The 57,671-nt window shown below is 67.3% G+C and carries 51 protein-coding genes, 1 pseudogene and 1 riboswitch; of the genes and pseudogenes, 24 read left to right on the top strand and 28 right to left on the bottom strand.

What is annotated here, in order from left to right; all coding sequences use genetic code 11:
* Positions 1-1,617: 1,617 nt before the first annotated feature.
* From RH91_RS23610 to RH91_RS13130, 4 genes and pseudogenes are all read left to right on the top strand, one after another.
* Positions 1,618-2,523 (top strand): annotated as a pseudogene (locus RH91_RS23610) (autotransporter outer membrane beta-barrel domain-containing protein); the annotation flags it as partial.
* Between the two features lie 5 nt (positions 2,524-2,528).
* The gene (locus RH91_RS23615; RefSeq protein ID WP_010163271.1) at positions 2,529-3,131 is read left to right on the top strand and encodes an autotransporter domain-containing protein; all 603 of its coding nucleotides are present in this window, start codon (positions 2,529-2,531) and stop codon (positions 3,129-3,131) included.
* A gap of 69 nt (positions 3,132-3,200) precedes the next feature.
* Complete coding sequence (locus RH91_RS13125) at positions 3,201-5,348, top strand: sulfotransferase (RefSeq protein WP_029623845.1); 2,148 nt, start codon at positions 3,201-3,203, stop codon at positions 5,346-5,348.
* Positions 5,345-6,535 (top strand): hypothetical protein, encoded by a 1,191-nt coding sequence (locus RH91_RS13130; RefSeq protein ID WP_010163273.1) that lies wholly within the window; start codon positions 5,345-5,347, stop codon positions 6,533-6,535. The genes RH91_RS13125 and RH91_RS13130 overlap by 4 nt, the downstream gene beginning before the upstream one ends.
* Before the next feature lie 96 nt (positions 6,536-6,631).
* Here RH91_RS13130 and RH91_RS13135 read toward each other — a convergent pair whose 3' ends face one another.
* The 3 genes from RH91_RS13135 to RH91_RS13145 all read right to left on the bottom strand — a co-directional run bounded on the left by RH91_RS13135 (position 6,632) and on the right by RH91_RS13145 (position 9,115).
* On the bottom strand, positions 6,632-7,441 hold the full coding sequence (locus RH91_RS13135; RefSeq protein WP_010163274.1) for an FkbM family methyltransferase: 810 nt from the start codon (positions 7,439-7,441) through the stop codon (positions 6,632-6,634).
* A gap of 113 nt (positions 7,442-7,554) precedes the next feature.
* Entirely contained in the window at positions 7,555-8,157 is a 603-nt protein-coding gene (locus RH91_RS13140; RefSeq protein ID WP_010163277.1) for a Dps family protein, read from the bottom strand.
* Between the two features lie 76 nt (positions 8,158-8,233).
* Entirely contained in the window at positions 8,234-9,115 is an 882-nt protein-coding gene (locus RH91_RS13145) for a LysR family transcriptional regulator (protein WP_010163279.1), read from the bottom strand.
* A 91-nt stretch (positions 9,116-9,206) separates the two neighbouring features.
* Here RH91_RS13145 and RH91_RS13150 point away from each other — a divergent pair, with 91 nt between their 5' ends.
* The 5 genes from RH91_RS13150 to mmsB all read left to right on the top strand — a co-directional run bounded on the left by RH91_RS13150 (position 9,207) and on the right by mmsB (position 14,859).
* Positions 9,207-10,706: a CoA-acylating methylmalonate-semialdehyde dehydrogenase gene (locus tag RH91_RS13150; protein ID WP_010163280.1), complete on the top strand. Its 1,500-nt coding sequence runs from the start codon at positions 9,207-9,209 to the stop codon at positions 10,704-10,706.
* Between the two features lie 40 nt (positions 10,707-10,746).
* Positions 10,747-11,910, top strand: coding sequence for an acyl-CoA dehydrogenase family protein (locus RH91_RS13155; RefSeq protein WP_010163281.1), 1,164 nt, complete (start codon positions 10,747-10,749; stop codon positions 11,908-11,910).
* Between the two features lie 109 nt (positions 11,911-12,019).
* A complete protein-coding gene (locus RH91_RS13160; protein ID WP_010163282.1) occupies positions 12,020-13,063 on the top strand; it encodes an enoyl-CoA hydratase/isomerase family protein in 1,044 nt (347 codons plus the stop codon).
* 112 nt (positions 13,064-13,175) lie between these two features.
* Positions 13,176-13,949 (top strand): enoyl-CoA hydratase, encoded by a 774-nt coding sequence (locus RH91_RS13165; protein ID WP_010163283.1) that lies wholly within the window; start codon positions 13,176-13,178, stop codon positions 13,947-13,949.
* A 31-nt stretch (positions 13,950-13,980) separates the two neighbouring features.
* Entirely contained in the window at positions 13,981-14,859 is an 879-nt protein-coding gene (mmsB, locus tag RH91_RS13170) for a 3-hydroxyisobutyrate dehydrogenase (protein WP_010163286.1), read from the top strand.
* 13 nt (positions 14,860-14,872) lie between these two features.
* On the opposite strand, the gene RH91_RS13175 is transcribed toward mmsB, so the two are convergent.
* The 15 genes from RH91_RS13175 to RH91_RS13245 all read right to left on the bottom strand — a co-directional run bounded on the left by RH91_RS13175 (position 14,873) and on the right by RH91_RS13245 (position 30,245).
* Complete coding sequence (locus RH91_RS13175; protein ID WP_010163288.1) at positions 14,873-15,526, bottom strand: DUF6445 family protein; 654 nt, start codon at positions 15,524-15,526, stop codon at positions 14,873-14,875.
* On the bottom strand, positions 15,523-16,263 hold the full coding sequence (locus RH91_RS13180; RefSeq protein WP_010163290.1) for a SapC family protein: 741 nt from the start codon (positions 16,261-16,263) through the stop codon (positions 15,523-15,525). Before RH91_RS13180 ends, RH91_RS13175 begins: the two co-directional genes overlap by 4 nt.
* A gap of 39 nt (positions 16,264-16,302) precedes the next feature.
* Positions 16,303-17,868, bottom strand: coding sequence for an FAD-dependent oxidoreductase (locus RH91_RS13185; RefSeq protein WP_010163291.1), 1,566 nt, complete (start codon positions 17,866-17,868; stop codon positions 16,303-16,305).
* Between the two features lie 67 nt (positions 17,869-17,935).
* Positions 17,936-21,073: a TonB-dependent receptor gene (locus tag RH91_RS13190; RefSeq protein ID WP_010163293.1), complete on the bottom strand. Its 3,138-nt coding sequence runs from the start codon at positions 21,071-21,073 to the stop codon at positions 17,936-17,938.
* 167 nt (positions 21,074-21,240) lie between these two features.
* Positions 21,241-22,206 (bottom strand): FecR family protein, encoded by a 966-nt coding sequence (locus tag RH91_RS13195; protein ID WP_010163295.1) that lies wholly within the window; start codon positions 22,204-22,206, stop codon positions 21,241-21,243.
* Positions 22,203-22,727 (bottom strand): RNA polymerase sigma factor, encoded by a 525-nt coding sequence (locus tag RH91_RS13200; protein WP_232283499.1) that lies wholly within the window; start codon positions 22,725-22,727, stop codon positions 22,203-22,205. The genes RH91_RS13195 and RH91_RS13200 overlap by 4 nt, the downstream gene beginning before the upstream one ends.
* A gap of 235 nt (positions 22,728-22,962) precedes the next feature.
* Positions 22,963-24,030, bottom strand: a complete 1,068-nt coding sequence (locus RH91_RS13205; RefSeq protein ID WP_010163297.1) for a HoxN/HupN/NixA family nickel/cobalt transporter — start codon at positions 24,028-24,030, stop codon at positions 22,963-22,965.
* Positions 24,031-24,034: 4 nt separating this feature from the next.
* On the bottom strand, positions 24,035-24,445 hold the full coding sequence (locus tag RH91_RS13210) for a DUF1636 domain-containing protein (RefSeq protein WP_010163298.1): 411 nt from the start codon (positions 24,443-24,445) through the stop codon (positions 24,035-24,037).
* A 34-nt stretch (positions 24,446-24,479) separates the two neighbouring features.
* Entirely contained in the window at positions 24,480-25,121 is a 642-nt protein-coding gene (gene bluB / locus RH91_RS13215; protein WP_010163299.1) for a 5,6-dimethylbenzimidazole synthase, read from the bottom strand.
* Positions 25,118-25,879, bottom strand: coding sequence for a precorrin-6A synthase (deacetylating) (cobF, locus tag RH91_RS13220; protein ID WP_010163300.1), 762 nt, complete (start codon positions 25,877-25,879; stop codon positions 25,118-25,120). Before cobF ends, bluB begins: the two co-directional genes overlap by 4 nt.
* Complete coding sequence (gene cobA, locus RH91_RS13225) at positions 25,876-26,592, bottom strand: uroporphyrinogen-III C-methyltransferase (protein ID WP_010163301.1); 717 nt, start codon at positions 26,590-26,592, stop codon at positions 25,876-25,878. Before cobA ends, cobF begins: the two co-directional genes overlap by 4 nt.
* A complete protein-coding gene (locus RH91_RS13230; RefSeq protein WP_029623847.1) occupies positions 26,589-27,896 on the bottom strand; it encodes a cobyrinate a,c-diamide synthase in 1,308 nt (435 codons plus the stop codon). Before RH91_RS13230 ends, cobA begins: the two co-directional genes overlap by 4 nt.
* Entirely contained in the window at positions 27,893-28,678 is a 786-nt protein-coding gene (gene cobM, locus RH91_RS13235) for a precorrin-4 C(11)-methyltransferase (RefSeq protein ID WP_010163305.1), read from the bottom strand. Before cobM ends, RH91_RS13230 begins: the two co-directional genes overlap by 4 nt.
* A complete protein-coding gene (locus RH91_RS13240; RefSeq protein ID WP_010163307.1) occupies positions 28,675-29,040 on the bottom strand; it encodes a cobalamin biosynthesis protein in 366 nt (121 codons plus the stop codon). The genes cobM and RH91_RS13240 overlap by 4 nt, the downstream gene beginning before the upstream one ends.
* Positions 29,037-30,245 carry a bifunctional cobalt-precorrin-7 (C(5))-methyltransferase/cobalt-precorrin-6B (C(15))-methyltransferase gene (locus RH91_RS13245; RefSeq protein WP_010163308.1) on the bottom strand — a complete coding sequence of 403 codons (1,209 nt, stop codon included), beginning with the start codon at positions 30,243-30,245 and terminating at the stop codon, positions 29,037-29,039. Before RH91_RS13245 ends, RH91_RS13240 begins: the two co-directional genes overlap by 4 nt.
* Here RH91_RS13245 and RH91_RS13250 point away from each other — a divergent pair.
* A complete protein-coding gene (locus RH91_RS13250) occupies positions 30,244-30,993 on the top strand; it encodes a cobalt-precorrin-6A reductase (RefSeq protein ID WP_010163309.1) in 750 nt (249 codons plus the stop codon). The genes RH91_RS13245 and RH91_RS13250 overlap by 2 nt on opposite strands.
* On the opposite strand, the gene cobJ is transcribed toward RH91_RS13250, so the two are convergent.
* The 8 genes from cobJ to RH91_RS13290 form a co-directional block, all read right to left on the bottom strand.
* Entirely contained in the window at positions 30,969-31,718 is a 750-nt protein-coding gene (gene cobJ, locus RH91_RS13255; RefSeq protein WP_010163310.1) for a precorrin-3B C(17)-methyltransferase, read from the bottom strand. The genes RH91_RS13250 and cobJ overlap by 25 nt on opposite strands.
* On the bottom strand, positions 31,715-32,452 hold the full coding sequence (gene cobI / locus RH91_RS13260; RefSeq protein ID WP_010163311.1) for a precorrin-2 C(20)-methyltransferase: 738 nt from the start codon (positions 32,450-32,452) through the stop codon (positions 31,715-31,717). Before cobI ends, cobJ begins: the two co-directional genes overlap by 4 nt.
* Positions 32,449-33,078, bottom strand: a complete 630-nt coding sequence (locus tag RH91_RS13265) for a precorrin-8X methylmutase (RefSeq protein WP_010163312.1) — start codon at positions 33,076-33,078, stop codon at positions 32,449-32,451. Before RH91_RS13265 ends, cobI begins: the two co-directional genes overlap by 4 nt.
* On the bottom strand, positions 33,078-34,178 hold the full coding sequence (locus RH91_RS13270; RefSeq protein ID WP_037478779.1) for a cobalamin biosynthesis protein CobG: 1,101 nt from the start codon (positions 34,176-34,178) through the stop codon (positions 33,078-33,080). Before RH91_RS13270 ends, RH91_RS13265 begins: the two co-directional genes overlap by 1 nt.
* On the bottom strand, positions 34,175-37,435 hold the full coding sequence (cobN, locus tag RH91_RS13275) for a cobaltochelatase subunit CobN (protein WP_010163315.1): 3,261 nt from the start codon (positions 37,433-37,435) through the stop codon (positions 34,175-34,177). The genes RH91_RS13270 and cobN overlap by 4 nt, the downstream gene beginning before the upstream one ends.
* Positions 37,436-37,441: 6 nt before the next feature.
* Positions 37,442-38,479, bottom strand: a complete 1,038-nt coding sequence (gene cobW, locus RH91_RS13280) for a cobalamin biosynthesis protein CobW (RefSeq protein WP_010163317.1) — start codon at positions 38,477-38,479, stop codon at positions 37,442-37,444.
* Between the two features lie 170 nt (positions 38,480-38,649).
* Positions 38,650-38,883, bottom strand: a riboswitch (cobalamin riboswitch).
* Positions 38,884-38,999: 116 nt separating this feature from the next.
* On the bottom strand, positions 39,000-39,635 hold the full coding sequence (locus RH91_RS13285) for a DsbA family oxidoreductase (protein WP_010163319.1): 636 nt from the start codon (positions 39,633-39,635) through the stop codon (positions 39,000-39,002).
* Positions 39,636-39,795: 160 nt separating this feature from the next.
* Positions 39,796-40,047: a hypothetical protein gene (locus RH91_RS13290; RefSeq protein ID WP_051116693.1), complete on the bottom strand. Its 252-nt coding sequence runs from the start codon at positions 40,045-40,047 to the stop codon at positions 39,796-39,798.
* Positions 40,048-40,265: 218 nt separating this feature from the next.
* On the opposite strand from RH91_RS13290, the gene RH91_RS13295 reads away from it, so the two are divergent.
* The 13 genes from RH91_RS13295 to RH91_RS13355 all read left to right on the top strand — a co-directional run bounded on the left by RH91_RS13295 (position 40,266) and on the right by RH91_RS13355 (position 54,654).
* Positions 40,266-40,751: a DUF3833 family protein gene (locus tag RH91_RS13295; RefSeq protein WP_232283500.1), complete on the top strand. Its 486-nt coding sequence runs from the start codon at positions 40,266-40,268 to the stop codon at positions 40,749-40,751.
* 144 nt (positions 40,752-40,895) lie between these two features.
* Complete coding sequence (locus RH91_RS13300; RefSeq protein ID WP_010163323.1) at positions 40,896-41,762, top strand: ATP-grasp fold amidoligase family protein; 867 nt, start codon at positions 40,896-40,898, stop codon at positions 41,760-41,762.
* Between the two features lie 100 nt (positions 41,763-41,862).
* Positions 41,863-42,561, top strand: a complete 699-nt coding sequence (locus RH91_RS13305; protein WP_010163324.1) for an MIP/aquaporin family protein — start codon at positions 41,863-41,865, stop codon at positions 42,559-42,561.
* A 43-nt stretch (positions 42,562-42,604) separates the two neighbouring features.
* The gene (katG, locus tag RH91_RS13310; RefSeq protein WP_010163325.1) at positions 42,605-44,893 is read left to right on the top strand and encodes a catalase/peroxidase HPI; all 2,289 of its coding nucleotides are present in this window, start codon (positions 42,605-42,607) and stop codon (positions 44,891-44,893) included.
* 338 nt (positions 44,894-45,231) lie between these two features.
* A complete protein-coding gene (locus tag RH91_RS13315; RefSeq protein WP_010216433.1) occupies positions 45,232-45,741 on the top strand; it encodes an RNA polymerase sigma factor in 510 nt (169 codons plus the stop codon).
* Positions 45,742-45,811: 70 nt separating this feature from the next.
* Positions 45,812-46,738, top strand: a complete 927-nt coding sequence (locus tag RH91_RS13320) for a FecR family protein (RefSeq protein WP_010163327.1) — start codon at positions 45,812-45,814, stop codon at positions 46,736-46,738.
* Positions 46,704-49,019 carry a TonB-dependent receptor gene (locus RH91_RS13325; RefSeq protein ID WP_232283501.1) on the top strand — a complete coding sequence of 772 codons (2,316 nt, stop codon included), beginning with the start codon at positions 46,704-46,706 and terminating at the stop codon, positions 49,017-49,019. The genes RH91_RS13320 and RH91_RS13325 overlap by 35 nt, the downstream gene beginning before the upstream one ends.
* 78 nt (positions 49,020-49,097) lie before the next feature.
* Positions 49,098-49,640: a thermostable hemolysin gene (locus tag RH91_RS13330; RefSeq protein ID WP_037478789.1), complete on the top strand. Its 543-nt coding sequence runs from the start codon at positions 49,098-49,100 to the stop codon at positions 49,638-49,640.
* Entirely contained in the window at positions 49,637-51,730 is a 2,094-nt protein-coding gene (locus tag RH91_RS13335; protein ID WP_010163332.1) for an AMP-binding protein, read from the top strand. Before RH91_RS13330 ends, RH91_RS13335 begins: the two co-directional genes overlap by 4 nt.
* Positions 51,717-52,478 carry an SDR family NAD(P)-dependent oxidoreductase gene (locus tag RH91_RS13340; RefSeq protein WP_010163333.1) on the top strand — a complete coding sequence of 254 codons (762 nt, stop codon included), beginning with the start codon at positions 51,717-51,719 and terminating at the stop codon, positions 52,476-52,478. The genes RH91_RS13335 and RH91_RS13340 overlap by 14 nt, the downstream gene beginning before the upstream one ends.
* A 39-nt stretch (positions 52,479-52,517) precedes the next feature.
* Positions 52,518-53,159: a hypothetical protein gene (locus tag RH91_RS13345; RefSeq protein ID WP_010163334.1), complete on the top strand. Its 642-nt coding sequence runs from the start codon at positions 52,518-52,520 to the stop codon at positions 53,157-53,159.
* Positions 53,156-53,755 (top strand): class I SAM-dependent methyltransferase, encoded by a 600-nt coding sequence (locus RH91_RS13350; RefSeq protein ID WP_010163335.1) that lies wholly within the window; start codon positions 53,156-53,158, stop codon positions 53,753-53,755. Before RH91_RS13345 ends, RH91_RS13350 begins: the two co-directional genes overlap by 4 nt.
* A 26-nt stretch (positions 53,756-53,781) precedes the next feature.
* Positions 53,782-54,654: a hypothetical protein gene (locus RH91_RS13355; RefSeq protein ID WP_010163336.1), complete on the top strand. Its 873-nt coding sequence runs from the start codon at positions 53,782-53,784 to the stop codon at positions 54,652-54,654.
* Here the strand turns inward: RH91_RS13355 and RH91_RS13360 are convergent.
* A complete protein-coding gene (locus RH91_RS13360; RefSeq protein ID WP_232283502.1) occupies positions 54,651-55,187 on the bottom strand; it encodes a cytochrome b in 537 nt (178 codons plus the stop codon). The two genes, RH91_RS13355 and RH91_RS13360, sit on opposite strands and share 4 nt — an antisense overlap.
* Positions 55,177-56,496 (bottom strand): MlaA family lipoprotein, encoded by a 1,320-nt coding sequence (locus RH91_RS13365; protein WP_232283503.1) that lies wholly within the window; start codon positions 56,494-56,496, stop codon positions 55,177-55,179. Before RH91_RS13365 ends, RH91_RS13360 begins: the two co-directional genes overlap by 11 nt.
* 357 nt (positions 56,497-56,853) lie before the next feature.
* On the opposite strand from RH91_RS13365, the gene RH91_RS13370 reads away from it, so the two are divergent.
* Complete coding sequence (locus RH91_RS13370; RefSeq protein WP_037479414.1) at positions 56,854-57,432, top strand: chemotaxis protein CheB; 579 nt, start codon at positions 56,854-56,856, stop codon at positions 57,430-57,432.
* The last annotated feature ends 239 nt before the right edge of the window (positions 57,433-57,671 follow it).

Below are 57,671 nucleotides of genomic sequence, written 5' to 3' on the forward strand. Positions count from 1 at the left end.
AGCAACAGCGGGACGCTCGCCGGATCGATCGCGGCGATCCGCAACGAAGGCACGCTCGGCGCGATCACCAATTCCGGCGTGATCGCGGGGAACATCGAGAACCTTTCGGCGCAGGCGCTCAGCATCACCGGTGGAACGCTGACCGGCTTTACGCGGGGGAGCCAGGGAACGATCAGCAGCACGCTCGGCGCGGTCGTTCTTGCCGGGACGATCTCGCTCGACGATGCGATCAATGTCGGCACGAATACCGTCGTGAACGCCGGCGGGACGCTGGCGCTGGCGCGCACCGTCGCGATCACCGGTCAGTTCCGCCAGCGCGAGGGAGCCATCGTGCTCGGCAGCGGCGCCTCGCTGGTTGTCAGCGGCAGCGCCAGCATCACGGGCGGCACGATCTCCGCAGCAGTACCGATCGCCGCCAACTATATCGCAGGCTCCGGAGTCGATACACTGGTGCAGGGCGGCGCCGGGTCGACCTATACCGGGGTCTCCGTCACGACCGGCGCCACTCCCGGGCTCGCGCTCAACGCCGGTGCCGACGGTACCAACCTCGTGGTAAGCGCGCTCAACGATTATGTCGGTGCCTCGCTGGGAAGCCTGTCGAACAGCGGAAGTCTGTCGCAGGCCTATCCCGTCTATGTCGCGTCGACCGGCAGCCTCGGCAGCTTGAGCAACAGCGGCACGTTGAGCGGATCGATTGCCGCGATCTATACCGCCGGCACGCTCGGGCAGATCAGCAACAGCGGGCTGATCGCGGGCAATATCGTCAATGCGTCGGCGCAGGGACTGAGCATCGCAGGCGGGGCGGGCACGGTCTTCGGGACGCTGACGGGGAACGGCGGTGCCAGGGGGACGATCACCAGCACCGCCGCCCCAATCGTCTTTACGGCGGGCAATGTGCTGCTCGACGACGATATCGTCGCGACCGGGCAGGTCGTGTCGAACACCGGCGCGGTGCTCCGGCTCGCGAGTAGCGCGAGCATTACCGGCGGGTACAGTCAGACCGGCGGCGCACTCGCGCTGGAGAGCGGGACTCGGCTCGTGGTAAGCGATGCGGCGAGCCTGACCGGCGGCACCGTTTCGACCAGCTTTGCGGCAACCGCAACGTATCTTGCGGGTTCGGTGGCGGGTACGCTCGTCCAGGGCGGCACAGGATCGAACTATACCGGGGTTACCGTAACGACCGGGGCGGTCGCGGGTCTTGCGCTCAGGGCGGGCGCAAGCGGTACGAACCTCGTCGTTACCGCGCTCAACGACTATGTCGGCGGTAGCCTCGGCAGCCTTTCGAACACCGGAACGCTCTCGGCGGACTATCCTGTGTATATCGCGGCGGGTGGAACGCTTGGCAGTCTGGACAACAGCGGGACGCTGAGCGGGACGATCGCCGCGATTCGCAACCTCGGGCTGATCGGTCCGATCGCCAATACGGGCGTGATCGCGGGCAACATCGCCAGCGATGCCGCCGCGGATCTCACGATCGCGGGGGGCAGCGGGACGGTGTTCGGGACGCTGACGGGTTTCGCCGCGGGAACCCAGGCGACGATCACCAATACCGGCGGCGACCTGCTGCTGAACGGCAATCTGGCGCTCAACGACGCGGTCAACGTCGGCGGGCGCACGGTGCGCGTCGCGGGCGGGGCGCTGGCGATCAACGCGCCGGTCGCGGTTACCGGCAATTACAGCCAGACCGGCGGAAAGCTGCTTGTCGGCGTCACCTCGAGCGCGGCCTATGGCCAGTTGCTGGTCTCCGGTTCGGCGAGCCTGACCGGTACCAACGTCACGCTCGTGAAGCTCGGCACCAGTGCGATCAGCGCAGGACAGGCCTATACGGTGGTGAAGGCGAATGGTGCGCTCACCTTCAGCAACCTCGCGTCTTCGGTGACGGGGCTCACCGGCACATTCTCGTCGATCGCCAGCGGCGGCGCGAACGGGCTGGTGCTGACGCTGAGCGAGCCCGTCGGCACGATCACGCCGCCACCGACGACCTTCACCGGGACCGGCCGCCAGGCGGGCGGTCCGGGGGTCGGGACGGGAGCGGCGCTCGACGCGATCGCGGACGCGGGCGGCCCTGCAGCGACGCCGGTCATCACCGACGTGCTGTTGCCATTGTCGCAACTGGCGCCGGAGCAACAGGAGCGCGGGATCATCCAGCTCGCGCCGACGCAACTGACGCCACAGGTGATCGCGGTGGCGGTGTCGCCCGCCGTCAATGCGATCATCCAGCATCAGGACGTGATCGCGGCGAATGCGACCGGGCGCGAGGAGCGCGGACTCGCCGCCGGGTCGCAGGGGCAGCGGGGCGCAGTGTGGGGGCAGGTCCTCGTCAGTGCGGCGAAGCGCGACGCTGCGTCGGCGGCGTCGCCCTATCATGCGAGCAGCTATGGCGTGATGGTCGGCGCCGACGTCATTGCCGCGCCGAACCTTGCCGCGGGTGCCGCGATCAGCTGGGTGAACAGTTCTGCCGACGGCCGGGGGGCGATTGCCGGGAGCAGGACCGATCTCGACAGCTTCCAGGCGACCGGATATTTCACATGGCAGCGGGTGATCTCGACACCGCCGGGTTTGCGATCGATGGCCAGATCGGCTTCGGGTATAACCACTACAGGCAGCGCCGCCGGATCGATTTCCTCGGCGCGACCGCGCGGGCGGCTTACGATGGCCAGCAATATCTCGGCAACCTGCGCGCCAGCTATACCATCCCGCTGTCGACCACGACATCGGTCACGCCTTATGCGAGCCTGCGTGAAGTCCATCTCCACAATGCCCCGTATCGCGAGACCGGGGCGGGATCGGCCAATCTGTCGGTCGCGAAGCTCGACGTCGATGCGCTCAGCCATGAGATCGGTTTCCAGGGCGCGGGGATTTTCGAAAGCGCGTCCGGGCGCTCCGCCCCGACGGTCAAGGTCGGCTGGTTGCACACCTACAACAACGGCCCGATCCCGCTCACCGCGGTGCTCGGCGGTGTCGCGTTCACCAGCACCGCCGCGCGCGGCGCAGCGGATGGCGCGGCGGTCGGCGTGGGGCTGCCATTCCAGTCGAGCGATCGCTTCCGGATCGCGGTCCAATATGACGGCGATCTGCGGCGCGACTTCCGAAGCCATTCGGGCACGGTCAAGATGACCGTGAATTTCTGACGCCATATTTCACTACGGTACCGTAATGTTTATCCTCCCGATGGACGATCAAATGCGATATGATGCGGCATGATCTCGCCCCAACCAAACGGCATGACGATCGAACAGGCGCTGGGGCAGGCCAGCGCGCACTGGAACGCGGGCCAGGCGGACCAGGCCGAGCGGCTGTGCCAGCATGTTCTGGCGTTGTGGCCGGGGCAGTCGGATGCGCTGCATCTGATGGGGCTGATGGCGCATGCGTACGGCAATCTCGACATCGCGATCGACCACCTTCGTCGCGCGTGCCAGGCTCCGCGGGTCCACGCGACCTATCTGAGCAACCTTGCAGAAATGTGCCGGCAGAAGGGTTTGCTCCCCGAGGCCGAGGACGCCGCGCGGCGCGGGGTTACGATGGACCCGGCGATGGTCGCGGGGTGGAACAATCTCGGCATCATCCTGCAGGAATCCGGCAAACTCGAGGAAAGCCTGTCGTGTCTCGAGCGCGTGCTGGCGCTCCAGCCGGACTATCCGGAGGCGCATAACAATCTCGGCAACACGCTGAAGCGCCTCGGGCGACTAAAGCAGGCGCGCGGGCAGTATGAGGCGGCGCTGCGGCTTTCGCCCGCCTATGCGGAGGCGATGAGCAATTTGTCGAACCTGCTCAACGACCTCGGGCAGCCCGACGAAGCGCTGGCGCTCGCCCGCCGCGCGATCGATACCAATCCGCGCTTGTCGGACGCCTATATCAACGCCGCCGCAGTCGAGGTCGGGCGCGATCGTCCGGCCGAGGCATTGCGGTGGGTGGACGCGCTGCTGAGCTACGCACCGTTGCACGTCGGCGGACTCGGCGTTCGCGCGACGGCGCTGCGGCATCTCGGCCGGCTCGACGAGGCGTTGACGGACGCGCGACGCGCGGTCGCGGCGGCGCCGGACAGCGGCGAGGCGCACAACATCCTCGGCGAAGTGCTGCAGGCGCAGAACGCGATCGGCGCGGCGATTGCTGCGTTTGACCGCGCCGCCACGTCGGTCGGGTTCGCGCCCGAGAAGGCGCTTACCAACCGCGGGGTTGCGCTGATGGAGCGGGGCGACCGTGATGCCGCCATTGCGACGTTCGAACGGGTGCTCGACCAGTATCCGCGGTCGATCGGCGCGTGGTTCAATCTTGCCGATCTTCGGCGCTTCGCCGCGGGCGACCCCGCGATCGCAGCAATGGAAGCGCTGCTCGCAAGCGGCGGGATCGAATCGCACGCGGATCGGACCGCGCTGCACTTCGCGCTGGGCAAGGCGTGGCTCGACGCGGGCGATGCCGAGCGCGGGTTTGCGCATCTCGACCAGGGCAATCGGGAGAAACGGGCGACCTTTTCCTACGACCCGGCGGCAACCGATCAGTGGATCTCGGAGATCATCGCGGCTTTCCCCCCCGCACGGTTCGAGCGGCCACCCGCAGACGTGCCAGGCAGCGATCGCCCGGTGTTCGTGGTCGGCGTTCCGCGATCCGGGACGACGCTGGTCGAGCAGATCCTCGCCTCGCATTCCGCGGTGGTCGGCGCGGGCGAACTCGCGACGTTGCAGGGGGTCGTGCGGACGGCGGGGCCGTTTCCAACATGCGCCACTGGCCTTGGCGTGGACGACGAGGCAACGCTCGGCCGCGCGTATGTCGACGCGATCGAACCGCTGGTTGAGGGTCATCGCCGGATGGTCGACAAGATGCCGTCGAACTTCCTGTACGCCGGGCTGATTCACCGGCTGCTTCCCGATGCGCGGATCATTCATGTCCGCCGCGACCCGGTCGATACGTGCCTGTCCTGCTACTCCAAGCTGTTCACGCGCGAACAGCTGTTCGCCTATGATCTGGCCGAACTCGGGCTCTTCTATCGCAGCTACGATCGGTTGATGACACACTGGCGCGCGGTGCTTCCGGCGGATCGCTTCATCGAGGTGCGGTATGAGGACATCGTCGGCGATCTCGAAACCGAAAGCCGTCGTCTGGTCGCATTTTGCGATCTCGACTGGGATCCTGCCTGCCTGGACTTCCACCGGACCGGGCGGATCGTCCGCACCGCCAGTGTCAATCAAGTACGACAGCCGCTCCATGCCGACAGCGTCGGTCGCTGGCGAAAGTATGCGCGGCACCTGACGCCTTTGACCGCAGCGCTTGGGATCGATGCCGAGGTTCCGGTCGCGCAACCCGCACCCAAAGCACGCGCCAAGCGCGCCGCCGTTCCGGTCGCCTCTTGACCGGCGGCGGCGTCGACCTTCCCGTGATCGAGGCGCAAGTCCGCCCGCTGCTGACTGCGGGGCGTGGGGCGGAGGCCGAGGCGTTGCTCAGACCGGCGCTGTCGAGTGGTGCCGGGCCAGTGGCGCTATGGGCGCTGCTTGCGCAGGCGCTGCGGGTGCAGGGGCGGGTCGCCGAAGCGCGTCCGATTCAGGAAATGCTGGTCAGTGCTTTGCCCGGGCACCTTTCGACGCGGTTCGACCTGTCGGAAACGCTCCTGCTGCTCGGGGAGTTCGGCGCGGGCTGGCGCGAGTATAGCCATCGCTACAGCCTTGCGCATACCACCCGGATCGAACGCAAGGTCCAGCGCCCTCGATGGGACGGACGTCCGATCCCGGGGCAGACGCTGCTGATCCACGACGAGCAGGGCTATGGTGATACGTTCCAGTTCATGCGGATGGTTGCGTGGGCCAAGGTGCGGAGTCAGGCGACCGTCGTGCTCGAGATCAACCACGAAACCGCTGGGCTCGCGCGACGGATGGCGGGCCACGACGCGATCACGCTACGCGGTGAACTCCCGCCGCATTTCGACGTGCATTGCGAAATGATGAGCCTGCCGCATGTGATGGGGTTGCAGCTGAGCGATCTCCCCGGGGAAACGATGCCGTATCTTGCCGCCTTGCCGGAACGCAGGGTCGCGTGGCGCAAGCGCCTGGCGCCCTATTCGGGGGTGAAGGTTGCGTTTCTCTGGGCCGGGCGTCCGACCCACTTCAACGACGCCAACCGTTCGATGACGCTCGCGCACTTTGCACCGCTTGCGCAGGATGGCGTCACTTTCTTTGCGATCCAGAAGGGGCCGAGCGAGGGGCAGGGGCTCTCGCCGCCGCCCGGCCTGAAAGTGGTCAGCCTGAGTAACGAGATCCGCGATTTCGAGGATACCGCGGCAATCCTGTGCGAGGTCGACCTGCTGATTTCCATCGACAGTTCCCCGGTGCATCTCGCGGGTGCGCTCGGTCGGCCGGCTTGGGTGCTGCTACCGTTGCTACCCGACTGGCGCTGGCTCCAGCATCGCGAGGATTCGCCCTGGTATCCCTCGTTGCGGCTGTTCCGACAACGCGGTTGGGGGCGATGGGATCAGGTCGTCGAGGAGGTGGCGGGCGCGCTCAACGCAATGGTGCGGCAGCGCGAGAACCGCCAGACCGCCGCGTGACAGCATCCGCGACCGTTCGTTTCGAGCGTCGTCGGGAAGCCCGGCACAAGGACGGCCTTTCACCATCGCATTGACCGAACGAGTGGTTTTGTACGGTCAGGCTTGGCTGAGCGCGATCGGGCAGGTCCAGTCCCTGGGGTCGATCTGCGTGAGCCCTTCGACCTGAACGCTTGCCTCCGCGGGAATGCAGAGCATGTTGACGGATACGACCCCGGGCCAGATATCCTGCGGGTTACCCCGGAAATTATCGGGCGAGAACAGCCGCGGCAGGTGCCAGTATAGCGCGTAGCCGTGCCCCGCGATGGCATCGATCACCGTCTGCTGGTTCGCGGCCCGGTCGTTCTCGATGTAGATTACCGGACGACACCGTCGGATCGTTTCTGCGGCACCACGCAGGACGGCAGGCTCGAACCCCTCGACGTCGATCTTGAGCAAGCCGCATGCCGGCAATTCCAGCGCATCCAGCGGTCGGACCCGGACTTTCATCCCGCCGCTGCCCTCGGCGAGCAGCGAAATTCCCCCGAAATTGCCGTGCGCGCCATAGTCGACCCGCGGAACGATCGCCTCGCCTTCGGCTTCGCCACACGCCTCCGGATAGGCCACCGCGTTCGTGATGTCGTTGAGCGCAAGGTTGGCGCGGAGGATCTGAAACAGCAGTTGCTGCGGCTCGAACGCCAGGAACGGGCCGGGCGCGCTGGCGCGCGCGATGTCGACGCTGTGCGAGCCCATGTTCGCACCGATTTCGACGACGGTCATTCCGGGGCGGATCAACTGGCGCAGCATTTGCCATTCGTCGGGCGCATATTCGCCGTAAAGCTCGAGCGCCTGGGTAATATAGTGATCCGTCGCAAGCGCCAGCATCGGCCCAGAGCGTGTCTGATATGTCCGGATCAGCGGCGTCCCCATGCCAAATAGCCTAATCGATCTCTTTGGCTAGGTCGACATACGGACGGCTACCTATGAAAAAATCCCGAGGATCGCCGATCGGCGACCCCCGGGACTTTCACGGTCAAAACCAATCAGGCGTTCGGGCGGATGATCTCGGTCGCGGCGAGATGCTCGGCCAGGAACCACACCTGCGGCTCGTGCGTGCGGATGATGTTGCTGACGAGCAGGTCGTTGGTGCCGTCGTCGCCCGCTTCGTCGGCGGCTTCCGCACCTTCGCGCGCCTGGCGGAGGATGATTTCATGCGCTTCGAGCAGACGCGACAGCTGCGTCGGTACGTCCTCGCGGCCCTTGGGCGGACGGGGGATGCGCGTCATCTCCGCAACATCTGGCGCCATCGCGATGCTGATCCCGCCGAGCGCCATGATCCGCTCGGCGATCATGTCGACGAGGGCGGCCTGCTCCTCGTAATGTTTGTCGAGCAACAGATGCAGCTGGTAGAAAGTTACGCCAGACATCTGCCAGTGGTGCTTTTTATACAGATCGCGCAGCGTCATCGTGTCGACCAGCACCTGGTTGAGCGTCGCGACGCTCTGGGCGCGGGCGTTCGCCTCGAGAGCGAGCGGGAGGTCCTTGAGCGTCTCGTACGGCTGGATCTCGCGATAGTCGACCTTGTACTGCGGCTGCGCCTCTACCGATTCCGGCTTGGTGGAGGACTTGGAGATCTTGCGGGCCATGAGCGATCCTGTTCGGCTTCGAGAAATGGTGAGGGTGAAACGACGTGCCCCCGCAAAAGGTCCGATGCGAAACGGTTCAGGGTATCAAATTGCTTCGCTCGGTCGCGACCAGCGCGACGAGCCAGTCGGTAAACGCGCGGACCGCCGGAAACGCGCTCGTGTCCTGATGCGTCACCAGCCAGAACGACCGCGTGATCGCAAGCGACGGGAGGATCGCAACGAGTTCGGGATCCGCGTCGCCGATGAAGCGGGGCAGGACGCCGATCCCGGCGCCACTCGCGATCATCCGCGCCTGCGCGTTGATGCTGGAGGAGCGTAGCGTCGGGGCGGGGGCACCCGGTATCTCGTCGAGATAGCGTAGCTCGGGGGCATAGATGATGTCTGGAATATAGCCGATCATCCGCCGGGTGCGCAGATCGTCCCGGCTCAGCACTGCCTGCTCGGTCGTCTGATACTGTGCCGAGGCGTAAAGCCGCAGCGCGTAATCGGTCAGTTTGCGAGTCCGCAGCGGCCCGCGGCGGGGGCGGGCTAGCAGGACCGCGACATCGGTCTCGCGTCTGGTTGGGTTTAGGAAACCGCTCGTCGCGACGAGATCGACCGAGAGGGCCGGGTAGCGATCCGCCAGGCTCCCGAGATGCCGGCTGACGAACCATGCCCCGAACCCCTCGGCAACGCTGACCCGCACCGTGCCCGCGATATGTTGATCGGCCGAGGGTGGCGTTCGCGTCTCGCTGGCGATTGCTTCCATCGCGCTTGCACGCCTCAGCAAGTCCTGCCCGGCCTCGGTCAGGGCCTGCCCGGTCGGGGTCTGTTCGAACAGCCGTTGGCCCAGTGCCTGTTCCAGCCGACGAAGCCGCCGACCCACGGTCGTCGCGTCGAGACCGAGCGCGGATGCGGCGCGACCAATCTGGCGAGCGCGCGCGACTTCCAGGAAAATCGGCAGGTCGCTCCAGTCCATCACCTGCAAATATGCAGGTCGCGACTGCGTGTCCACCTGTTGCAGTGGCGCGTGGCAAATGGTCTAGCGCACCCACCATAGGAGAGTTGCCATGCGGAATATCGACCATCATATCGTCGGCCTGTCCGGCGGCGGTGCCACCCGGACGGGCGAGGTGTTCGATCCCAACACCGGCCAGGTCCAGGCAACGGTCGCGCTCGGCACACAGGCCGACCTCGATACCGCGATCGCCGCCGCGCAGAAGGCGCAGCCGGGCTGGGCCGCGACTAACCCGCAGCGCCGCGCACGCGTGATGTTCGAGTTCAAGCGGCTGGTCGAGCTGCATATGGACGAATTGGCCGAGCTGCTGTCGTCCGAACACGGCAAGGTGATCGCGGACTCGAAGGGCGATATCCAGCGCGGGCTCGAGGTAATCGAGTTCTGCTGCGGCATCCCGCATGTGCTGAAGGGCGAATTCACGCAGGGCGCAGGCCCGGGGATCGACGTCTATTCGATGCGCCAGCCGCTCGGTATCGGGGCGGGGATCACCCCGTTCAACTTTCCGGCGATGATCCCGCTGTGGATGTCGGGCGTCGCGATCGCGACCGGCAACGCGTTCATCCTCAAGCCGTCCGAGCGTGACCCGTCGGTTCCGGTCCGTCTCGCCGAGCTGTTCCGCGAGGCAGGGTTGCCCGAGGGCATCCTTCAGGTCGTCCACGGCGACAAGGAAATGGTCGACGCGATCCTCGATCATCCCGCGATCAGCGCGGTCAGCTTCGTCGGCTCGTCCGACATCGCGCATTATGTCTACAAGCGCGGCGTCGCGGCGGGCAAGCGCGTCCAGGCGATGGGCGGCGCGAAGAATCACGGCATCGTCATGCCCGATGCGGATCTCGACCAGGTCGTTGCCGACCTTTCGGGCGCGGCGTTCGGTTCGGCGGGCGAGCGGTGCATGGCGCTGCCGGTCGTGGTGCCGGTCGGCGAGAAGACCGCGATCGCGCTGCGCGAGAAGCTCATCCCCGCGATCGCCGCGTTGCGCATCGGTGTGTCGACCGACAAGGACGCGCATTACGGCCCGGTCGTGAATGCCGCGCACCGCAGCCGGATCGAGAACTGGATTCAGACGGGTGTGGACGAAGGCGCGGAACTGGTCGTCGACGGGCGTGGGTTCGAGCTGCAGGGGCATGAGAAGGGCTTTTTCATCGGCCCGTCGCTGTTCGACCATGTCACCACGTCGATGGAATCGTACAAGGAGGAGATCTTCGGCCCGGTGCTGCAGATCGTCCGCGCGAACGACTTCGAGGATGCCGTCCGCCTGCCGAGCGAGCATCAGTACGGCAACGGCGTCGCGATCTTCACGCGCAACGGCCATGCGGCGCGCGAATTTGCGGCGCGGGTCAATGTCGGGATGGTCGGGATCAACGTGCCGATCCCGGTGCCCGTCGCCTATCACACGTTCGGTGGGTGGAAGCGCAGCGCGTTTGGCGATACCAACCAGCACGGCATGGAAGGCGTCAAGTTCTGGACCAAGGTCAAGACCGTGACGCAGCGCTGGCCCGATGGCGGGGTCGGCGACGGTGCCAATGCCTTCGTCATCCCGACAATGGGCTGAGTTTTTCGTTGCCCTGCGATCCAATATCAAAAGGCCTTTCATGACCGACCAGTTCGACCTCACCCCCCAATTTGATCTTACGGGCGATCAGCGCGAGATCCAGGAACTCGCGCGCCGCTTCACCGCCGACCGGATCACGCCGTTCGCGGCGGAGTGGGACGAGAAACACATCTTCCCGCGCGACACGATCAAGGCGGCGGCGGTGCTCGGGTTCGCGGCGATCTACGTCTCGGAAGAGTCGGGCGGGATCAATCTCGGGCGGCTCGAAGCGGCGCTGATCATGGAAGCGATGGCCTATGGCTGCCCGTCGACCTCGGCGTTCATCTCGATCCACAATATGGCGAGCTGGATGATCGACCGGTTCGGCGGGCAGGCGGTCAAGGACAAGTATCTGCCCTCGCTCGTCACGATGGACCGGATCGCGAGCTATTGCCTGACCGAGCCGGGTTCTGGCTCGGACGCCGCCGCGCTCAAGACCCGCGCGGTGCGGGACGGCGAGCATTATGTCGTCAACGGCACCAAGCAGTTCATCTCGGGCGGCGGCGAGAACGAAGTCTATGTCACGATGGTCCGCACCGGTGAGGACGGCCCCAAGGGCATTTCCTGCCTGGTGATCGAGAAGGACATGCCCGGCGTCAGCTTCGGCGCGAACGAGCGCAAGCTCGGCTGGCACTCGCAGCCGACCGCGCAAGTGGTGTTCGAGGATGTGCGTATCCCTGTGGATAACCTTGTGGGCGGCGAGGGCGAGGGGTTCCGCATCGCGATGATGGGGCTCGATGGCGGGCGGCTCAACATCGGCGCGTGTTCGCTCGGCGGGGCGCAGCGGTGCCTCGATGAATCGATCGGCTACACCAAGGATCGCAAGCAGTTCGGCACCGCGATCGCGGATTTCCAGAACACCCAGTTCATGCTCGCGGATATGGCGACCGACCTCGAGGCGGCGCGCGCACTGCTGTACATGGCGGCGGCGAAGGTGACCGCGAACGCGCCCGACAAGACCAAGTTCGCGGCGATGGCGAAGCGTCTGTCGACCGACACCGGCTCGCTGGTCGCCGATCGTGCGCTCCAACTGCACGGTGGCTACGGCTATCTGATGGATTACCCGATCGAACGCTTCTGGCGCGACCTCAGGGTGCATTCGATCTTGGAGGGGACCAATCAGGTGATGCGGATGATCATCGGACGCGAACTGACGCGCCAGTAATCCCGCGAAGCGAAGCCCCCTTCCTCTTCGTGGCTTTGTGGCTTTGTGCGAGAAAGAGTCTTCGCGCACGAAGCCACAAAGACACGAAGACAGTGATGAGAGACCGTGCATGACCAGCGACGTTCTGACCATGATCGAAGGGCCTGTCGGCCGGATCCGGCTCAACCGCCCAAAGGCGCTTCATGCGCTGACGACCGACATGTGTGTTGCGATGCTCGATGCGCTCGACGCGTGGCGTGCCGACCCCGCGATCGAGGCGGTGTTGCTCGACCACGCCGAGGGCAGGGGCTTCTGCGCTGGCGGCGACATCCGGATGCTCGCGGAAAGCGGCGCGGCGGATGGCGTGGCGGCGCGCGCGTTCTTCCATACCGAGTACCGGCTCAACCACCGGCTGTTCACTTACGCCAAGCCGACGGTCGCGTTCATGGACGGGATCACGATGGGCGGTGGCGTCGGCATTGCCTGCCCGTGCGATTTCCGCGTGGCGACCGAGAACACCAAGTTCGCGATGCCGGAGACCGGAATCGGTCTGTTCCCCGACGTCGGGGGCGGCTGGTATCTGTCGCGGTTGCCGGGGCGGATCGGGCAGTATCTTGCGCTGACCGGGCACCGGCTCGACGGCGCGGAGTGCCTCGCGCTTGGCCTAGCGACGCACTATCTTTCGAGCGCTACGCTAGACGATGCGAAAGCGCGGATCGCCGCGGACCCGCAGGCGATCGCGGCGACGCTCGATGCGATCGGCGCGACACCGCCCGACGCTAAGATCCTCGCGCAGCGCGACGCGATCGACCGGCTGTTCGCCTCCGACGATCTCGAGGACATTTACGCGGCGCTCGAAGCCGATGGCGGGGAATGGGCGACGCAACAGCTCGCCACGCTCCGCACCAAGTCGCCGCAGACCATGAAGGTCTCGCTCCGCCTGCTCCACGAAGGCAAGAGGATGGCGACCTTCGAGGACGAGATGCGGCAGGAATATGCGATCGGCTCGCGCGTCGTGCAGCGGCATGATTTCCTCGAAGGCGTCCGCGCGGTGATCGTCGACAAGGACAACGCCCCGCGCTGGGACCCGGCGACGCCGGAAGGCGTGACCGACCACGTGATCGACCAGATCTTCGCGCCTCTCTCCGATGGCGAGGCGTGGACTCCCGCCTGACCTGTTCCGTCACCCCGGCCCTGTGCCGGGGTCCACCTTTCCACCGGGCCAGCGGTTCGCGGCACGGTGGACCCCGGCACAAGGCCGGGGTGACGCAAGAAGGAAGCCTTTCATGAGCTACGAAACGATCCTCGTCGAACAGCGCGACCGCGTCACGCTGATCACGCTCAACCGGCCCAAGGCGCTCAATGCGCTCAACAGCCAGATCCTCGCCGACCTGCTCGCCGCAATGGCGGCGTTCGATGCGGATCCGTCGCAGGGCTGCGCGGTCATCACCGGCAGCGAGAAGGCATTCGCGGCGGGCGCGGATATCAAGGAGATGCAGGCGCAGGGCTTCGCCGACATGTACGCGCATGACTTCTTCGCCGGCTGGGATCGCTTCACCCGCACCCGCAAGCCGATCATCGCGGCGGTCGCCGGCTATGCGCTCGGCGGCGGGTGCGAGCTGGCGATGATGTGCGACTTCATCCTCGCCGCCGACAGCGCGAAGTTCGGCCAGCCCGAGATCAAGCTCGCGGTCTCGCCCGGCATGGGCGGGTCGCAGCGCCTCACGCGCGCCGTCGGCAAGGCCAAGGCGATGGAGATGTGCCTTACCGGCCGGATGATGGACGCAGCCGAGGCGGAACGCGCCGGGCTCGCGTCGCGCGTGATCCCCGCCGCCGAGCTGGTCGAGGAAGCGGTCAAGGTCGCCGCGACCATCGCCGGAATGGCGCCGCTCGCGGTGCTGGCGAACAAGGAAATGGTCAATGCCGCGTTCGAGACCAGCCTCAGCATGGGCGTCCAGTTCGAGCGCCGCCTGTTCCACGCTTTGTTCGGCACCGAGGACCAGAGCGAAGGCATGACCGCGTTCGTCGAGAAGCGCGCCGGGGTGTGGACCGGGAAATAACGCGCGGCGAGAAGACTTGGGAGAGACAATAATGGCACGTATCGCATTCATCGGGCTTGGCAACATGGGCGGCGGGATGGCCGCGAACCTCGCGAAGGCGGGGCATGACGTCCGCGCGTTCGATCTGTCGGCAGACGCGCTCGATCGCGCGAAGACGGCGGGCTGCCTGCCGGTCGGGTCCGCGACCGAAGCCGCCGACGGGGCCGAGGCGATCGTGACGATGCTCCCCGCCGGACGCCACGTCGAGGCGGTCTATGCCGAGCTGTTCGCCGCGACCATCCTGCCGACGACGCTCCTGATTGATTGCTCGACGATCGACGTGGCAACCGCGAAGCACGTCGCCGCGCTCGCGCTCGCCAACGGCATCACCGCGGTCGATGCCCCGGTATCCGGCGGGATCGGCGCGGCGAATGCGGGCACGCTGACCTTCATGGTCGGCGGCACCGACGCGGGCTTTGCCAACGCCAAGACGGTCCTCGATGCGATGGGGCAGGCGGTGATCCACGCGGGCGCCAACGGAACGGGGCAGGCCGCCAAGATCGCCAACAACATGCTGCTCGGCGCGACGATGGTCGCGACCTGCGAGGCGTTCCTGCTCGCGGAGAAGCTCGGGCTCGATGCGCAGACGTTCTACGACATCTCGAGCGTATCGTCGGGTCAGAGCTGGTCGATGACGCGGTATTGCCCGGTCCCCGGGGTTGGGCCGGATACCCCCGCCGATCATGACTATCAGGGCGGTTTCGCGATCGCGCTGATGCTCAAGGACCTGAAGCTCGCGGCGGAGGCGGCGAGTGGGGCGGACGCGAATACCCCGATGGGAACCAAGGCGGCGGAACTGTACCAGCGTTTTGCCGACGAGGGGCAGGGCGGGCTCGACTTCTCCGCGATCATCAAGATGCTCCGCGGCTGAACGCTGCGGGGCCTTACGCCTGCAACAGCGAGGTCAACGTGAGGCGACCGTGCGCCGCGTCTGCGCCAAGCGCGGCCGCGGCGAGGTCGCCCGCGTGCAGGCAGTTCGCGGGATAGAAGATCAGGCGATTGAAGCGCAGGTCCGCCTGCCCGATGCGCTCGAAGCCGGCGGTGTGGTCGCCGGGATACTGCGGCTCAGGCAAACCGTGGCGTTGCCGGTCGCGCGTCAATCCCTGTCGCCACGCCGCCGCCCGGCTCGGGTCGATTCGTTCGTATCCGGTGCCGCGATGCCGGTAGAAGCTGGTCCCGCCATGCGGCGGCGCGCACAGATAATGGACCGCGGCGAGGAGTGTCGGGTCGACCGTGTCGAAATGCGGGATCCGCTGGATCGGTGCCAGCGCAGCCGGTGCGTCGGTCGCGATCGCGAAGGTGGTGCGCAGGACGGTGGACGTTTTCGCCGCACCGATTGCCCGCGCCGCTTCGGCAAGCCAGCCAGCATAGCCGACCGGGGCGGGCGCGCGAAGCCCGGGGTAATAGTCGCCCGCCGCGCGCGCGAACCGTTGCGCGGCGGCGGCTTCCTGCAGCGCTTCTGGCTGCGGATGCGCATCATCGATCACATGGAGTGGGACTGCCTCCTGCCCCATCGCCCGGACGGGGTGGAGGATCATCCGGCGCGTTCCAGCGCGCGCGTCCCGGGTTCGAACCACGCCGCCTCGTCCGCGATCCGCCGGTTCTTGCGGCGCACCAGCCCGGCGACCTGTTCGAGCGACAGCAGCAGCGCCGCGAGATCGAGCGCCGTCTCGAAATCGGGCAGCGTCGCAAGATGCCGCGCAAGCGCGCGCTGATCGATCCCGTACAGCCCGGTCGGCGTACAGCGCGCGCCGTTGTCGAAGGTGATGTCGAGCGAGATTTCGATCACCAGCTTGAGCGACACCGCTAGGTCGACCAGCGCTTGCGTCGGGGCCTGGCCGCGTGCGAGGTCGCCCAGCATCGCCTGGACTTGCGCGATATACGGGCTGTCGCTGCCATCCGCCTCGACGATCGCGCGGGCTCCCGCCGGGTCGAGCGCGGGGCTGTCGAGGTCGACGCAGATCACCCCCGCCAGCGCATCCTCGCCGCCGATGTAGAAGGGCTGGCGCAGCAAATTGAGCGGGACGTAGCCCGCATCGAGGGTGTCGCCGTCCCAGAACAAATTCTCGTGCGGTTCGAGCCCCATCAGCGCGGCGAGGTGAAACGCCCCGGTTTCGCCGTCCTTGATGAAGAACAGCGGATATTGCGCAGCGGCCTTGCGGATTTCGCTGCGGACGATCCGGACGAGATGCACGTTGGCCGCAGTCGCCGCGGCCTTGGCCGGGTCGATCCGCAGGCCGGCATGCTGTTCGCGCGACAATTGTACCAGGTTCACGGCAGGTCTTCCCTTGGAACGAAGCTTGGCGCGCGCATGTCAGACCGGCTGGAACCGGTGTTGCGCGAGCGTATCGAGCAGAGCGCGATTGGTCGGCAGCGTCGCCGCCAGCCGACGCTTGAGCGCAGCGTTGCGATCGAACGCGTCGAGCGCCGCGTCCGGGTCGCGGAGCGCGGTTGCGGCGAAGCGTGGATCGGTCCGGAACCCCATGCCGTACAGCACATATTGGTAGCTCGCCGCCGGAAACATTTCGTGCGCGCTGGCGAAGTCCTGCTCGCCGGGGGGCGCGTGACGCCACAGTTCGAGCTGGTCCTGCAACGCTTGCGGGATCGTCGCGGGGTCGCGATTGTCGCGCCAGAAGGCGGTGTCGTCGCGTTCGCTCAACATGTAATGCAGCTTGAGGAACTCGATGATCCGTTCCCAGCGATACAGCGTCATCGTGTTGAACCGCCGCGCGACGATCTCCATCGCGCTGCGCGTCGCGGGCATCGACGCCGCGATATAATCCGCCGACAGTTCGATCAGCACGAGCGCCGATGCCTCGAGCGGTTCGAGGAACCCCGCCGCCAGCCCGACCGCGACGCAATTGCGCTTCCAGAAAGTCTCGCGATGCCCCGACCGGATCGTGATCTCGCGCGGCGACAGGTGGTCGAATGCCGGGCCGACATAGGCGGCGAGCTCGGCTTCGACCGAACTGCCGTTGGCGTGGCGGCTCGAATAGACATAGCCGACCCCGCGCCGGTTCTGCAGGCCGATATCCCAGATCCAGCCGTGCTTCTGCCCGGTCGAGACGGTATGCGAGACGATCGGCGCGCCCGCATCGTCATACGGCACCTGCACCGCGAGCGCGCGATCGATGAACAGCACGTCGTTGCAATCGCGGAACGGCACGCCCAGCGTCTCGCCCAGCAGCAAGGACGAGAAGCCACTGCAATCGACGAACAGGTCTGCCGTGATCGCGCCGTGTTCGCGGGTGACGACAGCGGCGATGTCGCCATCGTCCGCCTGCTCGACCGCAATCACCTCGTCGATGACGTGCCGGACGCCGAGCTTCGTCACGCAATGCTCCGCCATGAAGTCGGCGAAACGGACCGCATCGAGGTGATAGGCATAATTGGCGACCCCGCCATATTCGGGCGAGGTGATCAGCTTGGGCGCCAGGTCGCGCTCGCACAGCGCCTCCTGGAAACAGACCGCATCCGAGAAGGAGGCCGTCGCGGGATCGTCCCGCATCTGCGCGTTCCAATAAGGGGCGAGGTCGAGCGACGGGAAGCCTTCGGGCAGGACGAGCGGGTGGTAGTAGAAATCGTCCGGCGATTGCGTCCGCCATCCCGCGAATTTCGCCCCCTGCTTGAACGACGCATTGCAGAAGCGGAGGAAATCCGTCTCCGAAACGCCGACTTTGCGCAGTGTGTTGCGCATCGTCGGCCAGGTCCCTTCGCCAACCCCGACGATCCCGATCCGGCGGCTCTCGACCAACGTGACGCTCAGCCCGCCGCCGTCCGGGGTGCTGTGTCGTGCGGCGATCAGCGCGGCGGTCAGCCACCCCGCCGATCCCCCGCCGACGATGCATACCGATGATACGGGTGTGTTCATATCGACCATCGCCCAAGAGGATGGCATGGGACCGGGCTCGAAGAAAGCCCGGTCCGGTCTTCGTACGATGGCCGCATCAGAAGTTGACGCGCACGCCGCTCTTGAAGCGCCGCCCGGTGTCCTCGGCATAGAGGAACTGACTGGTGTAATAGGCATATTTCAGCGCCTTCGAATTGGTCAGATTGACCGCTTCGAAAAAGACCGAGACATGCTTGTTGATGCGATAGATCAGGCTCGCATCGACCTGCGAATAGGCACGGACCTGAGTGACTGCCTGGCCTGCGCCGTTGAGCGGCGGGGGTGCCAGATACTGGAGGAAATGGTCGCGCCAGTTATACGCGACACGCGCCTCGATCCCGTGCTTGTCGTAGAACAGCACGGCGTTGGCCGAATTGGACAAGCCCGTCAGCGCGAACTTGTTCGTCAGGTCCTGCGGGTTGAGCTTGCGGTTGGAATGGACCAGCGTCCCGTTGATCTGGAACCCGAAGCCGGTTTCCCACAGGTTTTGCTGCCACGCCGCCTCGAGGCCCGTGACCGTCGCGCTCTGCCCGTTGACGGGCGCGGTGATCGTGAACTGTGCGGGCAGGTTCGTCACCGGGTCGAGCAGGGGACCGCCGGTCGCATTGGAAACCGGGCCGCTGGTCTGGTTGAGCACGATGAAGTCGTTGACGTTCTTGAAATACCCGCCGAGCGAGATGTAGTTCGACTGGCCGAAGTAATATTCCAGCGACAGGTCGAGATTGTTCGACTTGAACGGCTTCAGATCGGCATTCCCCCGGCTCGCGGCGAAATTGCCCGGGCGGAGCGTCACCAGCGTCGTCACCGGGGACAGTTGCTCGAGCGTCGGCCGCGTGATCGTCTGCGAGGTGGCGAAGCGCGCGGTGAGTTTGTCGGTCAGGTCCCAGCGGAACGCGAGGTTGGGCAGGATGTCGGTATAGCTGGCATGGCCGACCGTGCGTGTCGTGCCCGATGAGGCGGAGCCATATTGCGTCTGGTCGTTGGCGAGCGTCACCAGCGCGGTATAAGCGGTCGCCAGGCCGTTGACGTTGGTTGCAGTGTTTTCGACCCGGACGCCCGCGACGAGCGAGAAGGGCCGATCCGCCAGCGCGCCGCGGAACTCGGTCTCGAGATAGCCGCCGAGGACGCGTTCGGTCACCACCGTGTCGTTGACCAGCGGCGGCGCGAAGGTGAAGTTTGGGTTGGTCGCGCGCTGTTGCTGGGTGATCGCGGCGAACAGGGCATCGCCATCGAAGGTCTGCCACTGCGTCGGCAGGCGGTTCGACCCGCTGACCCCGGACAGGAACCCGCTGCCGGCGTTGAACACCGAGATCGGTACCCCCGATGGCGCCGCGATGTTGTACCCGCAGGTCGTGCAACCGGTCCCGCCGTCGTTCGAATAGAGCGAGGTATCCTTGCGATCGTGCGAGAAATAGCCGCCCCAGCTCGCCTTGACGAGACCTTCGGCGTCGTCGCTCTTGTAACTGAAGTCGGTGCGGACCTGTCCGACCTCGTCCTTGATGCCAAAGCCGCGCAGCAGCATGACGTGCTGGCACAAGGGCTGCCCCGCCCCGACGATGTTGCCGCTCGAGGGCGTGCCCGAATTGGTGACCGCCGAACCGCACGGGCTGGACGCGGAAGCGAAGCTGGGGAACGTCTCGACCGCATAGGGCAGGATCGATCCGTCGGACCGATAGCGTTCCGATCCGGTGAGATAGCCGAGCAGTGCAAGATATGCCTGCCGCCCGCCATTGGGCTCCTCCTTCGCGACCGACCAGGTCCCGTCGACGCTGACCGAAAGCTGCGGCGTGATCTTATATTCGACGTTGAGCCCGGCGGCGTAAGTGTTGGTGCGCTTGTCGAACTTCTTGTCGTGGAAGTCGCTTGCGATCCCGCTGGTCTGGGTGAGGTCGGTGGCGGTACCGTTGGCGTCGGTCGTGACCCCGGTCAGGTTCGAGGCGGTGAACCAGTGCCCGTAGGAGCGCGCGTCGGTGGTGTTGGTGAAGCGCGTGTAGAGTCCGTCCGCGGTCACGGTCAAATCGTCGCTCGGGCGATATTGCAGCACCAGCGTGCCGCCGATCCGCTCGCGGTCCTCGCGCGTGACGCGGCTGTCGAAATTCTGCGGGATGAACAGGTTGCCCTGCGGGTTGGACGCGCTGACCGTCCCGCGCCCGCCATTCACCTGGGCTGCCGGAACGCCGGGATTGACCAGCCACCCGTCGGTCTGCGCTTCGTTGAGCTTGGTGAAGCGATGCTGGTAGCTCCCGCTCAACAGGACTCCGAAACGGCCGTCGGCGAAGGTGTTGCTGAGCAGGAAGGACGCGTCGGGCGCGCCCTTCTTGGCATTCGCGTCGTAATTGCCATCCGCCGCGGCGAACAGCTTGAAGCCCTTGTAGTCGAACGGCCGTGCGGTCTTGATGTTGACCGTCGAACCGACCCCGCCGGACTGGTAGCGCGCGGTCGAGGATTTGTAGACCTCCACCCCCGCGACGAGTTCGGACGCGAGCGTGTCGAACGAGAAGGCGCGGCCCGATGCCTGGCTCGGGTCGGTCGGAGTCGCAAGCTGGCGGCCGTTGATCAGCACCGTGTTGAATTCAGGCCCGAACCCACGCACCGTGATGAACGCGCCTTCGCCGCCCGAACGATCGATCGAGACGCCGGTGATGCGCTGCAACGATTCGGCGAGGTTGGTGTCGGGCAGCTTGCCGATATCCTGGGTCGAGATCGCGTCGACGATCCCCGACGCGTTCCGCTTGATCCCGCGCGCGTTGCTCAGGCTGGCGCGCAACCCGACCACGACGATGTCGGACCCGCCATCCGCCTGCGGCGCGGGGGCATCCGTCGGTGCCGCCTCCTGCGGCGTGGCGGCGACCGGCGCGGCGGCGCGGTCGTCCTGCGGCGCGCGCACCGTCACCATCGCGGCTGGGACGGTGCCGGGCCGCGTCGCTGCGGGGGCTTGCGGGACGACGGCGTAGGTGTGCGGGCCGATCAGCCGCGCGACCAGACCGGTCCCTTCCAGCAGTCGGGTCAGCGCGTCCGAAACGGTCATATCGCCATGAACCGGGCGGGTGCGTTTGTCCTGCGTGACGCGGCGCGCGGCGATGATCTGAACGTCGCCCTGGCGGCCGAGCAGTCCGATCGCGGTTTCGGCAGGTTGTGCGTCAACCGCAAATTGTTTCGCCTGTGCAAAGGCCGGCGTTGCCGCCAGACAGATCATTGCCGACGATGTATAGAGTGCATGACGGATCGAAGTTCCGACCATCGTTTATCCCCCCCCTGAGCCTGTTTTCAACAGATCGTTTGCGTCTGTATTCCCCCTAGAGACGCGGCTGGCGACAAACCTTCCAAACTATTTTGGCGTCTTGCTGTGATTTCCGGGATTCCTCAGCGCGTGATCCGAATGATGGTCGGGTCGGTGTCCGAAACGGTTGCGTCGAGGCTTACCTTTACTGCCCGCGCAAACCCATCCGGGTCGTTGATGCGAAACACCCCGTCGAGCTTCTCGCCAGCAAGTTGCTGATCCGAAACGACGATCTTCCGCGTGTTATAGCGGTTGAACTCTTCGGCAGCGGAGGCGAGCGTATCGCCCTCGAGGTCGATCATCCCGCCGCGCCATGCCAGCGCACGATCGACCGCCGAGGCGCGGTCCGCCTCGAACCGGACCGCGGCACGCGCATCGACGAACGCGCGCTGCCCCGCGGTCAGCCGGGTTGCCGCACTCGGGCTGACGGTGTTCTCATGCCGGGTCTCGACCGTGCCGTCGGTGACGAGGATCTCGACCCCGGCCGGGCGAAGGCGGACGGAGAATGCGGTGCCGAGCGCACGCGCGGTGACCCCCGCGGCGGTCACGACGAACGGCCGTGTGGGATCATGCGCGACCTCGAACCACGCCTCGCCCTGCGCGAGCGCGATCTGGCGCGAGCGGGCGTCGATCCGGACGGTCAGCGCGCTTCCGGAATTGATCGTCATGATCGACCCGTCGGCGAGCGGGACACGGCGGATTTCCCCGAGGTTGGTGACGTAGCGCGTCTCGGGCACGAAGATCCGCGTCGTTCCGATCACGCCGGCGACGATGACGGCGGCAAGTCCGGCGAGGAGATTGCGACGGTGCCAGATAGGGCGTGCTTCCGGGACGACATCCGGGATGGAGGCGGCCGTTGTCGGCGGGCGCAAGGCAAGATCGGTCGCCACCCACGCCGCCTGCGTGCGGAGCAACAGCCCGTGGCGAATCGCATCCTGCGCGAGCCATTGCGACAGCGCGATCTCGTCGGCCGCGTCCCAGCGCCCCGAATCCATCTTCGCGACCCACCAGGCGGCCTCGTCCGCCACGCTTCCGGACTTGTCGATCATCGCTGGCCCCGGACACCGGTTTCGACGGGATCAAGCCGCAAACCGGCGCGGCGTTCGGCGGTGTTCCATGCCTCGCGCACGGCGCGGACGCCGACCCAGATCTGTTTCTCCACCGCTTTTTCGGTCATGCCGAGGTGATCCGCGATCTCGCGATGCGACCAGCCTTCGATCTTGCGCAGTTCGACGATCCGACGGCAGCGCTCGGGAAGCGCCGCAATCAGCGTCATCATCCGCTCATACGCGAGGTGGCTCCCGGTCTGCTCCTCGGGCGAGGGGGTCGCGTCGTCGCGATACGCCTCGATCTCGGCAATCGCCTCGAACGACACGATCCGCTGGCGCTTCAGCCGCCGCAGCAGGAGGTTACGCGCGATCGAAAAGAAATAGGCGGACGGGCTGTCGATATGGTCGACCGCCTTGAGCATCGAAATGCGGCAATACGCTTCCTGGATCACGTCGTCGATATCCTCCGGCGATAGGCGCGCCCGCTTGAACCAAGCGCGAACCCGCTCTTCATGCGGCATGATTTCGCGCGCCACCCAAACGGCCAAGTGACGCCGACGCGCAAGTTCCCCTTCCGGCCACGGTTCCGTAGCATCCTCCCCTTCGTGGAGACATTCGGGCGCATTTGCGCCTCTCTGCTCCCCTAGAGACACGATGCGCCGAAATCCCCCCTCTGCAAAGCAAAGAACGTGCATCAACCGGTGGCGGGAGTCGGGCAGCCGCGGCGTCGCTCCCGAACCGGCACCCGGCGAACGCCTAAGACCCCAGGACGACCTCGATCTCGTCGAAGCGGTTCCAGCGGTACACCGCCCAGCTGAGGACCCAGCACAGCACGAACACCCCGATGATGCCGAACCCGAGCAGATTGAACTGCCCCCCCAGATCGCGCGCCGCGGACCACGGCGTACCGTGCAGGTCGAGCTTGTCGGCGATCAGCGCCATCGTCTCGATCCCGCCGATGACGATCGCCACGAACGCGGACACGGCGGTGATGGTGATGTTGTAATAGAGTTTCCGGATCGGCTTCACGAACGCCCATTCATACGCGCCCAACATCAGGATGCCGTCGGTCGTATCGACGAGCGCCATTCCCGCGGCGAACAGCGCGGGCAGGACGAGCACCGGGCCGATCACGAATGCATGCGCCGCCTGTGCGGCGGAGAGGCCGAGGATCGCGACTTCGGTGGCGGTGTCGAACCCGAGCCCGAAGAGAAAGCCGAGCGGCGCCATGTGCCAGCTGCGCGAGACGAGGCGAAACAACGGGCGGAACAGGCGCGACAGCAGGCCACGTCCGCCGAGCAGCATGTCGAGATCTTCGTCGACATAGGCACCGCCTGCGCGGACCCGCTGGAAGGTGTGCCACACCGAGCGCAGGATCACGAGGTTCATCGCCGCGATCGTGAACAGGAACGCCGCGGACACGATCGTCGCGACCACGCCGCCGGTCGCCTTCAGCGCCGCGAAGTCGGACAAGGCCGAGGCGGTGAAGGCGATCGCGACCGAGGCGAGCAGGATGATCGTGCTGTGCCCGATCGCGAACCAGAAGCCGACCGTCATCGGCCGCTGCCCGTCCTGCATCAGCTTGCGCGTGACGTTGTCGATCGCGGCGATGTGGTCCGCGTCGACCGCGTGGCGCAGCCCGAGCCCCCACGCGAGCAGCGCGGTGCCGAGCATCAGCGGCTGTGCGTGGAACAGCGCCAGCGCCCATATCCACGCCCCGACATTCGCGCCGATCAAGAGCACGTAGAGCAGGCTGATCCGCTTGCGCAGCGTTGTCAGGGCGGGAGCGGGCAGGGCGGGAGCGGGCAGGGCGGGGGCGGGCATCGGATCAGCTTTCGACAAGGTAACCCTCCGGTGGTGTGCGCGCGATGAAATGGCCCTTGATGCCCTGCGGCCATTGCTTGAAGGGCACGCGGCCATGGTCGCTGTCGGCATAATGGACCGCGTAATCGAGGATCGCGCGCGCGGCCTCGGCATCGGGCGTGAAGCGGCCGAGCAGATAGCCGACCTTGCCCGGCGCACGCAGGTGGATCGAGCAATGTTCGGTGCAGGAGAAGAGGCACGGCATCTGCTGGATCGCGACGTCGGCGTAGCGCGGATCGGCGTCCTTCGCAGCCTGCAGCGCGGCGACGAGCAGCGCGCCGCCGAGCGTGCCGCCGGCATCCTCGCGGTCTTGCGCGGACAGGCGGCAGGTGTTGCACGCGATGACGGCAAGGCCGTTCGCGACGGGGGTCAGCATGGTTTCTGGTCCGATATGGGGGAGGGGCGGGATGTCATCGCTCGAGGATCCGGTCCGCGATCGGTTCGCAGGCTTGCCAACCGTGCCGTTCGAGTTCGGGGGTGTCGGACGGTTCGGCCGGGTAGCCCAGGCACAGCAACGCGATCAGCGTCCAGCCGGGGGGCACGTCGAGCAATTCGGTCACCACGACGGGGTCGAGGATCGAGACCCAGCCAAGCCCGATGTCGCGCGCGCGCGCCGCGAGCCACAGCGTATGGATCGCCATGACGGTCGAGTAGCGGAGCATCTCGGGCATCGTCGCGCGGCCGAGACCGTGGCCCGCGTCCGGCACCTCGTCGCAGAACACCGCGAGCAGTTCGGGGGCTTCGCGGATGCCGTGGAGCTTGAGCGCCCGATAGCGCGTGCGCAGCGTGGCATCCGGGATTGCCCAGGCCGCGTCCCGGGACGCGGCATCGACGTGATCGGCAAGCCGGGTGCGAAGCTGCGCCGAACGAACCCGGACGAAGCGCCACGGCTGCGCATTGCCGACCGACGGCGCAAGCGCGGCGCTGTCGAGCAAGGCGTGCATGGCGTCCTCGGACACTGCGCGCGGGCCGAAGTGCCGGACATCGCGCCGCCAGCGGAGCAGCGCCTCGAGCTGATCCCCAAATGCCGAGTCGAAGTCCGGTGCGGTCATGCCGTCGTCTCCGACCGGCGGAGGAGGTAGGTGTCCATGATCCAGCCATGCGCCAAGCGAAGGCTTGCCCGCTCCGCGATGATTTCCGCGGACACTTCCGCCAGCGGACCGGTCACCAGCGCCTGATGCGGCATTCCGAGATACGCACCCCACCAGATCGTCACGCCGTGCGGATCGAGCGTCGTGAACCCACAGCCGCCGTCCAGCATCACCGCAAGGGTGTCCGCCGCCGGGGGCCAGCCATCGGCGCGAAGGCGTCGTCCGGTCGTTACCAGAACGGGCGCGGCGAGCGTGTTGAGGGGAATAGAATGCGCGGCGGTCAGCGCCTGGAGGCTGGTGATGCCGGGCACGACATGGACGCGGATCGACAGGCCGTCGTCCCGCAAGCGATCGGCGATCCGCAGGCTGCTGTCATAGAGCGACGGATCGCCCCAGACGAGCAACGCCAGCCGACCGCCGTCCGGCAGATGCGTCGCGATCTGCGTCGTCCACGCAGCGGCAATCGCGTCGTGCCAATCGCCGACGGCGGCGAGATAGGCGTCGCTTTCTGCACGTTCGGGCAGATCGAATTCGATGACGCGGGTCCCGCCCCGCAACACCGCGGCGCAGATCGTCCGCCGCAGACCGATCAGGTCCGACGCGGCGTCGCGCTTGCGCGGGAGCAGGATCAGGTCGGCGGCGTTCATCGCGGTTTCCGCCGCGCGCGTCAGATGATCGGGGTTGCCGGTGCCGATGCCGATGAGGTGCAGGTCGATCATGGCGCGAGCAGCGGCCCGTAGAGGATCAGCGCCGGCGCGTCGTTCCGCGGCGCGAGGTCGCGCGCCAGGTCGGCGATGGTGGAGCGCGTCAGCCGCTGGTCGGGATAGCTGACATTCTCGGCAAGCAACGCGGGCGTGTCCGGCGACAGGCCATGCGCCACAAGCATCCCGACCAGCGTCGCGAAGGTCCGCTTGGGCATGAACACCACGGTCGTCGCGGCGGGATCAGCGAGCGCCGCCAGGTTGAGACCGTCGGGCAGGCCGCCGGTGACGTCGTGCCCGGTGACGAACTGGACTCGCCGGGCGCTCAGGCGGCGCGTGAGCGGGATCGCGGCGGCGGCGGCCGCGGCGCTGGCGGAGGTGACGCCGGGGACGATCTCGAACGCGATGCCGGCCGTGCGGAGCGCCGCGATCTCTTCTTCCAGCCGCCCGAAGATCGCCGGGTCGCCCGATTTCAGGCGCACCACGCGCACGCCGGTCAGCGCGTGATCGACCAGCAATTGCGAGACATGCGCCTGCGACGGCGAGGGGCGGCCCGCGCGCTTGCCGACCGCGACCAGCTCGGCGCCCTTGCGGACATGCCGGAGGATCGGCCCCGAGGACAAATCGTCGAACAGCACGACGTCCGCCGCCTGCAACCGCGCGACCGCTTTGAGCGTCAGCAATTCGGGATCGCCCGGCCCGGAGCCGACGAAGGAGACGAAGCCGCTCATTGCCCGGGGGCGATCAGGTGGAAGAAGGTGCCCGAGACCTGACCGCGATACGATCCGGTCTCGGCCACCGGGTCGCCCTGGGCGTCGACGACGTGCGCGAGCGGCGCGTCGGGTTGTTCGAGGATCGTCGAATAATGGAATTCGTGGCCGCGCTGCGTCGTCCCTGCCGCCGAACCCGCGATCGGCGCAAGCAACGTGGCGTGGCGATACCCGAGATGCATCCGGCGCTGCGCATAGCTTGTCACGAGCCCGAGCAGCCCCGCCATCCGGTGGCGCGTGCCGTCGGCGTCGATCAGTCCGTCGCCGAGCGCCATGTAGCCGCCGCACTCGCCGTGCACCGGGCGGGTGCTGGCATGGTCGGCGAGCGCGGCGCGGAAGCGCGTGGCGGCGGCGAGGCGTCCGGCATGGAGCTCGGGATAGCCGCCGGGCAACCAGACGAGATCGGCACCTGCGTCGGGGGCTTCGTCCGCAAGCGGCGAGAACGGCAGGATCTCCGCGCCCGCGCTGCGCCACCCCGCGAGCATGTGCGGGTAAGCGAAGGAGAAGGCTGCATCCTGCGCCAGCGCGATCCGTTGCGCGGGCGGGGTGAAGCGGTGCGCGGGCACGGCGGGGGAGGCTGCGACCGCCGCGGCGTCGCGGATCGCCGCGAGATCAACGTGCTCGCGCAGGAAAGCCGCATAATCGGCGATCCGCGCGTCGAGATCGGGATGCTCGGAGGCCTGGACCAGACCGAGATGACGCTCGGGCAGCTTGAGGTCGCCACGCCGGGGCAGCGCGCCGAATACGCGGATCCCCACTGCCGCCATCCCGCTGCGCGCGAGCCGTTCATGCCGCGGGCTCGCGACGCGGTTGAGGATCACGCCGGCGACCTGCACCGCGGGGTCGTAGCGCGCGAAGCCGAGCGCGGTGGCGGCGGCGGATTGTGCCTGACCCGACACGTCGATCACCAGCACCACCGGCCAGCCCATCCGCCGCGCAACGTCCGCGCTTGCGCCGTTGCCGGTCGCGCCCGGCTTGGCGACGCCGTCGAACAGGCCCATCGACCCCTCCGCGAGTACGAGATCGGCATCGTGCGCTTCCGCGGCGAGGCCGTGGAGCATCGGCTCCGCCATCGCCCAGCTATCGAGGTTGAACGAAGGCCGTCCGCTCGCCGCGCGGTGGAAGGCGGGGTCGATATAATCGGGGCCGCTCTTGAACGGCTGGACGCGCAGGCCTTCGTCGCGGAACGCGCGGAGCAGGCCTAGCATCACGGTGGTCTTGCCGGTTCCCGAGGCGGGAGCGGCGATCATTATACCCGGGGTCATTCGCCGGTCTCCGCAAAGGGGGAAGTGGCGCTCTGCGGCCGGAAACGGCGGTCGTAGCCGGCGGCGTACAGGCTGCTCTCGCCGAAATCCTTGGCCGCGAGAACGGGGCCGACGAGGATCAGCGCGGTCCGATCCGGGCCATTCGCGGCTGCCGCGACGATCGTCGCGAGCGTCGCGCGGACGATCCGCTCTTCGGGCCAGCTTGCCCGCCAGACGATCGCCACCGGGCAGTCCGCGCCGTACGCCGGGGTCAGTTCGGCGACAACGCGGTCGAGCGCGTGGATCGAGAGATGAATCGCAAGCGTCGCGCCGGTCGCGGCGAAGGCGGGAAGCGTCTCCGCGCTCGGCATCGCGCTGGCACGGCCCGAAGTGCGGGTCAGGACGACCGACTGCGAAAGGCCGGGAAGCGTGAGTTCGGCCCCGAGCGTCGAGGCGGCGGCGGCGAAGGCGGGGACACCCGGCGTTATGGTGAAGGGGATGTCGCGCGCGCGGAGCCGCCGGAGTTGCTCGCCCAGCGCCGACCAGATCGACAAATCACCCGAATGCAGCCGCGCGATATCGTGGCCCGCTGCGTGCGCCGTCGCGATCTCGTCGATGATCTGATCGAGCGAGAGCGGCGCGGTGTTCACGATCCGCGCGCCCGGCGGGCAATGGTCGAGCAACGCGGCGGGAACGAGCGACCCGGCGTACAGGCACACCGGAGAGGCGGCGATCAGGTCGCGGCCGCGCAGCGTGAGCAGATCGGGAGCACCGGGGCCGGCGCCAATGAAGTGAACGGTCATGTCGAAGGTCCTTGGGCGATCGCGCAGGTCGCCCTGCGATCGGGGGAGATGTGACGGGGCGTGATCAGGCGCGCGCCTTCACCGATCGCTGCGAGTGCGGCGGCTTCGGCAACGCTGCCGGTGCCGCGCGCCTCGAGGCTTGGCTTTGAGCAAGTCCGCGTCGGGACGTCGGTCAGGGCCTCCGCCGGGATGGCGAACAGCGCGAGACCAAGCCGTTCGGCGAGCGGTGCAAGCAGATCGGTCTTGTCGTCCGGCGCGGCCAGCGCGGTGACCGGGGGGTGCCCGACTTGCGCCAGCGCCAGCGCGGCTTCGCACGAGGGAAGCGCGGTACCGCTGCGATATCCGAAGCCAGCGACGATCATCGCGATACGCTCCACTGGACGATCGGATAGTGCGCGCGCCAGCCGCGGCGCGTGCCGATCGGCGCGGCGTCGGACAGCTCGATCCGCAGCAGATCGCCGCCCTTCGCATGTTGCCATGCCGCCAGCAGCGCTTCGGATTCGAGCGTCACCGCATTGGCGACGATCCGCGTGCCGGGCACGAGGTGCGTCCAGAGCCAGTCGAGCAGCGCCTCGGAAAGCCCGCCACCGATAAAGACGGCGTCCGGCTGGGGATGATCGGCCAGCCCGTCGGGCGCACGCGTTCCGACGACACGGAGCCGGTCGACCCCGAGGGCGTCCGCATTGGCGCGGGCGCGTTCGGCACGGGTCGGGTCGGCTTCGAACGCCAGCGCCTGGGTCGTGGGATGGGCGAGCAGCCATTCGATCGCGATCGAACCCGAGCCTGTGCCGATGTCCCACAAGGTCTCGAATGGGGCGGGCGCGAGCGCGGACAGCGTGAGCGCGCGGACCGGGCGCTTGGTGATCTGCCCGTCATGCTCGAACCAGTTGTCGGGGCGCCCGGATGCTGTGGCCAGAACCGCACCGTCGCCGTCCACGGCAATGCCGACCGCGACGGGATGCACGATATCGGTGAAGTCGATCGTCGAGGCGGTGGTTTCGCGGATGCGCTCGCGCGGACCGCCGAGCGCTTCGAGCACCCACAACCGGCTGTCCCCGAAACCGTGGTCGCGCAAATATCCCGCCAATGCCCCGACCCCCGCGCCATCGCGCACCAGCACGATCACCCGGACGTTCGGTGCTAAAATTGGGCGCAGTCGCGCGAGCGGCGCGGCATGCAGGCCGAGGCACTGCGTCGAGTCGATCGGCCACCCCAGCCGCGCCGCTGCGAGGCTGAAGGTCGAGGGCACCGGATGCGCGACCCATTCGCTCGCCTCGAGCTGGCGCGTGACGACCGATCCCGCCCCGAACCAGAACGGATCACCCGATACCAGCAGCACGACGCGCCGCCCGCGCTGCGCGAGCAGCGGCGCGATCCCGTCCTCGAACGGCACAGGCCACACGGTGGTTTCGCACGCCAGATCTGGCAGCAGCGCCAGGTGGCGTGCGGCGCCGGTCACCCGTTCGGCGCGCGCGAGGGCATCATGGCTTGCGGGGGACAGGCCGGCTGGTCCATCCTCGCCGATCCCGACGATCGTCAGCCATGCCTTGCCGAGTTCATTCGCCATGCCGAACATCCTGATTCTTGGCGGCACGACCGAGGCGAGCGCGTTGGCGGAGGCACTCGCGCTGCGCGGTGACGATGCCGTGCTGAGCTATGCCGGCCGCGTGGCGAGTCCGAAGGCGCAGCCGGTGCCGACGCGGGTCGGCGGGTTCGGTGGCGCGGCGGGGCTGGCCGCCTATCTCCGCGCAGCAGGCATTACGCATCTGGTCGACGCGACGCATCCGTTTGCTGCGCAGATGAGCGGAAACGCGGTGGAAGCGGCAGCGGACACTGGCATCCCCCTGATCGCCTTGACCCGACCAGCATGGACCGCGGAGCCCAACGACGACTGGCGGCATGTCGCCGACATCGAGGCGGCGGTCGCCACGCTCGCGGGCGCGCGCCGCAGCGTGATGCTCGCGCTCGGACGGATGCACGTCGCGGCGTTCGCGGCGCACCCGCAGCATCGCTATCTGCTGCGCTTCGTCGACGTGCCTGAGGCTCCACCCGAACTCCCGGACCATTATCTCGTGATCGATCGGGGGCCGTTCGATGTCATGGGCGACGTCGCGCTGATGCGCGACCATGCGATCGATGGGATCGTCTGCAAGAATGCCGGGGGGACGGGTGCGCAGGCCAAGCTGATCGCGGCGCGGCAGTTGGGAATCCCAGTGGTGATGATCGACCGCCCCAGCTTGCCGTTGCGCGCGGAGGTGCATGCGGTCACCGAGGTGCTGAACTGGATCGATCATGCCGCCGACCTCGGGGTGTAGAGGATCGGCGCGCCGCTGCGCACGATCGTCCGCGTCGTGCTCGACCCGACGATGACGACGGTCCGCATATCCGCCATTTCCGGGCGGGCCTCGGGCAGGGGAACGACGTGCAGCGTTTCCTCGGGGGTCGAGACAGCGCGCGCGAACAGCACGAGGCGCGCATCCGCACAGACGTCGCGCAGGATCTCCAATGCGCGCCCGAACCCGTCGGGCCTGCTCCGGGAGCGAGGGTTGTAGAAGGCGATCGCAAAGTCCGCCTCGGCGGCGAGGCGGACCCGGCGGTCGATCAGCGCTTGCGGTTTGAGGTTGTCCGACAGGTTGATCGCGCAGAAATCATGACCGAGCGGTGCGCCCGCGCGCGCGGCCGCCGCGAGCATCGCGGTGATGCCCGGAAGCACGCGGATGTCGAGCTCGCGCCACGCTGGCGGGCCATGCTCGACCGCCTCGAACACCGCCGCCGCCATCGCGAACACGCCGGGATCGCCCGACGACACCACCACGACGCGGTGCCCCGCCATCGCAAGATCGAGCGCATGCCGCGCGCGATCGAGCTCTACGCGATTGTCGCTGGCGTGGAGCGTCAGCCCGGCGCGCGGGGTGACGCGCGCGACATAGGGGATGTAGCCGATCACGTCGGTCGCCTCTGCAAGCGCTGCGGTGACGTCGGGCGTCACCAGCGCCGCATTGCCCGGCCCGAGCCCTGCGATCGCGAGCCAGCCGCTCATGGCCGCCGCCCCTGGCCGTGGATCAGCAGGATCGAGAAATAAGGTGCGATGCTGTCGGCGTCGCACAGCCGGGTGACGCGCTGGTCGGGCATGGCGGCATATTCGACCAGCCACGCCGCATCGTCGCGGCCCGCGGCGGCGACCGCGCGGCGCAGCTTGGCGAGGTGGCGGCCGATCTTCATCACCACCAGCGCATCCGTGTCGCGAATTCGGCGGGTGAGCTCGTCTTCGGTCATCGTCGCGGTGAGAACGGTCAGCACATCCTCGCCCCACGTGATCGGCGTGCCGCTCGCGGTCCACGCGCCCGACATGCCGGTGATGCCGGGGATGACCCGCACCGGCACGATCCCCGCCAGGCGGCTGTGGAGATGCATGAACGAGCCGTAGAAGAACGGGTCGCCCTCGCACAGCACGACCACATCCTCGCCCGTCGCCGAGAGTGCGGCGAGGTGATCGGTACAATCGGCGTAAAAACCGCAGAGACGGTCGTTGTAGCGCGGGTCGGCGACCGGGATTTCGGTCGTGACGGGATATTCCATCGCGAACTCGATCGCGTCGGCGCGCAGCATGCCGTCGACGATCCGCCGCGCCTGCCCCGGCTTGCCCGCCTTGCGGAAGAAGGCGATGTGGCGCGCGCCGCGCACCAGCCGGTCGGAGCGGACGCTCATCAGGTCTTGGGCGCCGGGGCCGAGGCCGACGCCGTGGATCGTGCCCTGGGGGGGAAGCGCCGTCATTCGGTGCGGCTCGCGAGCGCGTTGATCGCGGCGACGGTGATCGCGCTGCCGCCCATCCGCCCCTCGACCACGACGCACGGAACGGGCTGTTCCGCCCACAAGGCGGCCTTGGATTCGACCGCGCCGACGAACCCGACCGGGCACCCGATGATCGCGGCCGGGCGCGGGCAGGCGGGGTCCTCGAGCATGTTGAGCAGGTGGAACAGCGCGGTCGGGGCATTGCCGATCGCGACCAGTGCGCCCTCCAGATGCGGCCGCCACAGTTCGAGCGCGGCGGCGGACCGCGTGTTGCCCATCGTGCGCGCGAGGTCGGGCGTTCCCGCGGCATGCAGCGTACAGAGGACAGGATTGTCGGCAGGAAGGCGGCCGCGCGTGATCCCCTCGGTCACCATCCGCGCATCGCACAGGATCGGCGCGCCCGCCGCGAGCGCACGCCGCGCGACCACGGCGAAGTCGGGCGAAAAACGGATGTGCGCGGCAAGATCGACGAGACCGGCGGCGTGGATCATGCGGACCGCGACCGGCTCCTCCTCCGGCGTGAAGCGCGTCAGGTCGGCCTCGGCGCGGATCGTGGCGAAGGACTGGCGATAGATGGCAGCGCCGTCGGTTTGATAGACATGGGGCATCAGGCGACTCCGAAGCGGGCGAGGATCTGGGCGGCGTCGAGCCCGGATACGGCGGGGGGGTCGCCGGCGCGGGCGGCGAAGGCGAGATCGAAGCGACCCTCGCGCCCCGTCAGCACGACATCGGCGGGCTGCGCGCGCGCGCAGCCCTTGGCGCAGCCCGAGACGTGAAGCTGGCCCGCGACATGCGGAGCGAGACGGCGTGCGAGCGCGCGGGTCGCTACGCTTGCCTGCGGACAGGCCGGGGCACCGACACAGGCGTCGGTATGCAGGAGCGCGGGTTCGGGCTGCTCGGCGGCGACCCCGCCCAGGACGATCAGCCGCCGCCAGGGCGTGACGCGGATCTCGCCACCGTTCGCCACCAGCCGAGCGAGGTCCGAAGCGTCGATCCGTCCGAACGGAAGGCCTACCACCGCGCCAAGCGGGTGCTGCCCGGTCGCCAGTGCAACACCCGGCGGCGAGGGCAGAATGTCGCGATGCGCCCAGGCGGGCAGGGCGGCGGCGTGGCGCGCCATTCGGCCGGCGGCGCTGCCGCCGCTCGCGACGAACCAGTGCGCCAGCGCCACGATCGCATCGACCTCGGTGCCAGCGGTCAGCGCTACGCCCTGCGTTCGTCCCTCCGCGCGCAGAATCAGGCAGCCAGTCGAGCCGCGTTCGATGCGAATGTCGGCGGGGGCGTCGCGAAGCAGCGGGGAAGCGGCCGCATCGATGGCGAACCCGAATTTGCCGGGCAGTTCGGGCAGTTCCGCCAGTCGCGTGGCGAGTTCGCTCGCGATGCGGTGCGTGTCGTCACCCGCGTTCCAGTCGGGCGCCACCAGCACGGCCCGCCGCGCCTCGAGCGTCGGATCGGTGTCGACCAGATCGAGCGCGCACAGGGTGGCGATCAACGCCGCCCAGCGGTCGTCGCGGACTCCGCGGATCTGCAGATTGGCGCGGTTGGTGACGTCGATCGCGCCGTTGCCATGCGCTGCCGCCGCCTCGGCCAAGCCGATCGCCTGCGTGCGGGTGAGGTCCGCGAGCCGCGGGCGCACGCGGACCAGCAGGCCGTCGCCTGCCGCCATCGGGCGATGTGCCGTCGGGCACCAGCCGCGCACCACGCTCATGCGGTTGCGCCCAGATGTGCGAGAATGGAATTGCGCCGCGTCGGCCACAGCCCCGCCGCGTAGAGCGCGAAGAACCGCGCCTCCAGCGCCGCCAGCGCCTGCGGATTGGTGTCCGCCATGAACGCGCGGACGTCGTCGCGCGCGAGCGTCGCGTCGTAATAGAGATCGATCGACTCCGGCGTCACGACGTCCGCCAGATGCGCGAACGCGCCAAGATGATCGAGCGTGGCGGCGAGTTCGGCGGCACCGCGAAACCCGTGCCGCATCATCCCCGCAACCCAGCCCGGATGCGCCGCACGCGCGCGGACGACGCGCGCGATCTCCTCCCCGAGCGGGCGCGCACGCGGACGGGCCGGGTCGGTCGCATCGAGGTGATAGAGAGCGGCGCTTCCGCCGGTGATCGCCTGCGCGGCGGCAAAGGCAGCCTCGTGCGCGGCATAGTCGGCGGCAAGCAACAGGTCGGTCTCGGGCAGGTCCTGAACGTGGACGAAGACGTCCGCGGCGGCGACGCGCGCCGCGATCCCCGCCGGGTCGGCGCGCGCCTCGCCATCGTCGAGGGCGTGCGCGGAAGCGGCGAGCCACGCCGCGCCTGCCGCCTGTCGCGCTTCGGGCGTGTAGGTGTCGGCGCTGTCGCCGAGCCCGATGCCATAGCTGCCTGCACGCGGCCCGAACACGCGCGCGCCGGGGGTGGACCCGACGAACGGGTTGCGATCCGCCGGCTCGTCCCGCGCCGCCATCGCGCGCACCGCCTGGCCGAACATCGCGCAAAGCGTCGGGAAGGCATCGCGGAACAGCCCCGAGACGCGCAGCGTCACGTCGATCCGCGGCCGGTCGAACCGCATCAGCGGCAGGATCTCGACCCCGGTGACGCGGTCGGACTGATGGTCCCACACCGGCTCCGCACCGAGCAGGTGGAGCGCCATCGCGAATTCCTCGCCCGCGGTGCGCATCGTCGCGGAGCCCCACAGGTCGACCACCAGCCCACGCGGATAGTCGCCATGATCCTGCAGATGGCGGCGGATCAGTTCGTCGGCGAGCCGTACCCCCTGCGCATGCGCCGACCGCGACGGCACCGCGCGCGGATCGGTGGTGTAGAGGTTGCGCCCGGTCGGCAGCACATCGTTTCGCCCGCGCCACGGCGAGCCCGATGGCCCGGGTGCGACCCGTCTTCCGGCGAGCGCCGCGAGCAGGCCGTCACGTTCGGCAGGTCCTTGCTCGCCACGCCCGAAGACGTGGAGCCCATCGCCATATTGGCTGTCCTTGACGTCGCAGACGAAGGCATCGATCCGCGTGATCGCCTCCGCGTGCGATAGCGCTTGGTCGAGCGCGAGTACGTCGCCGAGCCCGAGTGCGAGCGCTTCGTCGCTGATATCGCGCTGCAGCCGATCGCGGCGTGCCGGATCGAGCCCGTCGGCATTGGAGAATTCGTCGAGCAGCGCCTCGAGCCGTCCGAGCCCGGTGCCACCGTCTGCGCGGACCAGCGGCGGCGGGACATGGCCGATCGTGACAGCGCCGATCCGCCGCTTGGCTTGCGCCGCCTCGCCGGGGTCGTTGACGATGAACGGATAGACGACGGGCATCGCGCCGGTCAGCGCTTCGGGCCAGCACGCATCCGACAGCGCAACCGCCTTGCCCGGCAGCCATTCGAGCGTGCCGTGCGCGCCGACATGGACCAGCGCGTCGGTCCCCTGCGTGCGCAGCCAGAGGTAGAAGGCGATATAGCCGTGCCGCGGGCATCGCGAGAGATCGTGATACTCGTCTGCGCGCACCGCGGCGCTGCCGCGTTCGGGCTGGAGCGTGACGAGACTGTCCCCGGCGGCGACGGCGGCGAAATGGAAGGCGCCGTCGAGAACCGCTGGGTCGTCCTCGGGCGCGCCCCAGGCTGCGGTCACATCAGCCTGCAGCGCGGCGGGCAATGTCGCGAGCGCCGCACGATAGGCAGACAGGGGCCAGCCGATGGTCTGCTGTGCCAGTGCAACCGGCAGATCCTCGATGTTCCGCAATGCCGTCGCATAGCCCGCATCCGCCAGGTCGCCCAGCATCGCCGTGACCGACGCGAGCGCATCGAGCCCGACCGCGTGCGCCATCTGGTAGGTCTTGCCCGGATAGGTCGACAGCACGATCGCGAGCCGCCGCTCCGCAACGGGCTTCGCTCCCAGCGCGATCCAGCCGTGGACCCGGTCCGCGATCGCCGCGATTCGCTCTGGCTCGGCGCGGTGTTCGCGGCGGGCGAATTGCAGGTCGGCGTCGCGCGCGGCAGCGTCCTTGAAGCTCGCCACGCCGGCGAACAGACGGCCATCGACCTCGGGCAGCACGACGTGCATCGCGAGATCGGCGGGCGATAGACCGCGTGCCGCATCGGCCCAGGCGGCACGGTCGGACGTTGCCAGCGCGACCTGGAAGACCGGGACTCCGGCGGCGTCGAGCGGGGTTGTGCCGGCGGCATCGCGCGCGGAGAAAGCGGTTGCGTTGACGATCGCGACCGGCGCGAGCGCGGACACCCAGCGCGCCAGCCACTGGCCCGCCGAACGATCCTTGAGCGACGGCGCGAACAGCGCGAGGACCTCGTAGCCGCGTTCCACGAACGCCGCGTTCAGCGCCGTAATCGGGTCGAGATCGGCGGCCATGAGATAGGATCGGTAGAAGACCAGCAGAACTCGCGGTCGGATCGCCGTCAGCGCGAACGCCGCCGGGCAGGTCACACCGGGCTCCGGTTGCCAGCCGCCAACCGAGGCGATCGCGCGCGCTGCCGGGACGGGCTTGACGTACAACCCGGCTGCCAGTGCGAATTGCGCGATCGCCGCGCGCGCCGCCGTCGCGCCGCCAATGTCGCACAGTTCCGTCAGCCGTCGCAGCGTCGAGACCGGCACCGTCGATGCGGCATCGAGGCGCGGATCCATGCGGCCATCCGCGGGGATGATCGCCAGCGCGATCCCGTCTCGTCGGGCGAGCGCTTCGACCTGCTGCACGCCGTAGGGCCAATAGGCGATCCCGCCGATCAGCCGAATCAGGATTCCCTTTGCGGCTCCCAGCGTCCGCTCGACATAGGTGTCGACCGAAAGCGGGTGCGTCAACTCGGCGAGATTGGCGAGCCGCAGGCTTGGCATCCCCGGCCCGCCCGCGCGCCATCCCGCCGCGAACGCGCCGAGGTCGCTGTCGGAAAAGGACAGTACGACGAGATCCGCGGCATCCTGCCCCAGATCGCGCGGCGTGGCGCTCTCCTCCAGCCCGTGCGTTTCGCGGAAGACGACGTGCATGGCGGATCAGCCCGCCAGCGCTGCCTTGATTGCCGGCGGGTCGAGCCGGTTTTGCTCGGCGATCACCACCAGTTGCGTGCCGCGCGTCTCGTCGCCGCGCCACGGTCGGTCGTATTGCACGCGCACCCGCGCGCCCACCGCCTGGACGAGCAACCGCATCGGCTTGCCCGCGACCGCGGCATAGCCCTTGACGCGCAGCACGTCGCCGCCCGCCGCGAGCGTCTCGATCCGGCGCGCGAGATCGTCCGGGTCGGTGATCTCGCCCCATGCGACGACGATGCTGTCGAAGTCGTCATGCTCGTGCTCGTCCTCGCCATCGTGATGCGACGGGCGGGCAGCGATATCGTCCTCCGCCGCAGCGCCGAGCCCGAGCACGACGCGCGGGTCGACGATGCCATCGACCAGCTCGACGATCGGGAGCGGGCGCGGGGTCTCGGCGGCGATGACCGCGCGTGCGGCGGCGATTCCGACGGGCCCGGCGAGGTCGCATTTGGTGAGCAGCACCATGTCGGCGCAGGCGAGTTGATCCTCGAACACTTCGGACAACGGGGTTTCATGGTCGATGCTCGGATCGGCAGCGCGTTGCGCGTCGACCGCGGCGAGATCGGGCGCGAACCGCCCCGCGGCGACCGCCTCGGCGTCCGCCAGCGTGATCACCCCGTCGACCGTGATGCGCGAGCGGATCGCGGGCCAGTCGAACGCTTTCAGCAGCGGCTTGGGCAGGGCGAGCCCGGATGTCTCGATCAGGATATGGTCGGGCCGCGGCTCCATCGCGAGCAGCGTCTCGACGGTCGGGATGAAATCGTCCGCGACGGTGCAGCAGATGCACCCGTTGGCGAGCTCGACAATGTTCTCGGCCGGGCAATCGGGGATCGCGCAGCCCTTCAGGATGTCGCCATCGACCCCCAATGTGCCGAATTCGTTGACCACCACCGCGAGCCGCCGCCCACCGGCGTTGCGGATCAGGTGGCTGATGAGGGTCGTCTTTCCGGCGCCAAGGAAGCCGGTGACAATGGTGACGGGAACCTTCGATAGATCGGACATGCTCTTCCCCGCGGCGCGACAGCAACGAACGGAAGGGGCCGATTTCGGACGGCGCGCGACGACGGACGAGCGCCGTAAAGCCGCCCAGCCACGCACCGATGCAGCCCCAGCCGCATAGGCTCGTCGCTCAGACGGAGAACCGTGCCGCGGCCATCCCCTGGGCCAAGGCAAGAGCGACCTTATCGCCGGCAGGTCTCCTGGCTCGCGGGTCATCGCTAGAGCATCGCCTTCCCAGATCGACGGTTCGAAAACCGTCGGAGTCCAGTGGCCGCTCCCGTTGCCGGGAGCATGACGCTTTCGCTCACCGCTTACAGTTGCAGGGACAGCCGCGGATTTGGGGGAGGACCCCCGCACCGCATTCCCATTCAAGCCCCTCGCGGGGCACCGGCGCGATCAACGGGCACCGTGAAACGGCGCCCGTCGACAATCCTAGCCGAAGCCGGGCGGCTTGCCAATTCGGTAATGCGCCGCATCGCGTCAGGGAGCGTGCTTCCGCAAAAGGCGCGAGGATGCGCCGATGTCAGTCCTGCGCGGCGATCTCGCGCAACGCGCGCTCGAATGCTTCGGGCGTCTGCCCCCCCGAGATCAGGTAGCGATCGTTGATGACGACGGCAGGCACCGCGCTGATCCCGCGCGACTGCCATAGCTGCTCGGCCGTCCGGACCTCGTCCGCGAATTCGCTCGACGCAAGGATCGCGGCGGCGCGCACGGGGTCGAGCCCGGCCTGTGCGGCGGTGGCGATCAGCACGTCATGGTCGGACGGATCCTGCTGATCGGTGAAATAAGCGACGAACAACGCGTTCTTCAACGCGGCCTGCTTGCCCTCGATATGCGCCCAATGCAGCAACCGGTGGGCATCGAAGGTGTTGTAGATGCGGCTCGTCTCCAACATCTGCATCGAAAAGCCGAGTTCGGCCGCGCGATCGCGGATCATCGTGCGGCTGGCGGCCGACTGTTCGGGTGTCGAGCCGTATTTTTCGGCAACGTGTTCCCTGATATTCTGTCCATCCTTGCCCATCCCGGGGTTCAGCTCGAACGGCTGAAAAGTGATGTCGGCGCTGACCAGGTCCCCCGTGCGCGCGAGTGCTTCCTCGAGGCCGCGCAGGCCAATGATGCACCACGGGCAAGAGACATCAGAAACGAAATCGATCTTCATGGGCTTGGACACGCAACACCGTTCGATGAGAGAGGATGGCGCAAGACATAAGGATACGGGGTGGCGATTACACCTGCGCGTTGACGAAAGGCGGCAAGCCGTCCGCGCTGAGGCGTCCTGCATTCCGATTTCACGCCGCGATTCCGACGGCTGGACTGCGTCACGCCTTCACGAGCATCCGTTTCGGCCGGCGATGCTGTGCATGGGAGAAGAGCGAAAAGGTGCGATTGACGTAATTCGCCACGCCGCTGAGGCTGTCGATATCGGCCTTCACGTCCCGGACGAGCCCCGCCTCGACGAGGTGGGGCAGGCGATCCGGATCGGAGGTATCGAAACGGAGATAGACCGCGCAGATCGATTTTCTGGGACACAAACGGTCTGTGCTGAGCTGTCTGCTGACACCGTTCAGCAAGATCTTGGATACTGCGTTCCGGGAAAAATGACGGCGTGGAAGATCGGGGTGGGGCGGCACGCCCGACTGGTAGTCCTCCCGTTGGGCCGTTCCCGGCCACACTATGAACGCGAATTTAGACAACCGTCCTGCCGTTCATTGGTTTGGCGACGATGGTTGTGTTTCTGGCGTTCCGTCGCTCCACCAAAAGTATCGCGAAGAGCGTCCCTCTGCTCGCCGTGTCGATCGCGCTCAGCGCTTGCGTGCCCTCGGGGCATCTCGCGCGCACGCACGCTCCCGTGCCGGTGTTCGATCCCGTCGCGTTCTTCGCCGGACATACCGAAGGGAAAGGGCGCCTTTCGGTGATACTGCGGCATCATACGCCAACGCTCGTCGAAGGATATGGCGTTGCCCCTGGGGCTGGCCAAATCGACCTGGAGCAGGACGTTCGCGAGGGTGTCGGCAAACCTACGCACCGGACGTGGCATCTTCGTCGGATCGCGCCGGATCGATACGCGGGAACGTTGAGCGATGCCGTCGGTCCGGTGACGGGAGAGGTTACCGGTAACCGCCTGCATTTGCGGTTTGCCATGAAGCATGGATTGCACGCCCAGCAATGGCTCGACTTGCAACCGGGCGGCCAGACCGCGCGCAACCGCATGGTCGTGACGAAATTCGGCGTCCCGGTCGCCAGCGTGGACGAGACGATCGTGCGCAGGCCGTGATCCTTCCGACGCCTGCGGGCTGGCGAGCAGGCTCCGTCGATGTCGGGTGATCTCGGCATCGCTGCTGCGTTACCGGTCGCGGAGACCGGGAGGTCAACGTCCGCCTTCGCGGGGTGGGGCGCTCGGCCAAAGGCGTCGCTGCCGATGCTGCTGCGTCTGCATCTCACGTACCTTTGGCGACACAAACGCCTGTTGTCGCTCACCGCGCCCCGGTTGTTCACCGAACTGGTCCAGCAGCGCAAGCTCGTCGACCGCGATCCTCGGATGCCGGGGTTGATCGACAAGCTGACGGTAAAGCGCTTCGTCTCCGACATGCTCGGGCCAGACTGGGTGACGCCGACGCTGTGGTCGGGTGACATCCTGCCGACGACACCGCCCTGTTCCTATCCATTCGTCGTAAAATCGCGCCATGGTTGCAAACAGGTGCGGGTGGTCTGCAGCCAGGCCGACGACTGGGCCATGGTTCGCCGCTCGGCGGCGTCGTGGATGCGACGGTCCTACGGGGACTGGCTCGACGAGTGGGGATATCGCGACGTGCCGCGCGGGGTGTTGATCGAACCCTTCGTCGGCGTCGCCCCGGTGTTGCCGATCGATTACAAGCTGTACGTCTTCCACGGCAGGGTCGCGGTGATCCAGGTTCATAGCGACCGCGCGACCAATCATCGCTGGACGGTGTTCGACCGCCGCTGGAGACGGCTGTCGGGTGACGGGTTGGGCGAAGACATGCCGCAGCCGATGGCCTTGGACCGCATGATCGGAGGCGCGGAAGCCCTGGCAAGCGGCTTCGATTTCGTCCGGATCGATTTCTACGACGTAGGACGCGTGCCGCGGTTTGGCGAAATGACCTTTTACCCCGGTTCCGGGCTGGACCCGTTCGATCCGTTTTCGCTGGATGTGTCGCTCGGCCAATGCTGGCTGACGGGGGCCCCGTTCACAGGCGCACCCGTGGCGTCAGGTCCGGCCTCGCGTTCGGTGTACGAGGCCCCGTCGATGCCGTTCGGAATTTCATGAACTCGATTTTAGGGTCTTTCGGTGGGTCGCACACCGCCGCCGATCGTTATCCGGCCAGTCACAGCGCGAACGGCGTGTCATGTGGCGAGCGAGAAAAACCGTGCATCTTATAAAAGCGCTGATCGCCGAATTCCTCGGAACATTCGCACTGATCTTCATCGGTGCCGGCGCGGTGACCGTGCTCGACCCGCCGAACATAGCGGCGATCGCACTGGCGCATGGCTTCGTCATCATGGCGTTCGCCTATGCCTTTGGGAACGAGAGCAACTCCTACCTGAACCCCGCATTGACCCTCGGGGTCGTCATCGCGGGCGAGGGCAAGATCGGCGCGGCCCTGCCGGTTTTCCTGGCGCAATTCGCCGGGGGCGCAATCGGTGGCTTGGCGCTGGCCGCAATCTATGGCGTCGATGCACCGCATAGCCTGGGAATGACCACGGTCACGACCAGCCTGACTTCGGTGACAGGCGGGCTTGTGCTGGAAGGGATCGGCACGTTTTTCCTGATGACGATCGTGCTCAACACCGCGCTCCGCGGCGTTGCCGGCAAGTTCGCGCCGTTTGCGATCGGTATGACGGTCGCCTTCTGCATCATGAGCTTCGGTGCCGTTACGGGCGCTTCGATCAACCCGGCGCGCACACTGGGCCCCGCGATCGGGCTCGGCAAGTTCACCGAGGCGGTTCCCTACATGCTCGTACAATTCCTAGGTGCCGCACTGGCGGCAATCTTTTACCGGTTCGTTTTCGCCAAATCGATCGGCGACGAGAAGGACACCGCTGTCCCGGACGAGCCTGCATTCTAATTTCGCGCGACACCTCCCACCGTTGTTCAGAAGGAATGAAGCCATGCTCGATATCGAAACCGACAAGACCGACACGAAGAGCTTTGAAATGGGCGGAAAGTGCCCGTTCGGGGGAGATCGTATCGGTGGTGCGTTGGGCACGCCGCCGGCCTTGTCCGACTGGTATCCGAACCGCCTGAAGGTCGAGCAGCTCCACTCGAACGGCCCGCAGGCCAATCCGTTGGGCGACGACTTCGATTATGCCGCGGCGTTCAATGCGTTGGATTACGCGGCGCTCAAGCAGGACATCAAGGCCTTCCTGACCTCGTCCGTTGCGTGGTGGCCGTCCGATTACGGCAATTACGGCCCGCAGATGGTGCGCATGGCGTGGCACGCCGCCGGCACCTATCGCATCGCGGACGGTCGCGGCGGTGCGGGCGAAGCGCTCCAGCGGTTCGCGCCGATCAACAGCTGGTGGGACAATGGCAACACCGACAAGTCGCGGCGGCTGATCTGGCCGATCAAGCAGAAGTACGGCAGCGCGCTGTCGTGGGGCGACCTGATGGTCCTGACGGGCAATTGCGCGCTCGAGATCATGGGTTTCCCGACCTATGGCTTCGCCGGAGGTCGACAGGACGCATGGGAAGCGGATACCAGCACCTATTGGGGGCCGGAAGTGTGGGATCCGAGCGCCGCACCGTCGTCGGACAGCATGGTGACGCGCGACAAGCGCTGGCGCGGCACGAACGGCGATGCCGATTATGATCTCGAAAATCCGCTCGCCGCGACGCATCAGGCGCTGATCTACGTCAATCCCGAAGGCCCTTATGCCAATGGCGATCCGATGGGGTCGGCGCGCGACATCCGAATCGCCTTCACGCGTATGGCGATGAACGACGAGGAAACCGTCGCGCTGATCGCGGGCGGCCACGCCTTCGGCAAGAGCCACGGCATGGTCAGCGCGGATCAGGTTGGCCCGCCACCGGAAATCGCGCCGATCGAGGCGATGGGCATGGGCTGGCAGAACCCCGAAGGGACGGGCTTTGCGGAATATACCATGACCAACGGGATCGAAGGCAGCTGGACGCCCAACCCGACGCAGTGGGACAACAGCTATCTGGAAAACCTGTTCAAGTTCCAGTGGGTCCAGACCAAAAGCCCGGCCGGCGCGCTGCAATGGACCCCGTCCGACCCGGATGCGCCCAAGACCCCCGATGCGCACGTCCCGGGCCAGATGAACCCGCTGATGATGATGACCAGCGACATCGCCCTGACGGTCGATCCTGCCTACCGCGCCGTGTGCGAGAAGTTCCTGGGCGATTTCGAGGCGTTCACGCAGGCGTTCTCGAAGGCGTGGTACAAGCTGACGCACCGCGACATGGGTCCGCGCGAACGGTATCTCGGGCCGGAAAAGCGCAACGAGAACGATCTGGCGTGGCAGGACCCGATCCCGCCGCGCGACCATGACCTGATCGGGTCGGCCGACATAGCGACGTTGAAGCAGGCGATCCTGGCGTCCGGCGTCTCGACATCGGACCTCGTGTTTACCGCTTTTTCCGCCGCGGCGACGTATCGCAACAGCGACAAGCGCGGTGGCGCGAACGGCGCACGGCTGGCGCTCGCGCCGCAAAAGGACTGGGCGGTCAATCAGCGCACCGTCCCGGTCATTGCCGCTTTGCGCGGCGTAATGGCCGATTTCAACGGCAAGCAGACCGGTGACGTCAAGGTTGCACTGGCGGATCTGATCGTGCTCGGCGGCTGTGCGGCGGTCGAGAAGGCGGCCGCGGACGCGGGTATCCAGGTCGATGTTCCGTTTACGCTGGGGCGGCGCGATACGACCCAGGAGCTTACCGACATCGAGATGTTCACCTGGTTGAAGCCGGTGGTCGATGGTTTCCGCAACTATGTCGATCCGCAATACGGCCAGGTCGCGCCGGAGGTTTCGCCCGAGGCGATGTTCCTCGACAAGGCGCAGCTCCTCGCGCTGACGGCGCCGGAATGGGTGGCGCTGGTCGGGGGGCTGCGGGTGCTCGGGGGCAATCATGATGGCTCGGCCAACGGGACGTTCACCGATCGCGTCGGGGTATTGTCGAACGATTTCTTCACCGTGCTGACCAGCATGGAGTTTGAATGGAAGAAGGCGGACGACCAGGGCATGACCTTCACGCTCGATGACCGGAAAACCGGCACGCCCCGCTTCCACGCGACGCGCTGCGACCTCGTCTTCGGCGCGAACAGCCAGTTGCGTGCCGTCGCCGAAGTCTATGCCGGCCACGATGGCCACGCGCGCTTCGTCCGGGACTTCGTGAAGGTGTGGGACAAGGTGATGATGCTCGACCGGTACGACGTCTGACGGCATCGCTTCGGTAAGAGTCGAGATGGAGTCCGCCGCCCGCGGACTCCATCGTCGGTAATTATCCAGGCCAAACCATCGCGCGTCACGCTTGCGCGCTTCATGAGCGACGGCCGGGGGTGATGCGCCGCGTTCCTCGGCTTGGGACAGGATGGCGAGGGGTACGCGCGCAAGCAGACCTCATGATCGGCGCGGAGCCCTTCAGAATGTGGCCCCCACCTTGCCCAGCGGGCATTCCGATCCCGTAGATGGCGATGCAGTACCACGTGTGATACCGGCATGCGGGGAGGACGGCTCGTTTGAACATAGGTGGCGCCGACGACGGACCAGACGGTTTGATGGCCTTGTACGTCGAACACAGGACCGCATTGCTGCGTTTCCTCGTCGCACGCACCGGCAGCGCCGCCGAGGCCGATGACGTCGTTCAGGACCTTTGGCTCAAGCTTGCCGCGGTACCCTCCGGGCCGATCGGCAACGGGCGGGCGTATCTTTACCGCATGGCGCAGAACATCGTCCTCGACCGGCTCCGCGCGGGTCGCCGTCGGGCCGGGCGCGAATGCGCGTGGGCGGATAGCGAACAGGGGTTCCGCACCGACGCGCCGGAACCGCATGTCGAGGCGTCGGCCGAGGTGGATTTGATCGCACGGGAAGATGCCCAACGACTGGCGAACGCGATCACGCGCCTTCCGCCTGGCGCTGCGCGGGCGTTTCGGCTCCACAAGCTCGAGGGACTGAGCCACGCCGATACGGCTGCCCACCTCGGCATCAGCCGCAAGGGCGTGGAAAAACACATGGCGGTCGCCATGGCGCATCTGCGCCGACTGCTCGACGACGGGGAACTGGGGTGATCGCCGGTGCACGGCGTCTTGCCAACAGAAGCAGGGAGCGGCGGCGGGCATGCCGGCGCGAGGTGATTCAATGAACGAGGATATCCGGCAGCACGCCGCGCAGTGGCATGCCGCACAAGACACTGACGATATGGATTGGGACGGCTTTGCGGCCTGGCTCGAAGCGGATCCGCGCCATCGCGACGCGTTCGACCGGATCGCGCTGCTCGACGACGATATCGTCGCGCAGCGGGGCGCCATCCTGGCGCGGATGGACGAGCCACGGCAGATGCCTTCCCCGGTGGCGGGTGGTCGCGCCGGCTGGCGGTGGGCGGTCGCGGGCGGTGGCGCACTTGCGGCAGCGCTGGCGCTGATCGTGATGATCCCCAGGGCCAACCCGGATGTAGCCTGGCAAAGCGACACGACGGGGAGGGAGATCAACCTGAGCGACGGCAGCCGCATTGCGCTTGCGCCGCGTAGCCGCCTGGTCGCTCACCATGGCGATCAGACCCAGCTCGCGCTGACCGGGGCGGGGTATTTCGAGATTCCGCACCGATCCGGGCGGACCCTGTCGATTTCAGCAGGTGGCTATCGCATCAGCGACATCGGGACGCGGTTCAACGTCGCGACCGACGCTGCCGCCACGCGCATCTCGGTCGCCGAGGGCAAGCTTGCGGTGACGTCCTCGCGGCTGGACGCGCCGATCACCCTCGACGGCGGGCATGCGATGGTTGCCCGCGGCGCAACCGTCTCCGTCTCGAGCGTTGCCGCCGACAGCATTGGAAGCTGGCAACGCGGGCAACTCGTTTACGCGGATGCGCCGCTGCTGCTGGTTGCCACCGACATCTCCCGCTATGCCGGCCAGGAGACGACGGTCGATCCCGCAATCGCCGATCTCCATTTCTCTGGAGCGTTGAAGATTGGGGATGGTGCCAAACCTGCAGAGTCGCTGGCGGCGATCGTCGGGGTTGCCGCGCGCCGCGATGGCGTTCGCACTCGTCTGGAGCCTCGGCACTAGCACCGCGGCCATCGCACAGCGCCGGTCGCTCGACATTCCGGCTGGCCCGATCGAGCGATCGATCCAGGAACTGGCGCGCCAGTCGGGCGCGTCGATCGGGACCAATCTCGCGTTGCCGGTGCTTCGCACGCGGGCAATCCACGGGACATTGCCGGTCTCCGTGGCGCTCGCCGAACTGCTGCGCGGCACCGGGCTGCTCGCGGTCCGCGTCGGCCCCGGCCTTTGGCGGATCGAACGACCGAAACCGAAAATCGTCCGACGATCGCGCGTCTTACCCCCGGAGGAAGTGGTCGGTTCCGCGGATCAGGTCGACATCCTCGTCACCGGTACCAAGCATCGCGAGCCGCTGGCGTCCACCGCAACCCCGTTGACGATCGTGTCCCCGGCGATGCTGTCGATCTTCGGACAGACGCCCGATACGCGGGACTTCGCGTCCTTGGTCAACGGCCTGTCGGTGACCAACCTTGGCCCCGGCCGGAACCGGCTGTTCATTCGCGGCGTCGCCGACAGCCCGTTCGATGGCTTCGGCCAATCGAGCGTCAGCGTGCAGCTGGACGAAGCCCGCCTGACCTATGACGCGCCCGATCCGGATCTGCGCCTTGTCGACATGGAACAGGTCGAACTGCTGAAAGGGCCGCAGGGGCCACTCTACGGCACCGGGGCGCTGGGCGGCGTCTACCGGCTGGTGCCCGCGAAACCGGATCTCTCGCGCGCGGCCGGCATGGCGGAGGGAAGCGTCAGCGCTACGCAAGGCGGATCGGCGGCGGGGGCGTTCGACGGCATGGTCAACGTCCCGATCGTGCCCGATCGATTGGGCATCCGGCTGGTCGGCTATCGCATCGGGCAGGCGGGATGGATTGACACGGCCGCGGGCGCACGCGACATCAACCACGGGCAGACGAGCGGTGGCCGCCTTGCGGTTCGGGCGCGCCCCGGCGGCGACTGGATCGTCGACCTCCAAGGAGTGACGCAATCCGCTTCGGTCTCCGACAGCCAATATGTCGAGGCACCGCACACCCTCACGCGCGCGGCGCGCTTGCGGGAACCGCAGGACACCGGGATTACGTTGGTCAGCGCCGCCGCGACCGGGTCAATTGGTGCCGCAAGGATTACCGCGGCCGGCAGTCTCGCGTGGCAGGAGCTGAACGCCACCTACGACGCGTTGGCCAAGGCTGCCGTGCTGGGTGGCACCGCGCCCGCGGGGTATCACGACATGCGCCAATATAAGGTCGCGACCGGCGAGGTTCGGGCGTTGCTGTCGCGCGGGGCGCTGGATGGGCTGGTGGGGGCCTCGGTCCTGTCGGCGGCGACGGATGCGACGGGAACGTTGGTCGGCGCGACGTCGCTTCCCGTCCTGCAGGTCCGCCGCCGGGTCGAGGAAGTCGCGGTGTTCGGGGAGGCGACCTGGCATCTGACGCCGATGCTTCGGGCAAGCGCGGGCGTGCGCGTGTTCCGATCCGCCGTCGACGACGACCGGACTGAGCAACTGAACGCGGCCGCGATCAGCCGCGCCGTCGTCCGCGCCAGCCCGAGCGCGACGATTGCCTGGCAAATCCACCCGCGTTTCCTCGTCTTCGCCCGCTATGCGTCCGCACTGCGCCCGGGCGGGATCGACGCGACGGCCGGCACAGGCACCGCGACGTCGACGTATCAGGCCGACGAATTGCAGGCGTATGATCTTGGGCTGCGCTGGTCGTCGCCGGGCGATCGGCTGGCGCTGGATCTGGGGGGCTTCGTTACCAACTGGGCGCATGTCCAGGCGGATGTGCTTGGTCCGCAAGGGTTGCTGTCGACGCGCAACGCGGGGGACGCGACCAATCAAGGCGTGGATCTCACCGCGCGGTGGCACCCGCGCTCGCATTGGACGGTGTCGGCGGGGACGCTCCTGCAACATGCGCGGATCGACCCGGCGTCCGCGCCCGCGCTTGCCGCCGATCGACGGCTTCCTGTCATTCCCGACCTCAGCGCGCACGGCGAAGCGACATACGCGCTGGAAAGGAACGGCTGGACGTTTCTGGCCACCACCCGCGCCAGCTTCGTCGGCGCAACGCGTTTGAGCTTCGACCCTGCGCTCGACCGTGAGAGTGAGCCGATCACGCTGCTCGCGACGTCGCTATCGGCGGGCCGGGCCGCGTGGCAATGGCGGGTGAGTGCGGACAATCTGTTGAACAGCCGCGCAGACAGCTTTGCGTTCGGCAATCCATTCTCGGTATCGGCGTCGAGCCAGCATACTCCCGTTCGCCCGCGAACGATCGCGCTGTCGGTGCGGCGGACCTTCTGAGGCGTCGTCGCGAACTTCCGGAGCAGAGGTAGGGTGGCTGCCTGACCACGGCGTCTTTCGTGCATCGACGAGGTGTTCATGCACGATCCCGCCATTCGTACCCTGATTGTCGACCGCTATGCCGCGGTCCATGCGGCATTTCCGACCGCGGAATATCCCGCGTACCTTACGGTCGGGCAGCCCGATGCTCCGCACGCCGTGCTCGGGTTTCGCACCGCAGGCGCGGAGCCGCTGTTGCTCGAGCGATACGTCGAGCAGCCGATCCAGCATGTGGTCGGCGCGACCTTCGGCTGTACGGTGTCGCGCGACCGGATCGCCGAAATCGGCAATCACGCCTCGCATCGGCCCGGCGCAACCATCAGGCTGTGGCGGGAAGCCGCCGCCGCCTTGGAAGGCCGGGCGGACTATGCGGTTGCCGTCCTGACGCAACCGCTCCGCGCGATGTTCGCGCGGCTGGCGCTGCCGATCATCGAGCTCGCGCCCGCCGCGATTTCGGCGGTTGGCAGCGAGGCTGCGCAATGGGGCCGCTATTACGATGCCGACCCGATGCTCTGCGTCGGGGACGTCGCGCTGTGCCGGCGACGGCTCGATACCATCACCTATGGGAGAATACGGCCGTGAGCGAACTCTGGACGGCAATCCGCCGTCATGCCGAAGCCCGGCCGCAGGCGATTGCGATCGACGGTTCGGTCGCAATGAGCTGGGAAGCGCTGAAGCGCGCGCTGCCGATGCTGGCGAGCGACGTCGCGACACGGTGCGACGTCGCCAGACCGCTCGGCATTCGGGTCGATCACGGCGTCGCCGAATGCCTGCTCGACCTCGCGCTGGCCGGGAGCGGGATCGTCAGCATCCCGTTGCCGCCGTTCTTTTCCCTCGCGCAGGGTGCCGCAGCGCTCGATCACGCCGGTGCCTCCGCCGTCGTCAGCGGGGCGATCGACCTTGCGGATGGTCCGACCCCAGGTTTTACGATGACGGTCGAACCGCGTCGAACGCTGCGGGCGGACGTACCCGAAGAGACGGCACGGATCACCTTCACGTCCGGTTCGACGGGCGATCCTAAAGGCATTTGCCTGTCGATGACGCACCTGTGCCGCGTGGCCGGCGCGGTGGTGGAGCATCTCGGGACTCACCATGCCGGGCGGCACCTGCCGATCCTGCCGCCGGGCATCCTGCTGGAAAACGTCGCGGGATTCTATGCGACGATCCTGGCGGGGGGGACCTATGTCGCGCTGCCGCAGGCCGCGGTCGGCATGGCGGACCCGTTTCGCCCCGATTTTACGAAAATGCTCGGGGCGATCGAAGACAATGCGATCACCTCGCTGATCCTCGTCCCGGAATATCTGGCTGGTCTCGTCGGCGCGATGGCCGCGTCCGGCAGGCGACTGCCGCGCCTCACGCTGGTCGCAGTGGGCGGCGCGCGGATCGAGCCGCGCTTGCTCGACGCGGCTGCCGCGGTCGGTCTGCCGGTGCGGCAGGGCTATGGGCTGACCGAATGCGGGTCGGTCGTCGCGCTCGACGGCGGCGACCCGCACTCGCGCGGCAGCGTCGGGCAGTCGATCGGCGCGAACGAGATCCGCTTGGCGGACGATGGCGAGATCCTCATCGACGGACCGATGTTCCTTGGCACGATCGGCCATTCACGGCCCCCCGCGCCGTTTGCAACGGGTGACATCGGGCGGATCGACGACTTCGGCAGGCTGTGGATCGAGGGGCGCAAATCGTCGCTGATCGTCACCAGTCACGGACGCAACATATCGCCGGAATGGGTCGAAGGCGCGTTGCGCGCAGATCCCGCCATTCTGCAGGTGCTGGTACGCGGCGACGGTCGATCGGCGCTCGACGCCCTGATCGTACCCGCCAACCCGGCGGCGGACGTCGCCGCTGCGGTGGCCGCCGCAAACCTGGCGCTGCCGGCCTACGCGCGGGTTGCGCAGTGGCAGATCGTGCCGCCGTTCACGCCTGCGGCGGGGTTGCTGACCGGCAATGGCCGTCTGCGCCGGCGCGCGATCGAGGCGGCCTACCCGTATCGCGACGCCGGACTGGACCAGCCCTTCTTCGACCGTCTCGTCGCCGAGACGCGCGAGGCGCAGGCGCGTTTCCAGATGACCCCGCAACTGATCGCCGGGCTGACGGGCCGGATCTCGGTCGCGGACTATATCGCCTATCTGACCGAGGCGTTTCACCATGTCCGCCACACCGTACCGCTGATGCAGGGAGCGCGCGCGCGCCTGAACCACCGCCCGACGCTCGTGACCGCGCTCGACGACTATATCGAGGAGGAGACGGGGCACGAATATTGGATCCTCGAGGACATTGCGGCGGCAGGCGGGGATGCCGAAGCGGTTGGCGCGGGTTTGCCGTCGCCGGCGACCAAAGCGATGGTCGATCACGCGTATCGCACGATCCGCGAAGGCAATCCGGCGGCGTTTTTCGGCATGGTCTATGTGCTGGAAGGGACCAGCATCGCGATGGCAAGCCATGGGGCGGGGGCGGTGCAGACCGCGCTTGGGCTGCCCGACGACGCCTTCCATTATCTGACCTCGCACGGTGCGCTGGATCAGGAGCATATGGTCTTCTTCGAGAGGTTGATGAACCGGATCGACGATCCGGGTGATCAGGCGGCGATCATCGCCATGGCCCGCGCGATGTTCGGCCTGTTCGGCGGTCTGTTCGCCGGCATCGAACTGGAGACGATGCATGTCGCGGCTTGACGGGTTGCGGATCGTCCTCACCGGATCGGCCGGAGGGATCGGTTCGCGGATCGCGATGCGGTTGCGCGACGCGGGCGCCTATGTCGTGGGGATCGATCGCGGATTCAGCGTGACCTGCTCCGAGAGCGTGGAAAGCGACCTGTCGTGTCCCGATGCCTTGGACGAGCTTGCGACGACCTTGGCGGGACGGCGAGTCGATATCCTGTGCAATGTCGCTGGGCTCCAGTATTTCGGGCCGCTGGAGGCGCAAGGGCCGGCGCGGATCGCGCTTGGCTATGCCGTGAACCTCGTCGCGCCGACGATCCTCGCCAGCGCGGTGTTGCCGCAGATGATTGCGCGGGGATCGGGGCAGATCGTCAATATCGGCTCGGTGATGGGGGCGGTGCCCTATCCGTATTTCACGACCTATTCGAGTGCCAAGGCCGGGTTGAAGGCCTTTAGCCAGGCGCTGCGTCGCGAGGTTCGCGGCCGCGGCATCACGGTCACCCATGTCGCCCCCAGAGCGGTTCGCACCGGCTTCAATACCGCAGCGGTCGAGCGGTTCATGGAGTTGAGCGGCATGGCGGCGGATGCGCCGGACCTGGTCGCCGACCGGATCGTCGCGGCGATCGAACGGCGCGCGAACGACGTCTCGATCGGTTTGCCCGAACGGATATTCAGCCAGCTCAACGCCGCGTTGCCGGGGCTGATCGACCGCGGGCTGACCAAGCCGGTCGCAACCGCCCGTACGCTATTTCCAGAATGTTGATCAGGAGCTCATCAAATGCATGTGTTCGGTAAAGCCGTAATGATCTGTCTCCTATGGGGCGTCGCCAGCGCGGCGCAGGCGAGCAACAATCCGCAGATGGATGCCGCGGTCCAGCGCATCAACGATCAATGGGCGCACATCCGCTACCAGGTCGCGAACCGCGAGGAGCAATATCGCGACCTAGACGTGCTGGCGGGGCAGGCCGCGCAAGTCGTCGCGCGCTATCCGGGACGGGCCGAACCGCTCTTGTGGCAAGGCATCGTGACCAGCGAAGAAGCGGCGCGGGCGAGCGTCTTTCGCCAATTGGGGTTGGCAAAAGCCGCCAAGGCCATCCTCGAGCGCGCCCAGGCAATCGATCCGAACATTGCCGACGGCGGCGTAAAGATGAGCCTGGGCGTGCTCTATTACCGGGTCCCGGGGTTCCCGGTCGGCTTTGGCAGCACGGCGAAGGCGCGTGCGCTGCTCGAGGGGGCGTTGCGACAGGATCCGCGCGGGCTCGACAATACCTTCTTCTATGCCGATTTCCTCAACGATGAGGGGCGACCTGCAGAAGCGAGGATCTATGCCCTTCGCGGGCTGCAGGCGCCGGTGAACGCCAGCCGACCGGTATGGGACGCCGGTCGCCGGGCCGAAATGCGCTCGCTGCTCGCCAAGATCGACGCCAAGCTCAAGCACGCGTGACCCGGATCGCAACCGCGCTCGGCCGCCAGCTGGCCAAGCCGAGCGGCCTCGGCGGCAGGGTGGTGGCGGACGCCATGCGGCTGGTGAACCGTCGGCCGACGCGCCTTGCCATCGCCGCGCTGGACCCCCGCCCGGGGGATGCAGTGCTGGACCTCGGGTGCGGGGCGGGCGATGCCATTCCCGCATTGCAAGGCGTCGTCGGAGCCGGGTGCGTTACGGGTCTGGATCATTCGGATGCGATGATCGCGATCGCGTCCCGACGCTGTCCCGATGCGCAATTCTGCGTCGGACGGTTCGATGCGTTGCCCTTTGCCGATCACAGGTTCGACCGGATCCTTGCGACGAACGTCGCCTATTTCTGGCACGATCCGCGCGCGGTGCTGGCGGAACTTCGCCGGGTGACACGGCCGCACGGACGAGTTGTCCTCTACGTAACGGAAGCGGCCGCTCTCGCACGGATTGGTCTCGACCGGAGCGGAACGCATCGTCTGTTCACGGCTACGACGTTCGGCCAGATGCTCGGGCCAGCCGCCCGCATCAGCGTGGTCGATGCAGGGTTCGGGGTCCGTGGTCTGATCGGGACGATCGACGGGTGATCGGGACTGCACCAAGGGGGCCAAGCGTGGCGCGTGACACGATCATGCGCGGAGCGTTGGTGATCCTCTGGCTGGCGATCGCGATCGTTGCGCTGCGGCACATTCCCGCGGGGAGCGCCGCCGCCCTCAAGCACCTGCCCGGCGGTTTCTGGCTCGCGGCGCTGGCCTATGTGCTGGTTCATCCGCTTGCGGATCTGGCCATCTTCCGGCGGCTGTGGGGCGTGCGCGATGGAATGTTCGGCGCGCTGACCCGACGATTCCTGAGCAACGAACTCATGTTTGCTTATTCGGGCGACGTCTATCTGTTCGCCTGGGCGCGCACCCGGGGAATCGCGGCACCCTTGCATGCGATCAAGGACGTTTCGGTGCTTTCTGCCCTGGTCGGCAATGGCGTGACGATCGCGTTGGTCGTGCCGTTCCTGGCAAACAAAGGGCTTGCAACGCCGGGGCTGACGTTCCCCCATATCGCCCTGTCCTGCGCGGTCGTGATCGCACCGAGTATCGGGATGATCGGTTTACGGCGACGCCTGCTCAGGATGACGGGCCCCGACGCGCTGTTCGTGACCGGTGTGCATCTGGTGCGAGCGGTCGCGATGCTCGGCTTGCTGATCCCGGTGTGGCTGACCGTCGAGCCGGGCCTGACGCTCGATACCTGCGTTCTGTTCCTGACGCTCAGACAACTGATTTCGGGGCTGCCGTTCATGCCGGGCAAGGATATGCTGTTCGCAGGGGCAGTTGCCGCGATCGGCAAGGCCGGCGGAGCGGCATCGATCGCGGCGGCGCTGGGTGCGTTCGGGGTCGTGGGGGTCGAGGTGGCACTTGCGCTTGTGGTGGCGGCGGCCACGCTGATCCCCCCCGGCGTCGTCCCGGCCCGACGGATCAGGCCAGGCCATCGTTAGAGCATGCGTTGGACGGTGCGATCCCGGAGGATCAGGAGGTGATACAAGGCGCCGGCCACGTGCAATGCGATCACCGCCAGCAGGACGATCGCAACCGTCCCGTGAACGTCCCCCAGCCACAGGCCAAGCGGTGATCCGGTGGCGGACAGGGGCGGCAGGGGAATTGCACCGAACAGCCTGACCGGCCATCCGCGCGCGGACGCATTTGCCCAACCAAGCAGCGGGAGGGCGACAAGAAGCGCGTAAAGCAGCGCATGCGTCCCACGCGATATCCGGCGCAGCGGCGCGGATATCGTTTCCGGCGCTACAGGTTCGCGGTGGGACAGGCGCCAGACCAGTCGAACCAGCATCACCGCGAGGATCGCGGTGCCGAACGACAGGTGCCAACCGATCAACCCAACCGGTCGCATGCCGCCATGGATGTCAGGCATGGTCCAGGCGATCGCGAATTGTATGACGATCAGCGCCACTACACTCCAGTGCAGCACGCGCGCGACCATGCTGTAATGCGCTGGTCCTGCACTATCCCTCATCGCCATTCTCCCGCGTAGCACTGGTGATGGAGGGAGCGGTCGGCGCGGGCTGTGGTTCCTGGGCGGAGACGGTTGCCGCGGGCGTTGACGGCTGAGACGGGAGTGATGAACGCGTCCTGCCGCGAATGCGGTCGATTTCCGCCTGTCGTCGTCTGAGGTAGAAGTCTCGCGATGTCCTGTAGGGATCGGGGACGCCGTCGTGGAGCTCGTGAAGCTGGTCGTCGAATTCCGCGCGGTGATCGAGCGTGCTCAGCACGCCGACCGGTATCGAAAAGGCCAGGCTGTTGAACGGACTGCCCACGGCCACCGGCAAGACGAAACGGTCGAGCATGCCGCCTGCAAAATCGCGCAGCGTCGTAGGTCCGATCAACGGCACGTACAGGAACGCGCCGTTCCTGATGCCGTAAAACCCGAACGTGTCGGCGAAGCCGTTGGGCCGCCGAGGCAATTTGAACGGGCGCCGTTTCGCGATATCGAGCACCCCGCCGATCCCGACCGTGCTGTTCAATGCGAAGCGGCCGAGGGTCTCGGCGGCCTTGCCTGGCTTCAACTGCAAGAGATAATTGAGGAAGACATCGGGTTCGTGCAGATTATAGAGGACGTTGCGCAGCCCGCTGCGGACCGGCGACGGAAGAACCTTTTTATAGGCCATCGCAACCGGCCCGACGAACGCGCGGTCCACTGCCTGTGTGGCGCCGAACGCCTTGACGTTGATGGCCGCCAGCGGATCAGGGGCAAGCGCCTTTTTACCCACGACGACGATGTCGCTTTGCGTCGCGGCGTTGCCTGGTCTGGAGGGGTCGTTCGCCCATTCGGCAACCGGTGTGAATGGCTGGTTGGCACCGAAGGGCGTCGGTACGAAGTGCGGTGTCGTTGCGATCGACGTGGGTGCGTCATACTCGGGTCCTCGATTCTGCGCGAAGGCAGCGACCGGCATGCTGGCGGCCACCAGGAAAGCCGTCGCGATCGACGCCGGCCAAAGCCGGGGGCGATCAGGCGGGCACGCTGATCGACTCTTGTCGAGGTGCGGGGCGGCGGACGCGGGTCCGGCGGTGGTTGTCATATCGTTCATCCGGGAAAGACGCCGCGAGCGGTGCACGACCCCAGTCGATTGTTCCGGCTTTGCGCGCGTGCGCCGTCGCGTCGTTCGCGCCCCGATCGGGAACGTCCAGCCGTGCCGGGCGGCCGGTCGGGTGATCCGTTCGACCGGCGCGATCGGCGTGACTCTGACCGGCAACACCCGCCTCACGCCCACGACGTGCAGTGGACGGATCGAGGGTGCCCACACGGCGCCGTCATCGACTATCAACGGATCAACAGTGGACCCGTACGGTTCGACGAGTGTCCATAACGCAAGAGTCCGCAACGCCGGGACGATCCGAGGAAACGTCCACCTTCGTGTCGTCGCGGGACGGTGATCGGGGCGATTGCACCGTCAGCATCGCCTCCTGTCGCTTATCACGGCGGCCAAGGCGCGTCCGGCCATTCGCTGCGCTCCAGCGATCCGGGGATGGTCCGTGGTAGTGCGCCCGGCACCAAAGTGGCCGGGTCACACAGAAAGCGTACGCGGTTCCGTGCAGATGTACCTATGGTCGAGCAGGGCAGTCCGTCGCATGCGTCGACGTGGGACCTGACTGCCCAGTCCATGCAGAGGAGCATTCGTTCGATGACACCCCGGGATATCCCGATCATATGCGTCGGCGGATCGGCGGGTGGTCTCGATGCGTACAAGCGGCTGCTCGACAATCTGCCGAGCGATCTTGGCGCGGCGATCGTGATCGTCAACCATTTGCGCACCGTCTCGACCCTGCTCCACGAAATCCTCCCGCGGCATACCGCGATGCCGGTCGAACTCATCACCGAGGGGCTCGATATCCGGCCGAACCATGTCTTCATCATCCCCGCGCAACGCGATCTCCATGTCCTGGACGGGGTCTTTCGCCTTGCGCCGATTTCAAAACCCCGGGGCTGGCCCGACGTCATCACCGTCTTCCTGCGATCGCTGACGCAATATTGGCACGGGAAGCTCATCGCGGTGATCGTGTCGGGCTATGACGGCGACGGCGCGGACGCGCTGTGCGGCATTCGTGCGTGCGGCGGGGTCACGATCGCGCAGTTGCCCGCCTCCGCGGGGCAGGCGGACATGCCCGACAGCGCGATCGCCAGCGGCTGCGTCGATTTCATCCTGCGTCCCGAAGACATTGCCGCCAAGATCGCGGAAATCCTCGGGTCCGATCGCGCCTGAAGGTCCATTCGTCGACGACGGCCCCGCCCGTGCGTAGTTCCCGATCCTTGAGCGGCCCGGTCCGTCGCCATACCGTGGGAACACCAGACCGCTTCACCCACGCCGCGGTCGGCGAGAAAGACCAGCGCCATGCCAATCGAAACCAGATCGTTTCTGCGCGACCGGGCCCGCACCGAAGACGTGATCGCCGCGGCGACCGACTGTAGACCCGCCGCATGGTCGCATGCCCATCTGGCGCG

The sequence above is a fragment of the Sphingomonas sp. PAMC 26617 genome (genome assembly GCF_000242835.1).
In the GTDB taxonomy this organism is placed as follows: domain Bacteria; phylum Pseudomonadota; class Alphaproteobacteria; order Sphingomonadales; family Sphingomonadaceae; genus Sphingomonas.

Excerpts from the sequence above, each read along its gene's own strand:
- RH91_RS23615 (WP_010163271.1), top strand. The coding sequence starts at position 2,529 with ATGGCAGCGGGTGATCTCGACACCGCCGGGTTTGCGATCGATGGCCAG.
- RH91_RS13125 (WP_029623845.1), top strand. The coding sequence starts at position 3,201 with ATGATCTCGCCCCAACCAAACGGCATGACGATCGAACAGGCGCTGGGG.
- RH91_RS13135 (WP_010163274.1), bottom strand. The coding sequence starts at position 7,441 with ATGGGGACGCCGCTGATCCGGACATATCAGACACGCTCTGGGCCGATG.
- RH91_RS13140 (WP_010163277.1), bottom strand. The coding sequence starts at position 8,157 with ATGGCCCGCAAGATCTCCAAGTCCTCCACCAAGCCGGAATCGGTAGAG.
- RH91_RS13145 (WP_010163279.1), bottom strand. The coding sequence starts at position 9,115 with ATGGACTGGAGCGACCTGCCGATTTTCCTGGAAGTCGCGCGCGCTCGC.
- RH91_RS13150 (WP_010163280.1), top strand. The coding sequence starts at position 9,207 with ATGCGGAATATCGACCATCATATCGTCGGCCTGTCCGGCGGCGGTGCC.
- RH91_RS13155 (WP_010163281.1), top strand. The coding sequence starts at position 10,747 with ATGACCGACCAGTTCGACCTCACCCCCCAATTTGATCTTACGGGCGAT.
- RH91_RS13160 (WP_010163282.1), top strand. The coding sequence starts at position 12,020 with ATGACCAGCGACGTTCTGACCATGATCGAAGGGCCTGTCGGCCGGATC.
- RH91_RS13165 (WP_010163283.1), top strand. The coding sequence starts at position 13,176 with ATGAGCTACGAAACGATCCTCGTCGAACAGCGCGACCGCGTCACGCTG.
- mmsB (WP_010163286.1), top strand. The coding sequence starts at position 13,981 with ATGGCACGTATCGCATTCATCGGGCTTGGCAACATGGGCGGCGGGATG.
- RH91_RS13175 (WP_010163288.1), bottom strand. The coding sequence starts at position 15,526 with ATGATCCTCCACCCCGTCCGGGCGATGGGGCAGGAGGCAGTCCCACTC.
- RH91_RS13185 (WP_010163291.1), bottom strand. The coding sequence starts at position 17,868 with ATGGTCGATATGAACACACCCGTATCATCGGTATGCATCGTCGGCGGG.
- RH91_RS13190 (WP_010163293.1), bottom strand. The coding sequence starts at position 21,073 with ATGATCTGTCTGGCGGCAACGCCGGCCTTTGCACAGGCGAAACAATTT.
- RH91_RS13195 (WP_010163295.1), bottom strand. The coding sequence starts at position 22,206 with ATGATCGACAAGTCCGGAAGCGTGGCGGACGAGGCCGCCTGGTGGGTC.
- RH91_RS13200 (WP_232283499.1), bottom strand. The coding sequence starts at position 22,727 with ATGCCGCATGAAGAGCGGGTTCGCGCTTGGTTCAAGCGGGCGCGCCTA.
- RH91_RS13205 (WP_010163297.1), bottom strand. The coding sequence starts at position 24,030 with ATGCCCGCCCCCGCCCTGCCCGCTCCCGCCCTGCCCGCTCCCGCCCTG.
- RH91_RS13210 (WP_010163298.1), bottom strand. The coding sequence starts at position 24,445 with ATGCTGACCCCCGTCGCGAACGGCCTTGCCGTCATCGCGTGCAACACC.
- bluB (WP_010163299.1), bottom strand. The coding sequence starts at position 25,121 with ATGACCGCACCGGACTTCGACTCGGCATTTGGGGATCAGCTCGAGGCG.
- cobF (WP_010163300.1), bottom strand. The coding sequence starts at position 25,879 with ATGATCGACCTGCACCTCATCGGCATCGGCACCGGCAACCCCGATCAT.
- cobA (WP_010163301.1), bottom strand. The coding sequence starts at position 26,592 with ATGAGCGGCTTCGTCTCCTTCGTCGGCTCCGGGCCGGGCGATCCCGAA.
- RH91_RS13230 (WP_029623847.1), bottom strand. The coding sequence starts at position 27,896 with ATGACCCCGGGTATAATGATCGCCGCTCCCGCCTCGGGAACCGGCAAG.
- cobM (WP_010163305.1), bottom strand. The coding sequence starts at position 28,678 with ATGACCGTTCACTTCATTGGCGCCGGCCCCGGTGCTCCCGATCTGCTC.
- RH91_RS13240 (WP_010163307.1), bottom strand. The coding sequence starts at position 29,040 with ATGATCGTCGCTGGCTTCGGATATCGCAGCGGTACCGCGCTTCCCTCG.
- RH91_RS13250 (WP_010163309.1), top strand. The coding sequence starts at position 30,244 with ATGCCGAACATCCTGATTCTTGGCGGCACGACCGAGGCGAGCGCGTTG.
- RH91_RS13245 (WP_010163308.1), bottom strand. The coding sequence starts at position 30,245 with ATGGCGAATGAACTCGGCAAGGCATGGCTGACGATCGTCGGGATCGGC.
- cobJ (WP_010163310.1), bottom strand. The coding sequence starts at position 31,718 with ATGAGCGGCTGGCTCGCGATCGCAGGGCTCGGGCCGGGCAATGCGGCG.
- cobI (WP_010163311.1), bottom strand. The coding sequence starts at position 32,452 with ATGACGGCGCTTCCCCCCCAGGGCACGATCCACGGCGTCGGCCTCGGC.
- RH91_RS13265 (WP_010163312.1), bottom strand. The coding sequence starts at position 33,078 with ATGCCCCATGTCTATCAAACCGACGGCGCTGCCATCTATCGCCAGTCC.
- RH91_RS13270 (WP_037478779.1), bottom strand. The coding sequence starts at position 34,178 with ATGAGCGTGGTGCGCGGCTGGTGCCCGACGGCACATCGCCCGATGGCG.
- cobN (WP_010163315.1), bottom strand. The coding sequence starts at position 37,435 with ATGCACGTCGTCTTCCGCGAAACGCACGGGCTGGAGGAGAGCGCCACG.
- cobW (WP_010163317.1), bottom strand. The coding sequence starts at position 38,479 with ATGTCCGATCTATCGAAGGTTCCCGTCACCATTGTCACCGGCTTCCTT.
- RH91_RS13285 (WP_010163319.1), bottom strand. The coding sequence starts at position 39,635 with ATGAAGATCGATTTCGTTTCTGATGTCTCTTGCCCGTGGTGCATCATT.
- RH91_RS13300 (WP_010163323.1), top strand. The coding sequence starts at position 40,896 with ATGCTGCTGCGTCTGCATCTCACGTACCTTTGGCGACACAAACGCCTG.
- katG (WP_010163325.1), top strand. The coding sequence starts at position 42,605 with ATGCTCGATATCGAAACCGACAAGACCGACACGAAGAGCTTTGAAATG.
- RH91_RS13315 (WP_010216433.1), top strand. The coding sequence starts at position 45,232 with ATGGCCTTGTACGTCGAACACAGGACCGCATTGCTGCGTTTCCTCGTC.
- RH91_RS13320 (WP_010163327.1), top strand. The coding sequence starts at position 45,812 with ATGAACGAGGATATCCGGCAGCACGCCGCGCAGTGGCATGCCGCACAA.
- RH91_RS13325 (WP_232283501.1), top strand. The coding sequence starts at position 46,704 with ATGGCGTTCGCACTCGTCTGGAGCCTCGGCACTAGCACCGCGGCCATC.
- RH91_RS13330 (WP_037478789.1), top strand. The coding sequence starts at position 49,098 with ATGCACGATCCCGCCATTCGTACCCTGATTGTCGACCGCTATGCCGCG.
- RH91_RS13340 (WP_010163333.1), top strand. The coding sequence starts at position 51,717 with ATGTCGCGGCTTGACGGGTTGCGGATCGTCCTCACCGGATCGGCCGGA.
- RH91_RS13345 (WP_010163334.1), top strand. The coding sequence starts at position 52,518 with ATGATCTGTCTCCTATGGGGCGTCGCCAGCGCGGCGCAGGCGAGCAAC.
- RH91_RS13360 (WP_232283502.1), bottom strand. The coding sequence starts at position 55,187 with ATGAGGGATAGTGCAGGACCAGCGCATTACAGCATGGTCGCGCGCGTG.
- RH91_RS13370 (WP_037479414.1), top strand. The coding sequence starts at position 56,854 with ATGACACCCCGGGATATCCCGATCATATGCGTCGGCGGATCGGCGGGT.